Source organism: Klebsiella sp. BIGb0138 (assembly GCF_004342285.1).
In the GTDB taxonomy this organism is placed as follows: Bacteria; Pseudomonadota; Gammaproteobacteria; order Enterobacterales; family Enterobacteriaceae; genus Klebsiella.
In genome coordinates this window covers 1-56370 of sequence record NZ_SMCV01000011.1, presented here as the reverse complement: position 1 = coordinate 56370, position 56370 = coordinate 1, and the positions used below count along the sequence as shown (strand labels likewise).

Below are 56370 nucleotides of genomic sequence, written 5' to 3'. Positions count from 1 at the left end.
TTCTGGCTGATGTTTGCGATGATGGCGATGATGTCCACCTCCGGGTTGATGGTGACCTCGCAAATGGCGGTCTTTGCGGAAGATTTTGGCATCAGCAAGGCGGTGGTGTTCGGTATGGCGGCGTTGCCGCTAGCGCTGACCATCGATCGTTTTACCAATGGTCTGACGCGACCGCTGTTTGGTTTGATCTCCGATCGCTATGGCCGGGAACAGACGATGTTTATCGCCTTTGCCCTGGAAGGCGTGGCGATGATGTTATGGCTGGCGTGCCGCGACGATCCGCTGCTGTTTGTGCTGCTGTCCGGGGTGGTGTTTTTCGGCTGGGGCGAAATTTTCTCATTATTCCCTTCGACGCTGACTGACACTTTCGGTAGCGAATATGCGGCCGCAAACTATGGCTGGCTGTATATCTCGCAGGGGATTGGCTCGATATTCGGCGGCCCGCTGGCGGCCCTGCTGTATCAGCATACTCACGGCTGGCACGTGGTCTTCAGCTGCGCGATCGGGCTTGATTTTCTGACCGCCGCGCTGGCCATTGGCCTGTTAAAACCGTGGCGCGCGCGGTTTATCAATCAACATAGCGCTCAAACAGCGATCCGCTAACGGCTACCCCGACGGCGCTCGCCGTCGGGACAAACCGGGCGCATGATTATGCCAGCGCGCCGCGATGCGACTGAGAGCAGAGCAGGTAGAAACCGACAATTTGACCTGAATAAACACCCCTACCGTCGGCCAGAAATGAGACACGCTCCGGGGCAGAGCGTGCTTTTTATTGCGCAGTTCAGTCTTTTAGCCGCAAGGCAGCGCGTTTTTCGCTTAACAGGAATAGTGAATTGACGACGATTGCGGTCAGGGTGCCGGCCGCCATGCCGTTTCCCAGCACCATCTGTATCGCGGCGGGGAAATTCTGGTACAGGCCCGGCACGAGGATCGGCAGCATGCCCATTGCCAGACCAATGGCTAAGGCATAGGTTTTACCCGGGGCGTGGAGCGGTTCACGGGCAATCATATCGATGCCGATGACCCCGATAATGCTGAAGACAATCACCGCCGTACCGCAGACCACCGGGCCGGGAAGAGCGGCGGCAAGGCGCACCAGCGGGGAAAACAGGGCAATCAGGATCAGCAGCACCCCGGCGAGCGCGGTGACGTGGCGTGATTTGACGTTAGTGGTCCGCACCACGCCGATATTCTCGCCGGAGGTGATGATCAGCGAGGTACCGAAAATCCCCCCCAGCAGCGAGATGATGGCATCGCCGCGGATCGTGCGCGGAATCAGCTGATGGACGCGCTGCGGCGATTTGACTATTTCCGCGGTGGCGATCGTTTGCCCGGCTGCTTCAGCCATCGAAATCACCGCGTAAATCAGTAACGGCAGCGACGCGGAAAGATTGAAGACCGGCCAGCCGAACGGGAACAGCTGCGGCAGGCTGAGCAGCGGCCCGTGGCTGACGTTGCTAAAATCGGCGCTACCCAGCAGTATCCCGAGCAGGGTGCCGGCCAGCAGGCCGAACATCACCGCCAGCTGCCGCAGAATACCGCGGAAGACCAGCGCGAAGAGCAGCGTAATCAGAATGGTGGCCAGTGCCAGGATAATGTTTGTCGGCTGGGCAAAATGGCTACTGGTCGGTTGGCCGCTAATGAGCCCACCGTACAGGCGAATCAGGTTAATCGAGACCAACAGCAGCATTATCCCGATGATAAACGGCGGGAAATGATGCAGAAAGCGGCGAAAAACGGGCAGGGCAAGAAAGTAAAACAGCGATGTTAAGATCACCGCGCCAATTGCCGTCTGAATATTGGTCTGCAACGCGATAGCAATAAAGATCGCGACCGGCGCGCCGCCCGGAACCATAATAAACGGCAGACGCGCACCGAAGCCGCCGATGCCGAGGCTTTGCAGGATAGCCCCCAGCCCGCACATCAAAAAGGTGGCGCTCAGCAGCGAGGTGGTGACGCTATCGCTGAAGTGAAGCGCCTGGGCAATGAGAAAAACGGCGGTGATCGGCGTGGCGGCAACCACCAGAACATGCTGAAGCGCCAGCAGCAGCCTGGTTTGCCAGGGCAAGGCTTCATTATCCGGCACAACATCCGGCACAACGGAGTCAGAATGCGGCATAAATGCCTCCCAACGAGGTGAGAAAATCCCCGCCAGCCGCGGCCGGCGGAGCACGGTTATTTCAGCCACGGTACCGCATCGGCCGCGTAGCGGTGCGCGCGGAAGGCGCTGTTTTGCTTACCGGGAATAATCCCCTTGCTGAGATGCTCCGGGTATTCATTGAAGTAAGGAATAATGTATTCCCACACCGTTTCTCCCTGCGGAGTCACTTCAAACAGGCGGCCAAAGGCCGACTCGCAGATAAACGTGTTGCCGTTAGCCAACCGCTGGGCGCTTCCCATATAGGGGGAGAAAAAGGCCGGCGGGAAAATATCGCGATATTGCCAGCGAATGGCCTGGGTGTGGGGGTCGAACTCCAGCACCGTGGAGTGTGGTGAGGTCACGCCGGGGCGCAGGTTGCCGTTATCGAATACCAGAATCGCACCGTCTGCCATCTCGACCGGGGTGTGCTGCTGGGCGACGACATCCGGACCCGCGTGCCAGACCACGCTGCCGGTCGCTTTATCGACGGCAATCACCCCCGAGGTGGTGCGCAGGCTCATCAGCACCAGGCCGTCGCGGGTTAGCGACAGGCCGTTGATCATCGGCCAGTGTCGGCGGTCGAAGATCTCATGAACCGGGAAATCTTCCGGGGCCAGGTGTTCCCAGGCGCGCCATTCCCACACCACTTCCCCCTCGCGATTGACCTCTTTGACCACGTCGCTCTGAATGACGCCGTCCGGCGCATCGCGGCGCGGGTCGCCGCCTGTGACGCGGGCGGCAATTTCCGCCGGCAGCGGTGCCGCGGCGGTATACAGCAGATTACCGTTCGCCAGCCACTGCGCGTCGTGGTGATGGAAAATATCTTCGTAATGCCAGACCACTTCGTTATCCGGGGTGACTTCATAGAAATCGCCGCCGTGCCAGAGATCCCACGCCGGGTAGAGGTTGGCCGACGTGCGGTGGCTACCGTTATAGCCCAGGTTACCGTTAGGCAGCAGCACCGCATCGCGCCCGGCACGAACCGGGAGCTGCCACTGGTGCGCCACCTCTCCTTGCTCATCAACCAGATAGACCCGGCCTTCGGCAGTTTGCGGGGCGAAAAGGGTATAGCCGCCGAAGCTTTTCTCTTTGTTGGCGAGAGTCAGCCCGCTCGGACGGCGTCCGAGGGTAAAAGCAGGGTCCTGAGATAAGTGTGCCACGTAGCCTCCTGAAGGGTAATTTGCCGCTAAATATGTCATTAAAACGTTTTAATGAAACAGCATTAGATAGGAATGCTTGTCTGAGAGCTACGCTAAACGGCCACTTTTTTAATATGATTTTGTTATGTAATAGTGCCGAAATTCATACCCCGGAAATGTGCTACCCTGTGCGTAAACTCTCAGGGATCGCCAGCCAGATGACTGCTCAAGATAAAAAACGCGCCAGACTCATTGATGTTGCTCGCTATGCCGGCGTATCGCCGGGCACCGTATCCAATGCGTTACATCACACCCGTTTTGTCGAACCTGAGACCCGACAACGCATTGAAGAGGCCATTCAGGCGCTGAACTACACGCCGAATATTCGCGCCCGCCAGCTGCGCACCGGGAAAACCAACACCATTGCGCTCCTTTCCTCTTTGCCGCTGACCATCGCTTCCGGGGCATCAAAACTGGGATTTATGATGGAGGTCGCGCTCACGGCGGCGATTATGGCGCTGGAGAAGCAGCATGCGCTGATCCTGGTCCCGCCCGGAAAGAACCCGCTGGATATGGTGACCTTTGATGCCGCCATTCTGCTGGAACCCGCCGAAAACGATCCGCAGCTGCAGGCTCTGCAACAGGCGGGGATCCCCTGTATCACCATTGGCCGCACGCCGGGTTCGTTAACGCCGGTGCCGTGGGTGGATCTGCACTCGGCGGCGACGGCGAAACTATTGCTGACGCACCTGCAGACAGAAGGCGCTGAATGTTGCGCGCTCTTCGTCGGGCGTACGCCGCGGACTTCCACGCTGGAAACGGAGGCCGCCTATCGCCTCTGGTGCGAGGGGCGGCAGGCGCCGGTGATCTATTACCTCGATGAGCAGGAGGGGGAAACGGCCGGCTATCAGGCGGCGCGGCAGATGTTGCAGGCCCATCCCCAGGTGGACGGCGTGCTGGTGCTGGTCGATACCTTTGCCAGCGGGGCCGTGCGCGCCTTTCACGACGCGGAGATCGCCATCCCGCAGCGGATGCGCTTAGCCACCCGTTATGACGGTATCCGCGCCCGGGAATCCCTGCCGCCGCTGACGGCGGTGAATATGCACCTGGACGAGGTCGCCCGTCAGGCCGTGACGCTGCTGTTTGAAGTCCTGGCCGGGCATAACGTGCTCGGCAGCCGCGGGCAGATGCCGGAACTGGTGGTCAGAGCCTCGAGCAGATCGTCGTAAGGATCGTCAAGCGCGCCGTGCCGCTTGAAACTGACCGGGAGTCTGGCCAAAGCGTTGCCGGAAGGCGTCGATATAGGCGCTGACGTTGCCGTAACCGCTGCGCGCGGCCGCCTCGCTGACCGTTTCTCCGGCCAGCAACCACTGTAGCGAAACCACGATCTTTGCCTGCTGCCGCCACTGGCTAAAGCTCAGCCCGGTTTGTTGACGAAACAGGCGGCTCAGGGTGCGTACGCTGAGGCCCCAGCGCTGCGCCAGCTGCTGCTGAGGCTGAGCCGTTGCCGGATTGTTGAGCAGTTCATCCGCGACGTTTCGCGCCCGCCGGTCGCCAGGTAGCGGCAGGTGCAGGGGGATCTCGGCGCTGCGCGCCAGCTCATAGCCGATGAGCATCAGCAGGTGTTGCGAATAATCAGCCGCAAAATCGGCCTGGCTAAGCTGTTCGGCCCGCTGCAGAAGAGCCTGAACAAAACGCTCAGCGCCATAGATACCCGGCTGCGCGGGGAAGTGCGCCGCGGCCGACGGCGTGAAATAGAGGCTGCTCCCCTGTAGCGCGCCGGGAGCCCAGGCGCGATGTGGCAGGCCCGCAGGAAACCAGCCCAGCGACCCGGGGGTGACCGTCCACTGCGCGCACGCCGTCTCAATGACAATGACGCCGTGTTTCAGCCAGTATAACTGCCCCGACTCATGTTGGTGCCAGGGCGTCCGGTGGTGAGGTGGATACTCAAAGGCGTGGGTACGCATCATCATGGCCGATTAACCGTATATCATGTCCAGATACGGATAATATACCTTTCCGCACCCTCTGTAGACTGAAGGCTTTCACCGAGGGTAAAACAGATGAAACCGTCAAAGCAGATAGTTATCAACGCACTACAGGATATTATCAACCATCCCCAGCATGACGAACGGCGGATCGCCGACTATTTTTCCGCAGATTATCAGCAGCAGGTGGACGGCAAACGGCTGGATTACACCGGGTTTATTCAACATATGGCGCTGCTTAAAGCACATACCCGGCGCATGCGCATTATATTTCTGGCGGTTGTCGGCGAGGGAGAGACCGTTTTCACTCACCATCAGGTGCAGGTGACAAAAGACCAGGGCGCAGAGAGCGTATTTGAGGTTCTGGCCCGCTTTACGCTGGCTGACGGGCGAATTATCCGCTGTGAGGAGCTCACCCGTCAGATCGATGGCGAGCCCGAGGATCGCGATCTGGGAAGCAGGCAGTAATGTTCATCACCGATCTAAACCAGCAAGCGGCGGAGGTTTCGTTGAACCAAAAATCCAGTATGGTCCGGGCATGCAGCGTATTTTCAACCGGCATCGTCAGCTTCTGAGTCCGTGACAGGGTCACTTTAGTGAAGGGGGACGCCAGGCGCAGCGTCCCTGCATGGCCGGCGAAGGGGTCGGCTAAGCGCAAGCGTGCAGCGGCGGAAAGCGCGCCGGGATCGACGCTATTTCAGCCAGCGTTGCCCGTTGGCTTTCATCTCCGCTTCCAGCTTGCTACCGCGGGTGGCAAACACTCTGCCCAGCGGGAAACCGCTCTGTTCGAGTAAATAGGCCAGGGCGGCATATTCACGCGGGTACTTCATGGCGACCGTCTTATCGATCTCAACGGGGCCGAGTGGAAAGGTGAAGGTGCCCATATCGTAAACGCTCTGGCGGTGAAAAAACTTCCAGACGCCCGCTCTTTTTTCAGCCAAATCGTAAAACCGGTTGTGGCATTCACAACCGACGTTGAGTGTGACGTTCTCGGCGATAATCATCGCATTGGTCTCAAGAATCGCTTTGTTGCCGCTGGCGTTAAAGGTGATGACCGGCGTGCCGATAAGATGTTTGGTACGTAAATCCGATGCCCCCATACGCATTGAACCATCGACAAAGTCGCTGGCTAACCCCTCGAACCAGGTGATCTCAATCGTGCCATCGGGATGGAACAGATCGCGTAACCGATCCCATTCGCCGAGGTCGCGGTGTATCCAGCCGTTAACCAGATCATTAAGTTGTTGGCGGTCTTGCGGTTGATTGTGCATAGCGTGAACTCCCGTTAATTGACGGCATTCAGTTTGCGGACAAAGAGGATTAAACTCTAATAGATAGATTTGACTGAACAATCATTTGAAGTGATTGATGGAGCATGTTATGGAGTTACGCCACCTGCGATATTTCATGGCGGTCGCCGAAGAAGGGCATTTCGGGCGCGCTGCCGAGCGGCTGAATATCGTGCAGCCGGCACTCAGTATGCAGATTAAGGCCCTCGAAGCTGAGCTGGGCGGCGCCTTATTTATGCGTACCAGCCGCCGCGTCGAGCTCACCGAGGCCGGTTTGCTTCTGCAGGCCGAGGCGCGGCGGACTCTGGAACAGGTTGAACATACTCGCCTCGCCGTCGAGCGGGCTATCCGCGGTGAAACGGGCCGCGTACGGGTCGGTTTTGCTGGCAATGCCATCTTCAGCGGCAAGATGATCGCCGACCTGCGTCATTTCCGTAAAACCTATCCGGATGCCGAGGTGGTTATCGAGGAGATCGCCCCGCAGCGCCAGGTGGCGGCGATTCTCGCCGGCCAGTTAGATATTGGCTACACACCTGATAATAGCACCACCCGTTCACCCGCCATCAGGGTACATCAGGTCGGGCGTTGGGAGATGATGGTGGCGCTGCCTGACGATCACCCTTTTACCGCACACTCGCGGATCGCGGTGCCGATGCTCGCCGACGCGCCATTGATTCTCTACGAGGCCCACGATAGCCATGAGCCGCTTTATCTCATGCTGGCCCGGATGCTGGGAACCCGGTTCCACGTTGCCCATCGTTCCGCCAGCACCCTGAGCGTGCTGGCCATGGCGGCGGCAGGGCTGGGGGTGGCGTTGATACCGGCCCCGCTGCAGCAGGTCAGTATCCCTGGTCTGGTTTATCGTCGCCTCGACGCTCCGGAGGTGATGGCGAACCTGGTGATTATCGGCCGCGCTGAAGAGCCGGGAAATGCGGTAACGGCCTGGCTTGAACTGGCCACCTCGTCTAAAGCGCCGCCTTCTGCTGCCACAGCCAGAACAGCAAAGCCAGCGCGCTGAAGGCGGCGCCCGCAAGGCATACCGCATACCAGCCCCACAGGGCGTAGCATTGCGTTGCCACCACGGCGCCTAGCGCGCTGCCCGTGGAATAAAAGCACATGTAAGCGCCCACCAGACGGCTTTGGGCATCCGGTCTGGCGGCAAAGATCAGGCTCTGGTTGGTCACGTGTACCGCCTGGACGGCGAAATCCAGCATAATGATGCCGACAATTAACAGTAGCAGGGAGGTCTGCGCGTAGGCGATCGGCAGCCAGGCGAAGAGCAGCAGCGCCAGCGACAGGCCGGTAGTACGTTGCCCGGCCCCGCGGTCCGCCCACCGTCCGGCTTTTGAGGCGGCGAGGGCACCGGCGATGCCCGCGAGGCCAAATAGCCCAATCCGGGTATGGCTGAGTCCCTGTGCGCTCAGCGGTAATACCATCGAGGTCCACAATACGCTGAAGGCGGCAAAAATCAGCAGAGCGAATACCCCGCGGATCCTCAGCGTGTGTTCAGTGATAAAAAGCCGCAGCACCGAGCGCATCAGCGTCGGATAAGAGGCGTTCAGCGGCGGGCGGGAAAGGGAAGGGAGCGCCCGGCTCAGCACGCCGGCCATCAGCAGCATCAGGCCGGCTGAGCTCAGATAAACCGCTCGCCACCCGGTGAGATCGGCAATGACGCCAGAGGTCAAACGGGCCAGCAGGATCCCCAGCACCACGCCGCTGGTGACCATACCTACCGCTTTGCCTCTCTGCTGCACCGGCACCAGCGCCGCGGCGTAGGCCACCACAATTTGCACCACCACCGCCATCAGTCCGATAAAAAGCAGTGCGATGAGCAAGATTATCCAGCGGTTTGCGAAACCGACAAGGATCAAGGCTGCCGCCAACAGCAGCAGCTGAGCGATCGCCAGATGTTTGCGGTTAACCACATCGCCAAGCGGCACAAGGAACAGCAAACCGGCGGCATAGCCGACCGCCTTCAGTTCGTTAGCGCCGTTTGCGCTTTGCCGGCGAGGCGTTTTACGCGCAAAGGTTGAGTTGCCAGCGTCATACGCGATTAGGCAGGTAGAAAGCAGAAGTTTTGAAAACAGGTAAACAGTTTCTAACGCATTGGCTACGGCTGACTGTGAAATGGGATCCGCCATTAAGTACGGTTGTTCATTTTTTATATGATGCTGAGTCCAGAAATTCACGCCGTCTCACACGTCGTGGAAAATTGTGGCAGGGAGTATTCATGTGGTTGGACGTTCGTTGCCGGATGTTCGTACGGGGTTTGGTTATTGACGCTGGTGAGCGCCATAGCAGAGGCCGGAATGTGATTGTAACTACCAGAATCATCATGACCGTAAAATGCCAGTTCCTGCCTGCGGCTCCTTTGGTGCGCATAATGTATATTATGTTAAATTGCATAGCCAGGTAAGTCGCTTCATAAGCCCAACCCCTCCTTTATAAAGTCAGTATGCTTGACCTGTTTCATGCATTAGGTCCTCCACCTGAGATGAAAGTAAAAAGTCTGATACTTTTTCTTCGTGCCCTATACGAATCATGCCGGGTGCAGCTTCAGTACCCGGATAAAGTTTTAACACAGCCTGAACAGCATTACTAACAGCTTCATGTGATTGACTGGCTATCAAAACGTTGCGAACGAGGTTTTGCCCGGCCAGCGTACTTCGCCAGTTTTCCCGTATGCTGATTACGGCGAATCCGACTATTGCCTCTTGACGCTCATAGAAAAGCCGCCCCCTGTTTTGTTCGTCGTATTCTTTCCTGAAGGATTCCTACTGATTTAACCTTAGACGTACTATCAAATTATCGCTTATAGCGATTTGAACGTAACAGTCTTTGCGTTCTATTGAGGGAGCCTAAGGAACAATGTTCGCTGCTGAGTTTGTGATGATTTGAAACCATGATGAATGTAGAAATTTTTGGCTTCTTCGGTAAGTGCATGAACCATGATTGCACGTACACCAATATTCTCGGCAACCCGATAGCAACGAAGTACTGCATCATGAAGTAAATCAGCACCAAGCCCTTTTCCATGGAATGAGAGATCGACAGCAAGACGGGCAAGTATAATGACAGGGATGGGATCTGGCATGTTACGCCGAAGATTGCCTGTCGCTTCTGTATGGTTGACGCTGCCGGTGGCCAGAGAGTAAAAACCGGCTACTTGCTTCGTGTCTTTCTTGCACACCACAAATGTTCTGGCCGCTCCGAGAGCCTGATTTTTGAGGCCCTTTTGCTTCAACCAGTCATCGAGCACAGCCTCACCGCTGACGAACTCAGCCACCTGATGAAACGCGGACAAAGGTTCTGGTGCTGTTACACGTCCCACTGAGGTTTCCTTGCCAGCAGTTTTTCGATAACGGGATCATCTGCGACCGGTGCATCAAGCATATCGATGAACTCCGCATATTGCTCATCGTTAAAGTTAAATACACGGCGGTCAAGGATCACATTCTCGGCAGCCTGACAGGCCATTTCCAGAATGAAATCTGTACGTGACTTGTGGAGGATTTCTGCAGCTGCATCAATGAGCGCCCGCTGCGATTCCTTAGCTCTAAGGTTAAGTTGAACATCTGATTTCATGAGACACCTCTTGTATAGCATTTGCTTTACAAGCATAGCATAACCACCACGTATAGCAAACGCTATACATCAAGTTGTCGTTTTTCATTTTTTGACTACTGGTGTCCGCTTTGTGCCAGAAGCAGACGTAAGAAATAATCAACAAGCGCAGTTTCGTAAATCTAAGGTAATTTAAAAATCAGACGCGGGCCGTTATAGTTCATGCACTCTCTGACAGTGCTACATACATTACGGATTTAAGCCTTCACAAAAACAGGAAAGAACCCTTTTTTGCGGCTCCGATCGTTATTTAGGCAATGACCATAAAATCACGCCCTTCTTTACTGGAAGGAAAGGACTTAGGTGCGAGTTATCCGTCTTAACTGGCGCCCTCAGGCGTCCACGCGAATCGCTGAAATCAATGCTTTGAACGCCGCTGACATTTGCCGGTGCCCGGGGAAATAGAGGTAGAAACCGGGAACGGTCGGCGACCAGTCTGCAAGGACGCGCACCAGCCGGCCAGCAGCAACATGCTGCTGATTCTCTTCGTTGTCAGGGGCATACACTAACCCGATCCCCTGGAGTGCGACGTCGATCATCATCTCTACCGTATCCAGCACCAACGGCCCGCTTACCGGTATCGAGAGGTGTTTACCCTCTTTGTTAAACTCCCAGCGATACAGGTTACCGCTGGAAATTTGACGTCTGCCAATACACAAATGTTGTGGCAAATCCTGCGGCGTTTTCGGCGCCGGGAAACGGCGGAAATAATCGGGGGAACCATACACGGCCGCGGTGAAATCCTGTGTGACCCGCACCGCGTTCATATCCTGCGGAATATCAGAGCGCAGACGAATACCGGCATCAAAGCCCTCTTTGACGATATCCACAAAGCTATCATTGAGCGATATTTCCAGCGTTATATCGGGGAAATTGCGCGAAAACTGCTGAAAAACGGGCGCGAAGACCATCTGGTATGCAATGCGCGGCGCGTTGATCCGCAGGCTACCGTGCGGATGCTGGCGAAAGGCGTTCACGTCTTCCACCGCTTGCGCAATGGTTGAAAAGGCAGGCGCAATTTTCTCCAGCAATGCCATTCCTGCTGCAGTGGGCAAGACGGTGCGGGTGGTGCGATTAAGTAGCCTGACGCCGAGGCGATCTTCCAGTGAGCGCAAAGAATGACTGAGCGTCGAAGCGGTCAGGTTAAGTCGCGCGGCGGCCCGGCGAAAACTCCGCTCTTCGGCGACGGCAACAAAAGCGGTCAGTTCCCCCAGTTCATTGGTACGCATGACGGCTATCCTGTTGATGAATGTGAGCCACTAAAACATGCGATATAGCATGGCTTATCCGTAATAATAAATCATCCTATAGTTGCCGCACACGCTTCAGACCTTAACCTCAACATGGCTCAATCAGCAGGAATAGGTCTTCCCCCTTATCATCAAGGATTCAGCACTATGAAAACGTTCATCGATAAAGTGGTACTCGTTACTGGCGGCACCTCGGGTATTGGCCGGGCCACTGCGCTTGCCTTTGCTCAGGAAGGAGCCAGCGTTGTTGTGGTCGGCCGGCGGGAAACGGAGGGTAACGAAACCGTCACGCTCATCGAACAAGCCGGCGGCAAAGGACTCTTCGTCCGGGCCGATCTTTCGCGCGAAGAACACGTTGCCCTCTCGGTCGCGCGGGCCGTCGAGGCGTTTGGTGGCTTACATTATGCTTTCAACAATGCCGGTCTGTTCCTCCCTCCTGCCCCCATTACGGAAACCTCAGCGGATGCCATCGACCGCATCCTGACCGTCAATGTGCGTGGAACCGCCCTTTGTATGAAGCACCAAATCCCGGCGATCCTGAAAAGCGGTGGCGGTGGTATCGTCAATACCGCCTCGTTCCTCGGCCTCAGGGCCTTTCCGGGGTCGGCGATATACAACGCGAGCAAATTTGCCGTTATCGGGCTGACCAAGTCGGCAGCGGTGGAGTTCGCTTCCCAGGGCGTTCGGATCAATGCGGTGTGTCCGGGCGTTATCGACACGCCGATGAACGAGGAGATGCGCGCTGAAGAAAACGGCCGTGATTTTCTCAATGGCCTGCAGCCGATGAAACGCACCGGTCGTCCCGAAGAGATCGCCGGCGCGGTTCTGTACCTGTGTTCGCCCGGCGCGGGGTTTATCACCGGCACGACTCTCAGCATTGATGGCGGCATCACCATTTAGCGGCTCCCCTCTTTGACGACGTGCTGACTGTCATCAGGCTGCCGCGAACGGCAGCCTGACGGGAAACGCATCCGGAAGGCGGCATAAACGCGGAACAATCCCTACATCACTATGTCACCAGACTGATATTTCGAGCTTTTCCATACGCTGGCATACCCTCAATCCTCGTTGTCGGATACACTATTAACAAATAATTAACTTTTTGGCCGCCGGGAATGTAAGGATGGAGAAAAAAACCGAACACTTTATCGGACTTGAGTGGCTACGCTTTCTGCTGGGATGTTACATCATGGTGTACCACTCCCTGCACGTCTATCCGCAGGCCAGAAGCGTCCCTTTTCTGGCTGAAGTAGCCAGTATGGGCTTCTTTGCCACCAGCGCCTTTTTTGTGCTTTCCGGTTTTTTGCTGACCCACATCTACAGCCGCCACGGCAGGATGCGTGAGTCCGCCAGGCGCTTCTGGGCCAAACGTCTGTTTAACCTCTATCCGATCCATATTATTGCCCTGCTGGCGGCGATTGCCGTGGTTGCCCTGATGCAATGGCTGGCGATCCCGCCGGAGGGCCCAGTCGCCAGCCCGCGCTTTGTGGTTTATGACACCAATGAACGGCTGGATCCCGCCGCGCGCGAACTACTACGTCACTATATGACTGACCCGGAGCTGTTTTTTAATCTGCTGCTGCAGGTCTTTATGCTCCAGGCGTGGAATCCGTACTTTCTGACCTTCAACGCGCCGCTATGGTCAATTTCCACGCTGTTCTTTTTCTATCTGTGCTTCCCGCTCCTGGCGCCGCGTCTGGTATCAGTCCGCCGTCCGGGCGCGATCTTCCTGGTATTGTGGGCGCTCTATTTGCTACCGGCGGCATGGGCGGTCTGGCACCAGTTATACGGTATGCCATATACCGGTCTGCTGCAGCGCAACCCGCTGCTGCGGCTGCCGGAGTTCCTGGCCGGCGTCGTCAGCTATACGCTGTTCAGGCGCTACCGCGCTACCGCCTTGTGCCAGAGCCCCCGCTGGCGTGCCGCCGCCGCCCTGTTTGTGCTGCTGAGCTTCGCGATCGCGATGCTGCTCATTACCCGCACTGAAGGCCGTCACTGGTATTTTTTACTGCACAACGGGCTGCTCCTGCCCGCGCAGTGCCTGCTGATCGCCCTGTGCGCCCTGAGCCGGGCGCCGCAGAACAGCCGCTGGCTGGAACACTGGTCGCCGCGGCTGGGCGCGACCTCGCTCTCCATTTTCGCTCTGCACGTCCCGCTATTTAATCTGTTTCGCACCCTGGAACAGCTGCTGCGGGGCGACCCCGGGCTGTGCCTGCGCGACTGGCAGGGCTGTATCCTCGCCGCCGGCCAGGTCTCTTTGTCAATCCCCGGGTACCTGCTCTACCTGACGCTGACGGTATTTCTCTGCCTGTTATTTCAGGAACGGGTGGTGGCGACGGTACGTCTTTGGCTGACCCGGCGCTTCCTGTAGAAATAACAGCGGCATCTTTCCTGATGCCGAAGAGCGCCTCAATTTACCGATGAAAAATAGCGTTGGCCTGACGCCGCAGAAATACCTCAACCGTCTGCGGCTGATGCATGCTCGTCACCTTTTACAATGAGCTACATTGCTTCTCTGCAGTGCGGCACCGGGCACAGAATAGTTTAAAGCTGGCAAAGTGTATAATCATAACAACCGTGTGGAAGGTAAAAGAATATACCCTCATTTCAGTAGCAACAGGATATTTCAATCGCATGGTCAAAACAAAAAATACGACAGCTCAGACACAATGGCAAAAAAGCCAGCCCTGCGGCTGGCCTTTTGACATTGTTACGCCAGGGTCGTTATTTATAAACTTCGGCCGTCGCTTCAAAGTTTGGTCCATGTTCACGGGCCGCCGTAATAACATAGAACTTGCCGCCTTTTTCATCGGCTAATTTGGAAAGCTGGTCATGCAGATCTGAAGGTGAAGAAAATTGCCCACCCGATGGCCCAACAGAAATGCTGCCAACATGGGTGAGTTTAAAATGGGATACTTCTTCTTTGGTAATTAGCTGAGAGGCAGAGGCGCCGAATGCAAGTGCTGAAAGGGCTAAAGCGGCTAAGACCTTTTTCATACTGTAATCTCCTTGGGAAGAAACTCATTTGAAGCTCTATGAGTATAGTCAGGAAATGGGTCTTTGCCGTTAAACCAACAAAAAATCACGTATCGTTATTTACAACAGTCTTCCCCTCGTTTTATCAACATTAATAAAATGCTCACCCTGGAGAGCGAAAGCTTTTATCTGGCGATAAAAAAAATGCTGAGCCTGGCCGGCCAATTTCACGGCGGCGTTATCGCTGAAAGCGTGGAGGAAGAGGCGCAGCCCGTACGGTTGCAAGAGATGGGGTGAAAACCGGCCAGGGATATTTCTCTCTAAGGCTATTAACGTGCAGGAATTTATCACCACGGTCGACATTGAACCGCATTAACTCAAGAACGGGAAACGGAACAACAAAAATACCCTCACGCTTTGATGATGCCCTGCTCGCTCTCTTCCCGACGTAACGTTGCGCCGCACCGAAGTGCGGCTGGTGCGCATTTATCACCGGGCCAGTAGCCGCTGCGGGTGAGTGTAAACCGTGGCTTTTCCGCTCCGGCAGAAGCCAACCAGGGTTAAATGACAGCGCTCGGCCACTTCCACGGCGAGCGTCGTGGCTGCGGAGACCGCGAACAGGATTTCCACCCCACACATCGCTGATTTCTGCACCATCTCGTAACTGGCCCGGCTCGATACCAGAGCTGCCCCATTTGTCCACTCCGGGTTGCCGCTCCGGCTCCCGAGGAGCTTGTCCAGCGCGATGTGACGGCCAATATCTTCATATCCGCCAGGGAGCTCGCCCGCGGCGTTGATCCACGCCGCAGCATGGGTACAGCCGGTCAGCTGCCCCACCGGCTGATAGCGGGTGAGCTGGCTCAGGGCGCGATCCACCGCCGTCAGATTGATGGTCTGCGTAAAAGGTAATGGCCGTACGGGCTTTCCGATATCGGTCAGCTGTTCCACCCCGCATACTCCGCAGCCGGTTCGGCCAGCCAGCGCGCGCCGACGTTCCTTGAGCGCCATAAAACGCCGGCTCGACAGCTCAATCTGTACCTCAATCCCCCGGCAACCCGGGAGAATATCAATGCCGTAGATTTCAGTACGATTTTCGATAATCCCTTCAGACAGCGAAAAGCCGATGGCAAAATGTTCAAGATCCTTTGGCGTAGCCATCATTACCACATGCGAAATACCGTTATAGACGAGCGCAACCGGCACTTCCGCCGCCAGCACATCAGCCTGCGGCGTTTGCAGATTAGCGCCTCTCCATAGCGAGACTTCGCGATATTCGGCGGTATTATCGAGAACGTCGGGACGGGCAGTATTCATTTGCGGTTAACCAGGTAACTAAAATTAGTATAGGGTTGGCAAAGATATGGCCCTCTCCAGCTTAAGCCGAAGAAGGCCAGCGTATTATTTCACATTGCGATGCGGAGTCTTCAGGATCTCCTTAGAACGCAATGTGATCTTCACCGGGACGGACTTATACGAAGGTGTCCCGCTCTCTTGATCGATATAATCTAAAGGAACCAGCACGTTGGCTTCCGGATAGTAAGCGCCGACCGAACCCGGGGCAATTTTATAAGCCACCACCGTAATATCCTCCAGGCGGGCGGCAACCGTTTGACCCGCAAGGGCGGTTTCAATATCGACGCGGTCGCCATGTTCCAGACCGTGCTGCGCCATATCCTGTTCATTCATAAACATCACGTCACGACGGCCAAAGATTCCCCGATAGCGGTCGTCCATCGCATAGATCGTGGTGTTGTACTGATCGTGGCTGCGTAAGGTAATTAGCCTGAAAATATCCTCGCCGGGGACGGTTATGTTTTCATGCACGCCCTTATAGACGGAAAACATCGCTTTACCGGTCGACGTTGGCCAGATCCTCTCCGTCGGCGGGAGCGGCATTCTGAAACCGCCAGGGTGGCGGATCCGCTCGTTATACTCTTCAAACCCGGGTATCGTCTGCTCGATCAGGAAACGGATCCGGTCATAATCCGCCACCAAATGTGTCCAGTCTATTTTGCTATCAGGCAGGGTTGCCTCAGCAATTCCGGCAATTATCGCCGGCTCTGAGCGTAAAAACGCCGAAGCCGGCTTCAGCTTCCCGGATGAGGCATGCACCATCGACATGGAGTCTTCCACGGTGATCGCCTGGCGACCGCTCTCCTGAATGTCCAGCTCTGTTCGCCCCAGACACGGCAAGATGAAGGTTTCCCTGGCCGTCAGAAGATGGGTCCGGTTGAGCTTCGTCCCGATATGGACACTCAGATCCAGCCCCTTCATCGCCGGATAGCCTCGCAGGTGATCCGGTAACGCCACCGCGAAATTGCCACCCAGGCACAGCAGCGCCTTTGAGCGGCCGTCAATCATCGCCTGCATCGCCTGAACGGCATCGTGGCCATGCTGTTTTGGCGGAACAAACCCGAAGACCTTTTCTAACTTCGCCAGAAACTCAGCGGACGGTTTTTCGGTAATGCCGACGGTACGGTTGCCCTGAACATTAGAGTGCCCACGTAATGGACAAACGCCGGCGCCGGGCTTGCCAATATTGCCCTTCATCAGCAGCAGGTCGACGATCAGTCTGACGTTTGCGGTGCCTTTATTATGCTGGGTGATTCCCATTCCGTAGGTAATAATGGTGGCATTGGATTTTGCATAAGCGATGGCCACATGGGCCAGCTCTTCCTGCCTGAGACCCGATTCAGCCTCAATGGCCGCCCACGGCGTGGCGTTGAGATCGTCGGCAAATGCCTGGAACCCTTCGGTGTGCTGGGCAATAAATTCCATGTCCAGAACATCGCCCTGCGCTTCCTGCATCTCCAGCAGCGTTTTGGCGATCCCTTTTAATGCTGCCGCATCCCCACCCGCCTTCACCAGATAGTACGACGAGGCGATATCCGTGGAGCTGTAGGTCGCCATTTCAATCACGCTTTGCGGGTCGGCAAAGCGTTCCAGCGCCCTTTCGCGCAACGGGTTGAAGACAATAATGGGCACTCCTTTTCTGGCGAGCTCGTGCAACGTCCCCATCATCCGCGGATGGTTCGTCCCCGGGTTATGGCCAATCGAGATAATCATCTCGGCGCTGTCAAAGTCTTCTAATGAAACGGTGCCTTTCCCGATGCCAATGGACTGCGGCAGGCCCACGCTCGTTGGTTCGTGGCACATATTTGAACAGTCAGGGAAGTTATTGGTGCCGTACTCCCTGGCCAGCAGCTGAAACAGCCAGGCGGCTTCATTCGATGCGCGACCGGAGGTGTAAAACTCCACTTCGTCAGGTGGCAGGCTCCGCAGGATCTCGCCGATGCGGGTAAAGGCGGCCTCCCAGGAGACCGGGCGAAGCGTATCGCTGGCGGCGTCATAAGCCAGCGGATGGGTCAAACGCCCGTATCCCTCGAGCTCATAATCGCTTTTCGCCAACAGCGAAGAGACCGTATTCGCCGCCAGAAATTCGGCGGTCACTCGTTTACTGGTGGCTTCCCAGGTCACGGCCTTGGCGCCGTTTTCACAAAACTGGAACGTCGACTTATGCTCTTTATCCGGCCATGCGCAGCCCGGGCAGTCAAAACCATCAGGTTGGTTGGTACGCATCAGCGTTACCGGCGCCTCCAGCGTATCCATCTGCGTGCGCACCGCAATGGCGGTCGCCTTCAGCGCCCCCCAGCCGCCCGCCGGCCCATCGTATGGGTGAACCCCAGGCACTGCTCGTTTTTTTATCGCCATAGTAAATACTCCAGTATGCGATCAATGGCCGTGGCGCGTTAAATCACGCCGCAACCCGGGGTGAAATGTTCAGAGAACATTTAAGGGAAAGAGTTAAATATATTTCGCGACTTAGGCTTCATTCCGGGTGATGAATAATTAAATACCCACTTTGTTGTTATGGATTAACACATGCGTTATATATTTAAATACACAACGATCTATTTGAATTAACCCGCGCAAGCATCTACGCTAATGATTACAACCTTACAATAAAATAATAACTCACAATTCACTTTTGTGTAATCAATTCGCTTTATTGGCTGATAGATACAACTTATTGGACTTATATAATTAACAACTTACTATTATCCGGCACGAGTGTTAATTTTGCGTTACAATTCATACTGGTTGTTTTTAAACAAATTCAATTCTTGATGCTTTGCACCACGTTCTCTTATTTATTGATTTAGATAAGGGTTTTCCTGGTACCTGTTAGTTTGATTAGGGGTAAAGGTGAGCTATGTTCGGATTAGATGCCTTCCATTTAGCGAGGATACAGTTTGCATTCACTGTCTCCTTTCATATTCTTTTTCCAGCAATTACTATCGGGCTCGCCAGTTTTCTGGCCGTTCTCGAAGGACTATGGCTTAAAACACGCAATGACACCTATAAGGAGCTCTATCATTTCTGGTCGAAAATATTCGCCGTAAACTTTGGTATGGGGGTGGTATCAGGGCTGGTGATGGCTTACCAGTTTGGTACCAACTGGAGCGGATTCTCGCAATTTGCCGGCAGTATTACCGGTCCTTTACTGACCTATGAAGTGCTCACCGCCTTCTTCCTTGAGGCTGGCTTCCTCGGCGTGATGCTTTTTGGCTGGCATCGCGTGGGACGCGGCTTACATTTCTTCGCCACCTGTATGGTCGCGCTGGGCACGCTGTTTTCCACCTTCTGGATCCTCGCATCCAATAGCTGGATGCACACGCCGCAGGGCTACGCGATTGAAAACGGGGTTGTCGTCCCGGTCGACTGGCTGAAAATCATCTTCAATCCGTCCTTCCCGTTCCGCTTGCTTCACATGTCGACGGCCGCCTTCCTGGCCAGCGCCTTCTTTGTTGGCGCATCCGCGGCCTGGCATCTGCTGAAAGGCAACGATACGCCCGCGATCCGCAAAATGTTCTCTATGGCGCTGTGGATGGCGCTGCTCGTCTCGCCGATTCAGGCCATGCTCGGCGATGCGCACGGACTGAATACCCTTGAGCATCAGCCGGCCAAAATCGCCGCCATCGAGGGACACTGGGAGAACAAACCCGGAGAAGCCACCCCGCTGGTACTGTTCGGCCTGCCGGATATGGATGCCGAAGAGACCAAATATAAGGTCGAAATTCCTTATCTGGGGAGCATTATCCTGACGCACAGTCTGGATAAACAGGTTCCTGCGCTGAAGAGTTTCCCGAAAGAAGATCGCCCCAACTCCACCATTATCTTCTGGTCCTTCCGCGTGATGGCCGGACTGGGGATGTTAATGGTTCTGCTCGGGGTGGTCAGCGCCTGGCTGCGCTGGCGCGGGCGGCTCTACAGCTCGAAGCCGTTCCTCTATTTCGCGCTGTGTATGGGCCCTTCCGGTTTGATTGCCATTCTGGCGGGCTGGTTCACCACGGAAATCGGGCGTCAACCGTGGGTAGTCTATGGCGTGCAGCGAACGCGTGATGCGGTTTCCGCGCACGGCGATTTGCATATGTCGCTGAGCCTGATTGCCTTTATTGTGGTGTATAGCTCCGTCTTTGGCGTGGGATATATGTATCTGGTGCGCCTGATTAAAAAAGGTCCGGTGCATGCCGACGAACACCAGGTTACGCCGGTTGGCACGCCTGCACGACCGCTCTCGGCGGTCAGTGAGTCCATGGCTACGCGTGGGAGAAACAAATAATGGGTATCGATCTGTCAATTATCTGGTTCGTCATCATTGTCTTCGCCACGTTGATGTATATCGTGATGGACGGCTTCGACCTCGGGATTGGTATTCTCTTCCCGTTTAATAAAGATGAAACCGACCGCGATATGATGATGAATACCGTCGCCCCGGTGTGGGATGGTAACGAAACCTGGATGGTGCTGGGCGGCGCGGCGCTGTTTGGCGCCTTCCCGCTGGCTTATGCCGTGATTATCGACGCGCTGAGTATTCCGTTAACCGCGATGCTGCTGGGCCTGATCTTCCGCGGCGTGGCCTTTGAGTTTCGCTTTAAAGCGACGCCTGAACATCGGCATATCTGGGATAAAGCGTTTATCGCCGGCTCCATCATTGCCACCTTCAGCCAGGGCATTGCCGTCGGCACCTTGCTGAACGGGTTGAGCGTTACCGGGCGGGAATATAGCGGCTCTGCGCTGGTGTGGCTGGCGCCCTTCCCGCTGTTCTGCGGGGTCGGTCTGGTTGCGGCTTACGCCTTGCTTGGCTGTACCTGGCTCATTATGAAAACCGAAGGGGCGCTGCATCGCCGGATGTCCGAACTGGCGATCCCGTTGACGCTGGGGCTGCTGGCCATTATCGCCATTATCAGCATCTGGACGCCGTTAACCCATTCGGACATCGCCAGCCGCTGGTTCAGCCTGCCGAATATCATCCTGTTCCTGCCGGTACCGTTGCTGGTCCTCGTTTGCTGCTGGGGTATTGTCCGCAGCGCCTATAACCGCCGGGCAAGCTATGGTCCCTTTATGCTGACCCTCGGACTGATCTTCCTTGGCTTTACCGGCCTCGGGATTAGCATCTGGCCAAATATTATTCCGCCGTCGATCTCTATCTGGCAGGCCGCCTCTCCGCCGCAGAGCCAGGGCTTTATGCTGGTGGGGGGATTGCTGATTATCCCGGTCATTCTGATGTACACCTGCTGGAGCTATTATGTTTTCCGCGGCAAAATCAAACCTGATGAGGGCTATCATTGATGCATACGTCAACGGAGAACACGGCTATGAACAGCGAAAACGAAACGCCTCGCCCGTTCTGGAAAAAGCTGATGTGGATGGTCATTATCTGGGCGGCCAGCGTGCTGGCGCTGGGAGTGGTGGCGACGCTGTTTAAGCTGCTGATGGCCGCCGCCGGCATGAGAACACACTAAGAACAGACCGGGCTACCCAGGTAGCCCGGTTTTTTTACCCGCCGCGCTTAACCGCGTTTAAACAGGCTGGCGGCCTGGAACAAGCCGAAAGAACTCACCAGCATCTCAATCCCCACAATCGCGGTGACCAGCGTCACCGAAGCTTCCGGCCCTGAACCGATCAGCGTCCAGGCAATGACCAGATCGAGAATACCGATGACAAACTGCAGCCAGTTTCCCGGCAGCCCGCGATGTACATACCCCGCGACCAGGCGCGCGATACCGCCAAAAGCAAACAGCACCGCCAGATACACCGCTAGCGCCAGAATCCCCGCCAGCGGGCTGGTGATAAAAACATAGCCAAAGAGTAGATAGGCGATACCAAGCAGAATACCGCCGATCGTAGGCCAGGTGTTTTGCGCGCGGTTGGCAAACATGCCAACGATCAATCCCGCGCCGCTCAACATCAGCAGAACGCCGACGAAAATGCTCAATACGGTCCCGGTGGCAAACGGATTGACCAGGCACATAAGTCCGCCAACCAGTAACAGGAAGGCAACCACCAGCAAAACGCCGCGCTGTTTTTTGAGTATCTCTTCACTCAGAAGTTGAGGAGTACGACGGTCAAAATTTAGCATAATGTATCTCCATGATTGGCTCTCCCTACCCGCTGGCCGCCTCGGAATGAGGGGCCGGAGAGCGTGGTTATGTCAGATTAAAATAACGATCGGGTTGATGTATCGGTGGTAGAGGTTTCTGTCGGGTCATATCCACAAGGTTACGTTCGATGGTGTTGCAGATAGCGTTGAGCGGCAGGTCGTTGGGATCGGTGCCAAAAGGCCGTTCAAGCTGTTCCGCCAGGGCATCCCACGATAGAAAGGCGTAGGAAATAAATACGGAAACAAAGGGCGTCATATAATGGAGGTCGCTTACCAGCGCAAAGGGCAAGAGCGTGCAAAAAAGATAGACCGTACGCTGCAGAATCAGCGTGTAGGCGAAAGGGACCGGGGTGTTGGCAATTCGTTCACAGCCGCCCTGCACATGAGCCAGTTCGTTAATGCTGTCATTGAGCAGATTGAAATTGATATCGCTGATCGCCCCCTTCCGGCGCAGCTCGCCAATCTCATTTCCCAGCAGCCACAGGATTTTATTGGTCGGGAACGGGCTGTACATTACCTGCATAAACACGCTTTTGGGGAGAATGCGGTAAACCTCATAAGAGGCTTCATTATTGCGCAGCTGGTTCTTAAGACTCCAGCTGAAGGCTATCAGATAATCCGCAATGATGTTATGCAGCGCCTTTTCCTCCGGGAGTAAATTCATAAACTGCCGCATAATGTTGCGCTGAGAAATAACCAGCGAGCCCCATAATGCCCGAGCCTCAACAAAACGACTGTAGGTGGCGTTATTGCGGAAACCCAAAAAGATGGCAATGGCAATCCCTAACAGGCTGAACGGCGCGACCGTCAGGTGAATGCCGAGCTGTTCGTACCATTGAAACAAAATAATGGCGATGATGGACATGCCAACATTGAGGCACAGGCGGAAAATAATATTTGAGAGTACGGAGCCATGCCAGGTAAACAGGCGAATAAACCAGTGTTGCGGTGGGCGCACAATCATTTTATAACGTCCTTAAATAAGACATCTTCTCATATTACTGACCCGCTTACCGGTGCGCCGGGCCTGTTTTGCGCGCCAGCAATCAGGCGTTTCCCCCTCCTGACTTGCCGCGGGTGAAATCCGCTTTAAGCGTAGCAGAAGGTGTAATAACGGGATGCTATGTGCTCATGAAAGCTGATGGATCTTCAGATCAAACAACGAGATGACGCCCATCAGGTGAGAAAAGATCGCACTCTGTAGTTTCTCAAAGGCGATCCACTCGGTCTGGCTGGCAAAGGCATAAAACTCGACCGGCAAACCGTAGGTGGTGGACTGCAGCTGTCTGACCATCAGCGTCATGTCCGTTCTGATAGCGGGATGCTGCGCCAGCCAGGCTTTAGCGTATTCCTGAAACAGTTCGATATTGGTTTCCGCCGCTGAGTCAGCGGCCATCAGCGGCGCTAATGCGCCATGATTAACGATCGCCTGTTTCCCCTCAGGGCTCAGGATGCGTACCGTGGCGATATCGACATTAATCGTGCGCTGGATGCGTCTGGCGCCATGCTCCACCATATAGCGCCAGTTTTTAAACGAGCCGGAAACCAGGGTATAGGTCGGGATCGTGGTGATGGTATTGTCAAAATTTAGCACCTTGACCGTCGTCAGCCCGATATCCTGGACGGAGCCATTGGCACCAAGGGAATCCAGTTCAATCCAGTCTCCCGGCTGCAGCATATCATTTGCGGCAAGCTGTATCCCGGCGACCAGCCCCAGGAGCGGGTCTTTAAAGACTAATAAAAGCACCGCCGCAATGGCGCTTAAGCCACTGAACAGAATGAGCGGCGATTTATCCACCAGCAGCGAAATAAGTAAAATAATATAGATCACCGCCCCCACCAGCTTGAGGCTTTGCTGAAGGCCGTGATAAGGCAAGCCCTTAAACTGCAGGTTCGTTTTGAGTAAATCGCAGATAACATCAATAAAGGCATAAAACGCGAGCAGCGCAAATGTCAGGGTCCAGATCCGCGCGCCGGTCAGGATCCACGCCAGTATTTCATGGTGTGGGTTGACAATGAATGACAGCTGGGCGGCCAGCACTGCCCCTTGCAGGGTTAAGACCATGCGATGAAAGAAGTGATGATGGGTAATTATCGTCAGTTTTGATGTTTTTTTCCTGGCGACTTTGCGATCGAGATACGGCAAAACCAGGTAGTGGGCCACGCAGTGTAAAAGAATAAAGATTGCAATCACCCGCAGCACCGGTATATCGCTATTCCATACCATGTCGTGCAAATGCTGGTATAAATCATTATCCCTAAAATAGTGCATCATATTTTTCTGCTTATTTCCGGCTATATATTCTGCTAGTGGCGTGATTTTAGCGCAAGCCCTCGCCCGGCGAAACCGGCCCGTCTCCTCGGCCATTGCGGATGGCAAACGATACAGCGCTCCCCTCCGCCCACCTCTCCGGTAGTTATAAGGAAATAAATTTATACATATCAAATAGTTGATATATGTATAAAATATTCACGTAAACAAGGTGAACTTGTGGATAAGATGTTTGTCTTAGATCCGACACGCCCTACAATCCCAATACCCTATCGACTTAGACACCGCAGTTCGTCAGACGGACTGCGCTATCCCTGACTGTGAGGATCTGCATGACGAAAGAAATGTCTAACTTAGCGTTAGTTCCGGTTGGCAACCTCGATGCCTATATTCGGGCGGCCCACGCCTGCCCAATGTTATCGCTCGATGAAGAGCAAAATCTCGCGCGTAATCTGCGGGATAATAACGACCTCGATGCGGCGAAAAGCCTGATTTTGTCACACCTGCGCTTCGTGATTCACGTTGCGCGGCATTATTCCGGATACGGGTTACCGCAGGCCGATCTGATCCAGGAAGGCAACATCGGGCTGATGAAAGCCGTACGCCGTTTCGACCCTGACGTCGGAGTCAGGCTGGTGTCGTTCGCCGTACACTGGATCAAGTCCGAGATCCACGAGTACGTGCTGCGTAACTGGCGCATCGTTAAAGTGGCGACGACTAAAGCCCAGCGCAAGCTTTTCTTTAATCTGAGAAAGGCTAAGCAGCGTTCTGGCTGGTTCAATCATGATGAAATAGAGATGGTCGCCCGGGAGCTGGGTGTATCAGCGAAAGATGTCCAGGAGATGGAATCACGTCTGGCGGCACAGGATATGGCTTTCGATCGGGATCCCGATGATGATGCGCAGAGCCATGCCACGGCCCCTGCTCTCTATCTGCAGGATACGTCTTCCGATTTTGCCGAAGCGCTCGAAGAGCACAGCTGGGAAGATCGGGCGAGCCACCGTCTGGAAGATGCCCTGCAGAATCTGGATCCGCGCAGCCAGGAGATTATCCGCGCGCGCTGGCTGGATGAAGACAGTAAAGCCACGCTGCACGAACTGGCGGAACGCTACGGGATATCGGCGGAACGGGTGCGTCAGCTGGAGCAAAATGCGATGAAAAAGTTACGCATCGCCGTTGAAGCATAACGGGCGGGACAGGCGCGCCAGCCTTGCCCGTCGTTGAGGCACCGGCCGCCGCGGAAAATCGGCGGCAGGCGCCTGTTCAGCCAGCGGCGACTAAAACCCCGGCGCGGATTGCCCCTCAAGCCGGCGGATTATTTAAAGTGAAAACTCTCCGGATGGTTATCCAGACTGCCGCTCAGCGCGGCAAAAAGCACCGTTTTACCGTCTATCGAAAGCTCATCGGGAACATTCAGCCAGCTGAGTTTCTGCTCAGCGCCGTCCTCAGCGCTCACGGAAAAGACGCCGGTCATTTTTTGCGCCTCCTGAGAATAGAGCACCGCAATACTTTGTGACGCGCAGTCATGCGGCTTGCAGGACTGGAGAACGACATAGCGGACGCCGCCAATGGTCACGTTCTGCGCCTGCGATGAAGTGCCCCCCTGGACAACCCAATCTGGTAGCGTGTGGTGTTGCGTCATCTGCGCAAACAGGGCGTGAGTCTGTCTATTTTTCGCCAGACCGCTGACCGTTAATTCACTCCCGGCGCAGGCTGAAAAAGCCATGACGGACAGCAACGAGATAATCAGGGTTTTCTTCATTTAATGAACTCCTTTTCGGTTCAACATGATGCGGAAATCGCAGTCAGGGTAATTAAAGCATATCCCGCGCCGGGGACAAGTCCGCGCAACCTTCGTATCAACAGCGGCGCAAACGAACAGACGTCATATCCCCTCTTCCGCTGTTGTGATCCCGCAGACGCCATCTGCAGACCATTCGGTTAACTGACGCTGGTTTCAGGTTTTCCTCCCGCTGTTCAGATCGTTTTAAAAGGGTCTTTTAACGACGATTGTACAAATTTGTTAAAAAAATGGTTTAAAAAGCATGGGTGGTTAACACTGAAACGAACCAGGTGGTACAATGCCGTGCTGAATGATTATGCTGAGGTCGTTGTTCTTGTTTCTACAGAAGACACCGGCCGGCATGACCTTGTAACAACTATCACGCTTTTTTCGGAGAGTTCCTGCATGTCTGGATTACACGACCGGCCGAGCCCTGTGCTCAGGATATGGTGCTGTATATTAGGGGTGGCGCTAAGTCTTAGCGGCCTGTTCTTTGCCATTGAAGGGGGAAAACTGCTCTCTCTCGGCGGTAGCGGGTATTTTCTTATTGCCGGCATAGTGATGCTCTTCTCTGCCGTCCAGTATTTCCGCAGTAAATCCTCTGCTGTGGTGTGGTTCATTCTGGTTTTTCTGGGGACGCTGATTTGGGCGTTATTTGATGCCGGCTGGGATTTCTGGCCGCTGGTCTCCCGTCTGATGGTTCCCACCGGCTTTATGCTGTTTGGTTTTGCCACCTGGCCTGCGCTGCGTCAGCGCGAAGGCAAAAGCAGCTTCAGCAAGCTGTCTTATACCCTCGCGGTTGTCTTAGCCGCCGGCATGCTTGGCGCCTTCGTTCAAATGTTCCAACCGCACCCGACCGTCGCCTTCAAAGGGGAAGAGCTGCCGCTGATCCCGGTTGAGCAAAATAAAGCGCAAAAAAACTGGGAAAACTACGGTAATACCCCCGGCGGTGACCGCTTCGTCGCACTCGATCAGATTAACCGTAACAACGTCAAAGACCTGAAGGTCGCCTGGACTTTCCATACCGGCGATATTCCGATCAGCCCTGGCGGGAACGGCGCGGAAGATCAGCAAACGCCGCTGCAGGTGGGGGATAAAGTTTTCCTCTGTACTCCGCATAACAACGTGATTGCCGTTGACGCCAACAGCGGTAAGCAGATCTGGAAACGTGAAATCAACGCCCAATCCCAGGTATGGAACCGCTGCCGCGGTCTGGCTTATTTCGATGCCACCCAGCCCATCGTTCAGCCTACCGTGCCGGATTCTACCCCGGTACCGCTGCCGACGCTGGCCGCCGGTGACACCTGTCAGCGCCGTATCCTGATGAACACCATCGATGCCCGCCTGGTCGCCATCAATGCTGATAACGGTGAGTTTTGCTCCGCCTTTGGTCATAACGGCATCGTTGACCTGAAAGCCGGTCTGGGTGACGCCAGCGATCCGAAATATCAGCTGACCTCTGCCCCGACTCTCGCCGGAACCACCGTTGTGGTCGGCGGCCGTGTCGCCGATAACGTGCAAACCGATATGCCTGGCGGCGTCATTCGTGGCTTCGACGTCATTACCGGTCAGATGCGCTGGGCCTTCGACCCGGGTAACCAGGATCCTACGGCCAAACTGCAGGAGGGACAGACCTACGTCCGCAGTACGCCTAACTCATGGGCCCCGATGTCTTACGATCCGGCGATGAATACCGTGTTCATGCCGATGGGTAGCTCATCCGTTGACCTGTGGGGGGCCAACCGTACCGCGCTCAACCACAAATATGGCGCGTCCGTGCTGGCCGTCGATGCGACCACCGGTAAAGAGAAGTGGGTTTACCAGACGGTTCATAACGACCTGTGGGACTTCGACCTGCCGATGCAGCCCAGCCTGATCGACTTCCCGATGAAGGATGGCACCAGCAAACCGGCGGTGGTGATTGGCGCTAAAACCGGACAGATCTTTGTGCTCGACCGTCTGACCGGCAAGCCGCTGACCGAAGTCAAAGAACTGCCGGTCAAAACCCGAACGATTCCGCACGAGCAGTATTCTAAAACGCAGCCGTTCTCTGTCGGCATGCCATCGATTGGCAATGACAAGCTGACCGAATCGGATATGTGGGGCGCAACGCCGTTCGACCAGCTGATGTGCCGTATCAGCTTCAAATCGATGCGTTATGATGGTCTGTTCACCGCGCCGGATACCGATAAGTCCCTGAGCTTCCCGGGCTCATTGGGTGGCATGAACTGGGGCAGTATGTCCATTGACCCCAATAATCAGTACCTGTTCGTCAACGACATGCGTCTTGGCCTGTGGGTACAGATGATCAAGCAGGACAACAATCAGGCGGCAGCCAGCAACGGCGGCGAGTCGGTCAACACCGGAATGGGGGCCGTACCGCTGAAAGGCACGCCGTATGGCGTTAATAAAGATCGTTTCATGTCTCCGCTGGGTATCCCATGCCAGAAACCGCCTTTCGGTACGCTGTCGGCTATCGATCTGAAGACCCAGAAAATCGTCTGGCAGGTTCCGGCCGGTACGGTACAGGATACCGGACCGTTTGGTATCAAGATGCGTGTTCAGATGCCGGTTGGCATGCCCACGCTGGGCGGTACGCTGGCTACTCAGGGCGGACTGGTGTTCATCGCCGGGACACAGGACTATTATCTGCGCGCCTTCGATACCTCAAGCGGCAAAGAAGTGTGGAAAGCCCGTCTGCCGGTTGGCAGCGGCGGTACGCCGATGAGCTATGTCTCGCCGACAACCGGTAAACAGTACATTCTGATCTCGGCAGGCGGCGCCCGCCAGTCTCCGGACCGTGGGGATTACGTGATTGCCTACGCGCTGGACAATAAATAAGTTTCAGTCTGGCGTAAATTGATACCCGCTCCGGCGCTATCCGCCGGAGCTTTTTTTTACCCGTCTCACCGTATGCGTCCCGTTAGTTGTGGCATTTCGCCGGGTGGAAAATAAATCAGGCAGGTTTTTTAACCTGCCTGAATGCTTTGCCCGGAAGTCAGCAGACTTACGGTAACGCGTAGGCGATCACGTAGTCGCCGCGATTGGCGTTGGTACCGGTGCGCGTAGCGCCACCTGCCACCACCACGACATATTGTTTGCCATCCTTGCCGACATAGGTCATCGGTGCGCCCTGCCCACCAACCGGTAGACGACCGCGCCACAGCTCTTTACCCGTATTGTTATCAAAGGCGCGTACGTAGTAATCGAGCGAGCCATGGAAGAACGTCAGCCCCCCTTTCGTCACCAGCGGACCGCCCATGGTTGGCATTCCCAGTGGAATATAGACGCCCGGAGCGACGCCGCCGACCGGCGCATCCTGAATACTGCCGACCGGAACCTGCCAGCGGGTTTTCCCGGTGGTGAGGTCGATAGCGGTCATCGATCCAAACGGCGGTTTAAAACACGGTACCCCAAGCGGTGACATGAACATTGAGCGTTGTACGCCCCATGGCGTGCCCAGCTGCTTCGAGTATTCACCTTCGGTGCTGGCCTTGAGCCCTTCCCGTTCCGCATCTTCACGTTTAATGAATTGGCCCCATTGCGCCATGCGGATGTCATTGACGATAAGCGTCCCCGTAGACATATCCAGCGCGCCGCCGCCCCAGTTGAAACCGCCGTAGTAGCCCGGATAGATCAGCGTACGCTTTTTATCTGACAGCGGCGTAAACGGCCCTTCCCAGCGCATCTCTTTAAACTGAATACGGCAATACAGCTGATCGAAAATGGAGGCCCCCCACATATCGCTCTCTTTCAACGGCGTCGTGCCCACTGAAATGGCGGAGAACGGCTGGCGATCTGCAACCTTCATCCCGGGCATCGCGTCAGTTGGCACCTTGCGATACTCCACCGGATAAACCGGTTCCCCCGTGCGTCTGTCGAGGACGAACACTTCACCGCGTTTGGTCAACTGGATGACCACGGGGGTTACCTTGCCATCTTTACCCGGCAGGTCGAACAGAATCGGCTGAGAGGAAACATCATAGTCATACTGGTCGGTATTCGCGGTGCGGAAATGCCAGCGCTCTTTACCGGTTTTCAGCTCAATAGCCACAATCGCGTCATTGTATTCATCTGAATAACCATGACGATTCCCGGTCCAGAAGTCAGGCGTCTGGTTCCCGGTCGGGAAATAGGCCAACCCCAGCTTCGGATCGTAAGAGGCCGTTCCCCAAAAGTTAGGCGATTCGATGGCATAGGTTTGACCGTCTGGCAGCGGCGAACTGTCCTTCGCCCCACGGGATGGATCCCATGCCCACAGCAGTTTACCGCTCTGAACGTCGTAGCCACGCACCACGCCCGACGGTTCGCCGGTTTCGAGGTTATCATTCAGCTTGCCGCCCACCATCACAACGCCGTCGGCTACCAGCGGCGCAGAGGTCGGATAGTAATCGCCCGGCGCTCTTGGCCCCAGACCATCCAGCAGATTGACGAAACCATGGTCGCCAAAGTCTTCACACAGTTTACCGGTTTCGGCATCAACGGTGAAAAGGCGCGCATCGATAGTCGTACCGACAATACGTTTACGGCAGGCCGCTGGCGGCAGGCTTTGGCCCTGACCTTCGGCATTTGCCGCCGGCGCGGCGATCTCGGCGTAGCCAATCCCGCGGCAGCGTTTCCACTGCTTGTTGCCGTCAGTGATCTGCACATGCGGATCGTAGCGCCACTTTTCTTTACCGCTATCCGGATCCAGCGCGATAATTTTATTAAACGGCGTACACATGTACATCGTATCACCGACCTTAAGCGGCGTGGTTTGGTACTCTGCGCCGTCGATGGCTAAATCGCCTGTGCGGTAGGTCCAGGCCACCTTCAGATCTTTAACGTTTGCGGTGTTGATCTGCTTATATTGCGCAAAGCGCTGCCCGAGCGTATTTCGCCCCCAGGCGGTCCAGTCATCACCGCTATTCTCTTCCGCCTGCGGGTCAATCACCTTCGACGGCGTATTATCTGCTGCTATTTCAGGATGAACGCGGAACATATTCGCGAAAATAGCGACTATTGCGATCAGCAACCCTACAGACAATAGCGTGGAGACTTTGTTGCTCAGCGCTAATTTAGCGTCGCTCTGCAATACCGGTGAGAACAGCGTAGCGAATAGCGCCACCACCAGGAAAGTAATGGTTCGCGGCACCAGTTGCCAAAAATCGCTACCGACTTCGGCGAAAGCCCATATTAAGCTAATAAGCAATAGTCCCCAGGCGATATATAGCGCCCAGGTTCTGCGCTTAAATAAGCCTGCCCCGACCGCCGCCATCGCCAGACCCGCCGGCAGGTAGAACCACGAACCGCCGAGCGTGATCAGGTATACCCCGCCACCGGCAAGCAACAACCCCAGTATAATCAGTAAACTACCAATTAACCTGGATAACAGGAGAACGCTTTTTTTCATTTCAATAATTTCCTTGCTAAAACGATTGCCCTGAAGTTCAGGGACTGCTACAGATTTTTTTGTGGTTAAAAAAATAACCTATCGCAATAATTAACATGCGAAACTTTATTTTTTGGCAATAGTCTCCCGCTCCTGTTGCCAACGCAAAGGAGGGAAAATATTAACCAGATTAATGAAGGGGGAAATTCAGGTGCTGATATACGATGATTGGAAATAATGCTTATACATGTCTCTTATCCCTGCGATAAATAGTGGTAAACCAGGCCGGTAGTCGACGACAACATATACTCCAGCATTTATATTTTTATTAAATTAAGTAACTACTTAAATACATTATCATGTACATTTGAGTAACAAAAGATTCAGATGACCTCAAAAAAACCTCAAAATGAAGTTTACCATCAAACAAATTGCGGCTCAGGCGGGTGTAAGTAAAGCGACTGTGGATCGAGCATTGCATAAACGCGGGGCGGTTCATGCGCAAACGCAGCGACGCATACGCCAGGCAATTAACGATCTCGAGCTACAGGAGCGGACTAACCTGGCATCGGGCAGAACCGTTGCCGTTGATGTGATATTACATACCCCGCAACGCTTCAGCCGTCTTGTTTGCGATGCCTTGATCGACGAAATTCATCGTTTCGCGCCGTTTCGTTTAAACCTGCGCTTCCACTGTTTCGAAACCATCAGCGTGCGCGAGATGCGCAAGCTGATGCTGCGCTGCGCCAATGACAGCTATGGCATTGTGCTGAAAGCCGAGAACCACCCACTACTCGCCCGTACTATTGATGAGCTGCAAAAACATCGCGTCCCGGTGGTCACCCTGGTTACCGATATTCCACAAAGCAAACGGCTGCGCTACATTGGGATCGATAACCTCTCGGCAGGCAGGACCGCCGCCTATCTCATGTCGCAATGGCTGCGCAATGCTGCACTGGATGTTGCGGTGGTACTGAGCAGCCAAAACTTTTTGGGTGAGGAAGAGCGTGTCTCAGGTTTCAGTGCGGCGTTAAGGAGCATGGCGCCGACGCTGAGCCCTATCCGCATCAGTGAAGGCTATGGTATGGATGACCCCACGTTTGAGGTGATGTGTCGGGCGCTGCGCGCGAACCCCAGATTGCAAGCGGTCTATTGCGTTGGCGGGGGAAATGCGGCCATCCTGCGCGCTTTCGCCGCATGCAACCGGGAGATCGCCACTTACCTTGGGCATGATGTTGATGAGGAAAATCGGCGCCTGCTGCTGGAGGGTAAAATCAATGCGGTCATTCAACACGACCTCCATCAGGATGCCCGCGCCGTTTTCCAGACGCTGTTGGTATTTCATGGCTTTCTCGCACCACGCGATCTGACCAGCCCGTGGTCGGTCGTTAATGTCATCACCCCTTATAACGTGTAGTACCCGCGGCCGGCGCCTGGGATTTCCCGGCGGCGAAGCGCTGCTGATAGAGCGCGCTCAGCCAGTCGATAAACACCCGCACCCGGGGGGAGAGCTGCCGGTGCTGTGGATAAAGTGCGGAAAGCGGCATCCCGGGGCTTGCCCATTCGCTCAGAACTTCGACTAAACGCCCCTCTGCCAGCTCCTCCTCGACGTGGTAGCGAGGCAACTGGATAAGACCCGCGCCGCGAAGGGCGCAACTGACATAGTTTTCCGCATCGTTCACCGTGACCCATCCTTTGAGGTAGAAGGCCTGGACTTTGCCATTCACCATCAGTTCAAGCGGGTAGTTCGTCCCCCTGCTGGTAGAGAAAAAATTCACGCATTGATGGGACGGAAGATCGTTTGGCGAGCGCGGCCAACCGTGGCGGTGCAGGTATTCCGGGCTGGCGCAGATCGCCTGCGGCATGGTCGCTAAATAGCGCGCCACCAGCGAGGAATCCTCTAACTTGCCCGCGCGAACGGCGCAATCAATCCCCTCGCGCACCAGATCAACCAGCCGATCGCCGCTGCTGATGACCAGCTCAATGTCCGGATAACGGGAGTGAAACTCGTCAATCCGCGGCAGAACAATGCGCGTCGCGTGGGCGCCATGAAGATCCACCCGCAGGGTCCCCCGCGGGCGCACTAGCGCGTGGCGCAGCGAAGACTCGGCGTCATCCAGCTCTGAGAGGATATGCACACATCGTTCGTAAAAGGCCTTGCCATCCAACGACGGGCGCACATGTCGCGTCGTGCGCTCCAGGAGTCGACACTCTAAGCTTTTTTCCAGCGCTTTTATTGCATTGCTGGCCGTCGCTCTGGGTATCCCCAGCCGATCCGCTGCCAGGCTGAAACTTTCCAGCTCCACAATGCGGGTAAAGAGAACGAGGGTATCAAACTTATCCATCGGCCACCTTTCAGCTCAATCAATTGTTAATCTATATGGAATTATCATATCAAATTATCCCCATTTATCTCTCCGGGAAAAACACTAATATCTCTGGCAACCCGTAAATAAACGGATAATGCTTAGCCCCCCGGAGAGAACTATGAATGTTACACACAAAACGGCGCTGGTGACCGGAGCATCCCGCGGTATTGGGCGCGCCATTGCCGAACGTCTGGCGCAGGAAGGGTTCACCGTCATCGTTAACTACGCGGGCAACGCGCAGGCCGCGCAGCAGACCGTGGATGAGATCACGGTCAAAGGCGGTCACGCCGTGGCTATCCAGGCGGATGTTGCCAGCGAGAGCGATGTCAGCCGCCTGTTCAGCGAGGCCAAAGCGGTGACCGGCAGTCTGGATGTCGTGGTGCATAGCGCCGGGATCATGCCGATGGCAAAGATCACACCTGCTGGCCTCGCCGATTTCGACAAGGTGATTCATACCAATCTGCGCGGCGCCTTCCTTGTACTGGCGAACGCCGCGGAAGCGGTCAGTGAAGGCGGGCGTATTATCGCCCTCTCCACCAGTGTGATTGCCAAATCATTCCCGGCCTATGGCCCCTATATCGCCTCGAAAGCCGGCGTCGAAGGCCTGGTGCACGTGCTGGCAAATGAACTGCGCGGGCGCAATATCACCGTCAATGCCGTTGCCCCGGGGCCAACCGGCACCGATCTGTTCTTCAACGGCAAAAGTTCCGAACAGATTGACGCCATCGCCAGACTGGCGCCGTTGGAGCGGATCGGCGCGCCGGAAGAGATCGCCAGCGTGGTCGCGACCCTCGCCGGCCCGGACGGTAGCTGGGTCAACTCGCAGGTCATTCGGGTTAACGGCGGTTTTGCCTAAGTTCAGCGTTTTCACTCTGTGCGGATAGTTTCGCTATCCGCTATTCAGGAGCACATCATGCAACACGTTATTCTGATTACCGGCGCCTCCAGCGGGTTCGGGGCGCTGGCGGCCCGGGCTTTTGCTGACGCCGGCCATATTGTCTATGCCAGTATGCGTGACACCGCCGGACGGAATGCGCCGCAGGTGCAGCACGCCCTGGATTATGCCGCCCGGCGCGGTGTCGATTTGCGCACCGTTGAACTGGATGTTCAGTCCGGGGATTCCGCCGAGGCGGCGATAGCGCACATTATTGCCCGCGAAGGACGCCTGGATGTGGTAGTGCACAACGCGGGCCATATGGTCTACGGACCGACGGAAGCTTTCCTGCCGGAACAGTTCACTCAGCTTTACGATATTAATGTGCTGGGCACCCAGCGGGTGAACCGCGCCGCCCTGCCGCAGCTGCGTAAACAGGGGCATGGGCTCTTATTGTGGGTGGGCAGCAGCAGCACCCGCGGCGGGACGCCTCCGTATCTGGCGCCCTACTTTGCGGCAAAGGCAGCAATGGATGCGGTGGCCGTCAGCTATGCCGCGGAACTGGCGCGCTGGGGCATTGAGAGCTCGATTATCGTTCCCGGCGCCTTTACCAAAGGTACCAACCATTTTCTGCACTCTGGCAAACCGGCGGACAGCGCACGCGAACGGGAATATACTCTAAGCGGGCCTACCGCCGGCCTGGGCGAAGAAGCGCTGCGCGGCCTGGCCGCCTGCGAACCCGAAGAGGCGGATGTGGCGGAGGTTGCCGCGGCGATGGTCAATATTGTCAATGCCCCCTACGGCACGCGCCCGTTCCGCGTGCATGTCGACCCGTCGGATGATGGCGCCGCCGTAGTTAACGCCGTCGCCGATCGCATTCGCAAAGAGTTTTTACAACGTATCGGATTAGGGGATTTGCTCACTCCTCACCGTACGGCCTGAGAGAAACCGCTGGCCGGAGAGTCCGTTCCGCCGGCCTGAGATGAAGGGAAGTCTGAGTATGCGCACGCTGCTATTTCTGCTCTGCGGTTTTCTGCTGGCGGGGGCATGCCGTCTGCTGAGCAAACTGTTCAGCGCGGTGTATCCGCCTGCCGCGGTCACCTTCGCGCTGTTTTTTTCACTGCTGTGGCTCGGCGTGGCCGTCGCGAATATGATCTTTGGCATCACGAGGGTCGGCTATAGCCTTGCTGAGGAGCTCCCCATTTTTCTGCTTATACTCTTCCCTCCGCTGTTGCTTATATGGTGGCTCACCGGGAAATAGTATTACGCCAGATACTGGTCAAACTCGAGACGTTCGCCATCCGGGCCACGAATCAGCAGGAACCGGAGCTTCTCTTCCTGTACCGGCCCTTCATCCAGCGGATAGCCCAACGTTGTGAGCACCGCCATGACCGCAGCAAGGTCGCTGACTTCCAGCGCAATATGGTCTATCCCGCAGCGAGCGCGATCGAAGGCGAGGCCATTGGGGAGCTGGTACAGCTCCAGTACCACGCCCCCCATTTCGATAAATGCCACCTCAATATTCCCGCTTCCGGAGGGTTTGCTAAAACGCCGCCGCAGCGTAAAGCCGAGGGGCTGATAAAAGGCCAACGAGCGCGCGATATCCTGCACCTGGTAGCCGATATGAGCGATGTTACGTATCAGGTCACGCATTTTATACTCCTTTACGCACACACCAGAAGCCATAGAAAGCGACATACACAAAGCACAGCAACGGCACCATAAAGGCGATTTGCATATTGCCGCCGTTAAGATCGGAGATAATCCCCATCACTAATGGGATGACTGCCCCACCGATGATCGACATCACCACAATGGAACCGGCGGTTTGCGTATCTTTGCCCATTCCTTTAATCACCAGACCAAAGTTGGTTGGCCAGCACGGCGCCATGCAGAAGCTCACCAGTATCAGAGCATAGACCGCTAACATCGAGTGGCTGAAGACCGCAACCAGCAGCAGCACCGTCGCCACCAATGCAAACGCTCCCAACAGCGCCGCGGGATTCAGGCGATTCATCAGCCAGGTGGCGATGCCTTTACCTATGGCGTAGATCACCAGCGAGGCCAGCAGCCAGTAGGTAGCGGAGTGCTCGCTGGTCCCATGCTGAACAAGCTGTACGAAACGAATAGTGAAACTCCATACGCCAACCTGCGCCCCGACGTAGAGAAACTGTGACAGCACACCCAGCCGAAAACGCGGCAGCGCAAAAAGGCGTTTCAGCGTCGGTCCCATACTCTCGCCAGGCGTCTGTTGCTGCTGAGATTGTTCCCCCTTGCAGGACGGGAACTTAATGAAGACAAAGACCAGAGCCAGCACAACCAGCACCGAGCCAATAATCAGATAAGGTCCGACAACCTGGCTTACCATCTGATGCCGCGCCGCTTCTGCCATCTCAGCGGGCATGGCCAGCAGTTGATCGTGGCTCGGGTCGTGTTCGCCGAAGACCATCATCTGGCCGATAAGAACCCCGGAAATCACCCCCAGAGAGTTAAAAATCTGCGAAAAGTTAATGCGCTGTGTTGACGACTGGATCGGTCCCAGCAGACTGGAATAGGTATTGGCGGATGTTTCCAGAAAAGAGAGGCCACAGGCAATCACACCAAGGCAGGCAAGGAAAGCGCCATACGTCATAATTTGCGCCGCAGGCACAAACAGAAAGCAGCCCAGCGCGTACAGGCATAAGCCAATCACGATCGCCACTTTATAGGAGTAGCGTTTGATCAGCGCGGCGGCGGGCAGCGCCACAAAAAAGTAGCCAAGGAAAAAAATCGACTGTACCAGCGCCGTCTGGGTATCGGTCAGATCAAATCCCTTTTTAAACTGGGCAATCAGAATGTCATTCAGGTTGCCTGCCATGCCCCAGAGGGCAAACAGGCAGCACACCAGCAAAAACTGTAGCCAGGGGGTATGCGACAGGTAGGCGCTGGTATCCAGCTTTTCGTTGTGAATCGCATCTTTATCCACTTTGTCAGTGATCAGCGTACTCATGGTCTATCCTCGTTATCGTTTTTTACAGTAGGGTTTCAGGCCACTTCAACATCAGAGGTGGTACGGGCAAGACGTTCCAGCGCTTCTTCATAATCTGGCAAAGATGAGGCGCCGCGCCTTTCGACGCTGACCGCGGCATAGGCCGCCGCAAACCGGGTGGCCACATGGAGCGCATCGCCACAGGCAAGGCGGGCGGCGAGCGCCCCATTGAACGCATCGCCTGCTCCCGTGGTGTCACAGGGGTGAGATGGGAAACACGGGATATGAGTTTTCACGCCCTGCTCACTCAGTAAAGCGCCGTTCGCCCCGAGGGTGATGATGACGTTTTTCGCCCCACGCGAGTGCAACACCTCAGCTGCCTGCCCGGCTCCGGGCAGATCGTCTGCCCGACATCCGGTCATCAGCCAGGCTTCCGTGGCGTTGGGGGTCAATAAATCCACTTTGCCGAGAAAGGCATCGTCGACCGGTTGCCAGGGGGCGGGATTAAGCACGACAAAGGCGCCGGAGGCCCTGCCTGCGGCAATCACCTGTTCAATAGCAGACAGGTTATTCTCCAGTTGAACCAGCACCACGTCGGCGCAGCCGATCGCCGCAATACAACCGGCAATTTCATCATCGGACACCGTCATGTTGGCGCCAGGATCGACGGCAATCATGTTTTCAGCATCATCGCCGGCGACATAAATAAGCGCGTTACCGGTGGGGGCCTGATCGGTCACCAGTAAGGTGACGGCATTAAATCCCACCGCCTTGAGGTGCCGGCGCGCGAAATGGCCAAAAGTATCTTCACCAATCTTGCCGATATAGTGGACATTAGCGCCGGCCTTCAGCGCCGCCGTCGCCTGATTCGCCCCTTTGCCACCGGCGCTGGTCATACTCCCGGAAGCCACCAGGGATTCGCCGGGTACCGGGAAGCGTGCAACCCGGGCAACCATATCGAAGTTAAATGAACCAAATACACAGACTTTGCCTGGCATTGTTCTCTCCTTTTTTATGCGTGGACCGGGGAATGGCTCGCCTCGTCAAGATCCCGGATCAGCGTTTCCCAGGCCTGAGCAAGCGGTACATTCGGGCGGAATAAGCCGCTGCTTCCCAAAATCAGCACCTGAGCGCCGGCCTCAAGCAATTTCCGATAGGTCTGGCGGTTACATGAGCCATCAACCTCGATAAGGAAGCTGAGCCCATGCTGTTGCTTGATCTGCTGGAGCTGGGCGATTTTTTCGACCATTTCAGGAATAAAAGGCTGACCGGCATAGCCGGGATCCACGGTCATGATGGTGACTTTATCGAGCAGGTGCAGATAGTGGCGGAGCGTCTCCAGCGGCGTGGCGGGATTTAGTACCATACCGACCTGTTTGCCGGCCTGGTGCAGGGTATTGATCACGCGGAAGGCTTCACGACTGATGGTTTCAGGGTGAACGGAGATGGCGTCCGCTCCGGCATCCAACAAGGCCGGGATAAACGCCATCGGTTCTTCGACCATCAGATGAACATCGACAGGCAAGGTGGTCCAGGGACGAATTTGTGCCACAAAGCTGGTCGAGAGTGCCAGGTTTTTGACATAGTGGCCATCCATCACATCGACATGCAATCTGTCCGCTTTGCTGTTCAAAAAGTTCAGCTGGTCGCTCAACTGCATCATGTCCATACACATGAGTGAGGGGGAAATGTAATAACGCATAATGCCTCTCTGTTTCGGTATTTATTCCGGTCATTCGCTGATTTCAGGTAAAGTCTGGCCTCACCGCGCGGCGCGGAGTTTCGCCAATGCATAGATTCACCGTCACGACGTGACGGTACACTCAGGCAATTTGTATGCTGACGTTATGCCAGGTCATCTCTTTTTCGAGCAGCGGATCATCAAATGCTTCGGTTATCAAACAGTCCAGTTCTCCCAGACCGCCGATCCTTGCCACTCCCAGTCGTCCCAGCTTGCTGCCGTCGACCAGCGCCACGACCCGACGGGCCGCCATCATCATTTGCTTTATCTGGGCGGCGTGAGCGTCCGTTCCGGCATACAGACCGCTGTCACGCTCCAGCCCCTGACACGAGAAGAAAAACGTATCGATGGCATATTCGCGCAGCATGCGTCCGGTCATTTCGCCGAAGAAAGCCTCCTCAGTCGGTGAAAAATCGCCGCCAGGACCAATCAGGTGCAAGGATCGGCGGCTCATTAATGCCTGCAGAATAGCGACAGACGGCGTGATAACCGTTAACGTCATCTCGGGGATCTGACGTGCCATAAACCAGCTGGTACTGCTGCTGTCCAGGAGAATGGTGTCTCCTGGCTGGAGGAGTTGCAGCGCTTTGCGTCCAAGACGCGTTTTGGCTTCGCTATGCAGCAATGTACGTTGCTGAAAGCTCCCTTGCCCATCCTGGATCGGTAGACCAGGCTGGCGCCCTCTGGCGGTGGACGGTGGGTTTTCGGCCAACAGCGCCCCGCCGTGACTGCGGTTTAAAACTCCTTTTCGCTCCAGTTCACTTAGATCCCGACGTATCGTTTCACGAGAAACCCGGGTTGCTTGCGCAATCTCATTAACCCGCATGACACCGTGTTGGCTTAACAACCCGACAATTAAGCGATGACGTTCCAGCGGTAACATAACTCTCTCCTGCAGTGCCTGATAAGATTACCTTGCCCATCGATGGGGTGCTGCGACCGTGAAAACGTCCAGCACAGGTGGTGATACCCTCGTCGCTCCGTGTGACAAGAGCCACATTTCCGCCCCTCTCCAGGCGCTTCCTTTCCCTCATTCGGCCGTTATCCGGTCACAAACAAAAGCAAACAAAAACCAATGCCACTCTGCTTTTGTGCCTGTATATGACCGTTTGTGACTGTCTGGTCATAATGTCTTCCTGTCCCGCCCTGTTAATTAAAATCAAATGAAAATAAAAAAATGCTTATTTGCTCACATTATTTTCATTTGATGCGTTTTCTAATGTAAAAACGTTAATACAAAGCGTTAAATGAAAACAACTGAAAACAGACGACAGGATTAGACCATGAATGAGACCACTCGCCGTTTTGCCCGTTTAATTGACCTCAGCGCCGTACAGGCGACCAGTACGGAAGCTGATATTCGTGCCTGTGCGGAACTGGCTACCCGCTACAACATCATTTCTGTGCATGTGTTGCCCTGCTGGACACGCTTTCTCAGCACGCTGCTGCCGGAACAGGGACGGGGCGATATCATGATTGGCGGCCCGGTTGGTTTCCCTGGCGGTGGGCACGCAACCGATATTAAGGTCCAGGAAGTCCGTCAGCTTATTGCTGACGGTGCCCGGGAAGTGGATATGGTGGTGAATATCGGCAAAGTGCTGTCCGGGGATTATGACTATGTCCGCGCAGATTTACGGCGGGTTGTTGAAGCTGCAGCGCCGGTACCGGCCAAAGTGATCCTCGAAACCCACTATCTCAATGAGGAACAGATCTGTCGGGTTTGCGATATTGCCGTCGAGGTGGGGATGAAGTGGGTGAAAACGTCCACCGGATGGGCCCCTACCGGCGCGACTCCAGAAAAGGTCAGCATCATCGCCGGGCAGTTGAAAGGTCGCATCGACATCAAAGGCGCGGGAGGAATTCGCGATCTGGATAGCGTGCGCGCGCTCTACCGGCTTGGCGTCCGCCGCTTTGGCATGAGCCTGGGAGCTGTTAGCACCGTGCTGGCCCAGCTGGAACAAAATCCGGACCTCTTCCCTGAACTGAACGCCAGTTAAAATATGCCCGCGTGCGGGCCTGTGGCCCGCCTTATGACGTCACCGGAGTCAGTGATGAAAAATAAAATATTAACCATTGATGTCGGCACCGGAAGTACCCGAGCCGCCATCCTGAGGGCCGATGGTTCCCTGGTGGGGTTTGCTCAGCGGGAGTATGAGCAAACTACTCCCCGTGCCGGCTGGTCTGAACAGGCACCGTCTTTGTGGTGGCAATCTGCCTGCGAGTGCATTCGCGAAGTTTTGTACCGTTTTCCTGAGACCCGCGCACAGATCGCCGTGATAGGTGCCTGCGGACAAATGCATGGCACCGTACTGCTGGATAGCGCGGGTCACCTCGTCGAAGATAAGGCGCTGTTGTGGAATGACAAACGGAGCCAGCCGCAGGTCGACGCTTTTATTGCCCGTGAAGGCGCTGAACGCTGGCTGCACCATCTGAATAATCCTCCGGCAGCCGCCTGGCCGGCCTTTAAGCTGGCGTGGTGGCGGGAGCATTATCCTCAAAGTGCGGCACGGATTGCAAAAATACTGATGCCGAAAGATTTCATTAACTTCATGCTGACCGGCACCATCGCCACCGATTACAGCGAGGCTTCCTGCTACTTTCTGATGGACAGCGAAAGCCGCAGCTGGTCGCCACAGGCGCTGGAATTATTTGGCTTGAGACGGGATCAGTTACCGGACCTGAAACTGTCCAGCGAGGTTATCGGCGAGGTTACCCACGAGGCTTCGACGCTGACCGGCCTGCCCGTTGGGATCCCGGTGGTCGCCGGTACGTCAGATATGGCGGCCACCCTGCTGGGTTCCGGCGTGTATCAGCCCGGAACGGCATCCGATTCTACGGGAACCTCCACGCTGATCACGGTGGTAGCGCCGCAACCGTTGTTGCATTCACGGGTTAATAACCTGCATCTGGCAAACCAGGCCTGGGGCGGGTTTACCCTCCTCGATGCTGGCGGCGATGCGGTACGCTGGGCGCGCCAGGCGCTGGCAGAAAACCACATTACGCACCCGGAGCTGCTGCTGCAGGCGGCCGCCGTACCCGCCGGTGCGGAAGGATTATTATTTCTGCCCTACCTGACCGGCGAGCGCATGGCGGAGCACATCAATTCGCGCGCGCAGTTCTTCGGCCTGCAGCGAAAGCATGGTCGCGGGCATTTATTTCGGGCGGTACTGGAAGGGGTGGCGTTTGCCTCGGCGCGTAATCTCCGCCAGTTACGCCAGTGCGGGCAGCATCCCGAGCAGATGATCGCCTCAGGGGGCGGCGCACGCAGTCGGTTGTGGCTGGAAATCAAAGCGGCGGCGTACAATCTTCCCATTCTATCGACGCGCAATCCGGAGAATGGCGTCACCGGATGCGCTATTATCGCCGGCGTTGGCATCGGGATGTATGCGGATGTTGCCGAGGGCGTTCGGCAAACGGTGCAGTTCGACGAACCTGTGATGCCTGACCGGCGTCTGCAGGAATATTATCAGTCCTGTAGCGAACTTTTTGATACGCTTTATCAACAATCCGCGCCATTATACGATCGTCTGGATACGTTAAGTACCGGTCCAACCTGAAGGTGAGCTTCGCGGCCGCGGCCGGCATTTCTCTCGCTGAAGGTGACATCGTCCGTAAGAGAGGCACAATGTTTGCAGAAGAACGACAGGAAAAGTTACTCAGTATTCTCCGGGAAAAACGCAAAGTTACGGTTTCCGGGATGTGTGAAGTGTTCAACGTGTCTGGCGCAACCATTCGTGCCGATCTCCGTCAGCTGGAAGAAGCCGGGATGCTGACCCGCACCCACGGCGGCGCCATGCTGCGCACCCGGGCCAGTTTTGAGCAGGCCTCCGATATGCGGCAAGTCGTCAATCTGAACGCGAAAGAGCGTATTGGCCAGCGCGCCGCGGCGCTGGTAGAAGATGGCGATATCATAGTGCTGGATACCGGCACCACCACGCTGCATATCGCCCGTCATATCCGCGATCGGCAGAATGTGACCGTGGTGACTAACGATTATCAGATTGCCCGTGAGCTGGAGGCCAGCCCCACTATTCAGACCATCCTGCTGGGGGGGATCGTCAAAAAAGGCTACCACTGCGTGGTGGCCATCAACGGACGTTCTATTCTCGATACGCTAAATGTGGATAAGGCCTTTATGGGGGCCAACTCGCTTTCTGTGAAGCACGGCGCCTGCGTGGCCGATATTATGCTGGCGGAAACCAAACGCGGCATGGTGGAACATGCCAGTCAGGTCATTATGGTTTGCGACTACAGCAAGCTCAATAACACCTCGCTGGCGCAGTTCGCCCCGGCGGAACGCATCGATACTCTGGTGATTGACCGCCTCCCTGACGACGCGCAAGAGTATCAGACGGCCGGGATCCAGATTATTTCTCTGGATGAAGAGGCCCTTTCCTGAACGTCGTTCCTCCGGGCCTATGTTAAGAGCGCGACAGGTTTCACGCCACATTTACGTAGATCTTCCGCACTTACGCCTAGCGCCCGCTTGTCGGCTGGCCCGCAAGCCAGGCGTACACCGCCGCCAGATCCTGATTGGCATAGCCCTCTGCGGCCGCTTCGTCCCAGCAATCGGCGATTTTGCTGAGGATCGGCAGCTCCGTGCCTTCGGCCGCATCGAGTGCCAGGTTGGCATCTTTTAGCGCATGGCTGAGCTGCATTTGCGCAGGAAAACGGTTTTCCGCAATCATTTCCAGTTTGCCTTTGACGTACGGTGCCGCCAACGGACCGCCGTCCAGCGCTTGCCAGAACTGTGCGGGGGTAAACCCTAATTTCGCCGCCAGCAAGGCGCTTTCGGCCACGCCTTCCATCATTGTAATCAGCCAGGCGTTCAGCACGAGCTTCATTTTCTGGCTGCTGCCGGCTTCACCAAACCATTGCGTGCCGCGCGCAATGGCGGCAAATACGCGCTCAGCCGCCGCGCCTCGCTGACGGTCGCCGCTGGCGAGCACCAGAATTTGCGCATTCTCGGCCGGTTTTTTGGTCCCTGAGACCGGAGCATCGAGATAGATCAGTGAAGGATCCAGTGATTCCAGCAGGCCGATGGCTTCCCGGGTCTCCTCGACGCCAATGGTACCCATCTGGCAAAAAATCGTCCCTTCCCGGCACACCGGGGCAATCTGCTGGATCACGTGCAACGTGGCTTCCGCGTCGGTCAGGACTGACAGAATCACCCCGGCAGACGCCACCGCCTGCTGCGGCGTCGCATGCCGGATGAGCCCGCTGGCCAGCAGATCGTCCCCCCGTTCCGGCGAACGGTTCCAGCCGTGGACGGTAAAACCCTTTTTTAGCAGATTGCTGGCAAAAGCGTGCCCCATGGCGCCCAGCCCAAGGACGGCGACAACCGGTAAGTTCATTCCATATTCTCCCACATCACGATTAATAACCCCACGCAGTTTCCCCTGACCATGACCTGAGCATCTCTGCGTAGTCGATTTCTCTGAATACCACGATAACTAACTATAACACCATGAGGTATGGTGATTTCTGCAAAACAGATTTCCGTACATTGATATATCGAACTTGTTAACAATATGTATAATTATTTGCGTGTTTATAATGTCAATACACACTAATTAGCCTGGTTATTTCGCATGCTGTCATTTACCTCTGTTCGTGACGTTATTGACAGCAGAAACCTCAGCGCGCCTTTATTCTCCCTGACGAGGAATTGATAATATGAGTGAAAACTCTTATGGCCGGCGTAATACGCTTGCGACGATAATTTATAATCTTCTCAACCCCATACCTTATGGCTTTTTTATTGCCGGATGGATCTTTGATATTATTTATCTCTACAGCACCAACGTGATGTGGGGAAAAAGCGCCAGCTGGCTTATTGCGCTGGGGTTGATTTTCGCGATCGTTCCGCGGCTGATTAACCTCGCGCAGGTTTGGTTCTTCGCCCCTTCCCCTCGGATCCCGGCGGCGAAAGTTGATTTCTGGTTGAACGTCATCGCGATTATTTCAGCCATTGTGAATTGTTTTGTCCACAGCCGCGATGCTTACGCCATTGCGCCACAAAATGTGGTCTATTCGACCCTCACCGTTATCTGCCTGCTCCTTGCCAACATTATCAGCTCCTCCTGCCATGCAAAAAATAAAGGTTATCGCCATGAATAAAATATTACTGCCCCTACCAGTAATGTTAACGCTGACTCTGGTCCTTGCGGGATGTGATGAAAAAGCGAAACTGTCGCCGGATCAACAAACCGGACCGGATCCGCTGATGCCAAAAGCACAGGATTACCTGATGCCGCCGATGCAGGTTCCGTCCGGCGTGGGCTGGAAAACAGGCGCCCAGCCTGACGTCGCCCAGGGGCTGAGCATTGAGAAGATGGCTGACGGCTTCCTGCATCCGCGCATGGTCTACGTCCTGCCAAACGATGATGTGCTGGTGGTTGAAAGCAACAGTCCCGGCGAAGAACCGCTGACCACGCCGAAACAGCTGATTGCCGGGATCGTAAAAAATCAGTCCGGCAAAGGCGGTAAAGGCGGTAACCGCATTACCCTGCTACGCAAAAGCGGCAGCGGCTGGGAAAAGCATGTTTTCCTCGAACATCTGCACTCCCCGTTCGGCGTCCAGCTGATTGGCGATAATCTGTACGTGGCCAATACCGACAGCATCATGCGTTATCACTATCAGCAAGGTGAAACGCACATCAGCGATGCCGGAACCGAGCTCGCCGACCTGCCCAATACCATCAACCACCACTGGACCAAAGCGCTGCTGGCGAGTCCCGATGGCAAGAAGTTGTATGTCGGAGTCGGTTCCAATAGCAACATTACCGAGAACGGTCTGGACGTTGAGTACCGTCGCGCCAACGTGCTTGAAGTCGATACCGCAACAGGAGCCAGCCGGATCTTTGCCAGCGGTATCAGGAACCCGACAGGCCTCGGCTGGGAGCCACAGAGCGGGAAACTGTGGGCGATAGCCAATGAACGCGATGAGATAGGTGCCGACCTGGTGCCCGACTATCTGACCTCCGTCCAGGACGGCGGTTTTTATGGCTGGCCCTGGAGCTATTTCGGTCAGCATGTCGATCGCCGCGTCCAGCCGCCTCGCCCTGACAAGGTCGCCAACGCCATCAAGCCGGACTACGCCCTGAGCTCCCACGTTGCGCCGCTGGGGATGCTGTTTTATACCGGGCAGATGCTGCCGCAAAAATACCAGGGCGGCGTCTTTATCAGCGAGCACGGCAGCTGGGATCGCTCACCGCTTAATGGCTATAAAGTCAGTTTCGTCGCCTTTAAAGAGGGCAAACCGGTCGGTAAACCAGAGAGCGTAGTTAGCGGTTTTGTCTCCCGGGATGAGAAAGAGTTGTATGGCGCTCCGGTAGGGCTTGCCCAGGATAACCAGGGGGCGTTGATCATCGCCGATGATGTCGGAAATACCGTCTGGCGCGTTACGGCAAAATAATATTATGCCATTAATCCTTCGGCTTCCTGCAGTTGGGGAAGCCATTTTTATGCATCGACCATCAGTATCCATGAACACTGCAGGGAATAATTGGGGAAGTAAAGTGATAAGCTGTGAAGTCAGGACCGTTATTGCTAAGTGGCTACACCAGAATGGGTTGCTGAAAAGACATTCATCATAAATGAGACGTAAAATTCGATGAACCATTTATCCGCAATCAGGACCTTTGTCAGCGCCGCCGATCATAAAAGCTTTAGTGCCGCAGCCAAAGCATTAAATATAGAAGTATCAACCGCCTCTCGTCATATCTCTGAACTGGAAGAGTATTTGCAGGTGACGCTGTTTAACCGCTCCACCCGCGGATTAACGCTGACGGAATCCGGGGATTTTTTCTACTCGCATGCCAGACAGCTGCTCCTGCAATGGGAGGAAGCGCGGCATTTAACTTCCGCGCTGGATAAGCACCCTTCCGGCCTGCTGCGCATTAGCGTGCCCAGTACCTTTGGTCGATTACACGTCATGCCGTTTGTCGATGAGTTTCTCCGTCTGCATCCCAACATCTCTCTGGATATCAGTTTTAATGATGAGATACAGGATCTGATTGAAGCGCGAATCGATCTGAGTATTCGCATTGGGGTGTTGCCGGACTCCTCCATTCACGCGCGCAAACTGGCCTCTCAGACGCGTGCAGCGTGGGCCAGCCCGCAGTGGATCGCGAAAAACAGCCCTCCCGCCGCCCCCGGTACCGGCGGCAACAGTCAGAACGAGATGAATATTGTGATGTTTTCTCGCCTGCACGGCGCCGGGTGGTATACGCGCCAGGCCGGGTCACAGGATGAATGGCAGCGGATACCGATTAACTATCGGCTTAGCGTCAGCGACAGCGCGGCGATGCTTTATGCCTGCTGCAACCACGCCGGGATTGCGATTCTGCCCAACTGGTTATCCCGCGAGGAAGAGGAAAAAGGCCATATCCAGCGGGTCTTTCCAGACTGGGAGTTTAGTATGTTCCCCAGCGAAACCGCCGTCTGGCTGATCTATCCGCAAAAGCGGATTTTACCGCACAAGGTCAGAACCTTTATTGACTTTATGGTTGATAAAGTGGGAACCCCGCCGTACTGGGAAGATCGGCCCGCGGTTTATCGCGAGCAGTAGCAGACGCGATCGTGCGCCGACAGGATTAACGCAACGGTCGTCAGCAACCCTTGCGTTAATCACCCTATTTTTACTCCTGCCGTGGATAAGGGAATTTCACCACCAGTTTTTTGACGCTATTGGCGCGACCGGCGGTATGACACATCGGTTTATGAATTTCTCCAGGATAAAAAACAATAAACTCGCCCTGGTTCAGCACTACGGAACCATTCGTCGGGCTATGTTCTAAAAAATAAAGATCGGTTGCGGCGGGTGGCGTTCTGTACTCCTCTGCATCCGGCGGCGTCGTTCTGAAATAAATTGTTTCCGTGCCGCTAATTACCAGCTGAATATCACCATAGCGTTGATGAAACTCGGGATAATGACCTGTGCCGGGCTTGGTTTCACCTTCGCTGACGATATAGAACCACTCCTGTCCTTGTACAGAATATTTCCCGGGCGGCGTATTTATCAGCGCCGATAGTGCAAGGTCGGGATGGTTCAGTATTTCCGTTAACGGTTTAATATCCTCACTGACATTATCTAAGCTTGCTATAAGCATAATACCCTCAATAATATATGGTTGTTGACAGAAAATAACGTTATTTATACTGGCTTTGCGGAAGGTTGACGCACGCTTTTTCTTTTAACCAGCTCCCCGCTAAGCAACACGCTGGTATGGTTGTTATTCCGCCCCGCGTCTATTTTACTGACCAGCAAATCAACGGCGGCGGCTCCCAGCTTTTTATTACCCACTTTCACGGTGGTCAATGCCGGTTCCATCACCCCGGAGACCGGCAGGTCGTCAAAACCGATAACTGAAACATCATCGGGCACGCGGAATCCGCATTCCTGGAGCGCTCTTATACAGCCGTAGGCGACGATGTCATTAATACAAAAATAGCCTTGCGCAATTTTCCCTGTCGCCCTGATATGGCTCAGCATAGCTTCATATGCCGAGCGGGCGTTGGGACTGACGCAAACCAGATTTTCCGGGGCGGATCTTAGCCCGATCAGCGGTACCAGCTCATGAAAGGCCTGCTCACGCTGCCTGAAATTTGGCGTATGTGCATCGCTGTATACCAGCCCGACATCCTCTATTGCGGCACGTTTGAAATGGTGAAGAATATTGTAAATCGCCGCACGATTATTCATGTTAATAAAATCAAAGGGTAAAAAATCGTTCACATTATCGATAATCACAAAGGGTACCGATAGCCGACGGAGGGGCGTAAAGTCACCCTGCTCAAACTCGGTGCCAAGGATCACCAACCCATCGGCGAGAGCTCCGCTACTCTGCGACCTGACGATTTCTTCAACGCTTTTTTTGTCATAGCCCACGACCTCGAGCGCATAGCTATATTTTCCGGCCTGTTCGATGAGTCCATCAATATATCCACTAATAAACAGGTTATGCGCCTCATTGATTGTTTCGCCATGTAAAGCAATTTTCAGAAAGCGCAATACGCCGCGAATTTCTCTGGCCGATGATTGTTGATAATTTAACTCATGGGCAATTTTCAGGATTTTCTCCCGGGTCTCTACGGATAAGCCTTTTTTGCCGTTAATCGCTATCGATACTGCGCTCAAAGAAACGTTGGCTTTTTTGGCAATATCTTTAATTTTAACCATAATGACAATTCAACCTTATGTATTACAAGCTTTATTTGGTTGTCTTTTATTATATAAACCCTAGCCTGTTAGCAAATTTAAACATGTGATAATCATCACAATTCCTTTTCCTTAAAATCATTTTAGTAAAATTTTAGTTTACGCCGCCGCTGACCAATTTCATTATCAAAACAGATATCCGACAGACCCCAGGCCATTAATTAAATATCAGTCCTTTAAGGATTTAGCAAATGAAGAAGTTCATTAATACCCCTACTGAATACGTGGCAGAAATGCTCGAGGGAATTTATGCGGCACACCCCCGGTATCTTAAATATGCCGATAATGATCGCCATTGTCTGGTGACCGCCCAGCACACTCGTCCCGGGAAAGTTGGCATTGTCACCGGCGGCGGTTCGGGCCATCTGCCGCTGTTTCTGGGATATGTCGGGAATAATTTGCTCGATGGCTGCGCCGTCGGCGATGTTTTTCAATCTCCGTCCGCCGATCAGATTTTACAGGTGACAAAAGCGGTGGATAAAGGGGCTGGCGTGCTCTACCTCTACGGTAATTACAGCGGAGATATCCTCAATTTCGACATGGCTTCCGAGATGGCGGAGATAGAGGGTATCAGAACGCTATCCGTACGCGGGGCCGATGACGTCGGATCGGCCCCGCCTGAACGAGCGGCAACGCGGCGCGGCGTAGCCGGCATTTTTTTCATGTATAAAATCGCCGGCGCCGCCGCTGCGGCCGGTTTATCCCTCGATGAAGTCGCCAGAGTGGCTAAACAGGCCGGCGATTGCACGAGAACGATTGGCATCGGGCTCTCGCCCTGCATCATTCCTGAGGTGGGCCAGGCCGCCTTCTCGGTGGCCGAGAATGAAATGGCCATTGGCATGGGTATCCATGGCGAGCCCGGCATTTCGACCGCCGCGCTCGGCACTGCCGATGAAATTATTGACCGCATCCTGCCCCTGCTTCTTGACGAGCTGCATTTTGCCCCCGGTGACCGTACTGCCGTTCTGCTTAATGGCCTGGGCGGGACGCCTCTGGATGAGCTGTATATTCTTTTCCGCCGGGTCAAACAGACGCTGGATGAACGCGGTATCGCCGTATTCCACGCCTATCAGGGAGAGTACGCCACGGCAATGGAAATGACCGGGTTTTCGCTGTCCCTGTGTAAGCTCAACGCTGAGCTGGCGGGCTATCTCGCCACCTCCGCCTGTACCCCCTTCTTCTGCCAGCCGGATCTGGCTAGCTAAAGGTACGATATGAAAACTGAACTGACATTTGACGATACGACGGGTCTTATCGCCGCGTGGTCTGCCGAACTGAGCCTGCAGCGGGAGACATTGATCAAATTAGACCAGGCCGTCGGTGACGGTGACCTTGGCATCACGATGCAAAAAGCCTTCCATGCCGCGCAGCAGATACAACCCGAGCAGGAGAAAGGTGTTGCTCATTACCTTATTCAGTGCGGCTTTGCGATGGCCAAAGCCGCGCCATCCACAATGGGAACGTTGATGGCGACCGGGTTTATGCGCGGTGGGAAAGCGCTTGTGCCGGAGCTGATGACGCTCAGCACTGCGGATCTGGCCACCTTCTTCAGCGCCTTTACCCAGGGGATCGCAGAGCGAGGAAAGGCCCGCCCCGGGGAGAAAACCGTTCTGGATGTCTTATTACCCGCCAGCGACGCGTTAGCGCAGGAAACCGCCGCGGGAGCACCGCTCGGCCGCGCGGCAGAAGCCGCTCAGGCGGCGGCAATGGCCGGTCTCGCAGCAACCCGAACCATGTTTCCACGTCATGGTAAGGCGGCAGTGTTTGCCGACAGCAGCGCGGGTAAAGAAGATCCCGGCGCTACCGTCGCGCTGATTCTTTTTAACGTACTCAGCCGCTACGTTAATAAATAACAAGACTGTTCACCGTTATTCAGGCAGTAAAAATCCGGAACGCCCGGCGTCTTGCGCCCAGGTCCGGCATATTTTCTTCAACATCTGACGAGGTCTCTGTGAAAAAATTATATGGCATTACCACTGCAATGATTACACCGTTTAATGATGACGACACCATCAATTATGCCAGCATCGAAGCGCTGACCGATTTTCTTGTCGAGAAAGGCGTGCACTGTCTTTATCCGCTGGGCACCACCGGCGAAATGTTTCGCCTCAGCGAACAAGAACGGAAAAAAGTTGCAGAAACCGTCATTAAAAGAAATAACCAGCGCGCGACGGTTTATATTCACGTCGGTGCGATGACCACCGCAGAAACGCTGTCGCTGGCCCGCCACGCGGTAGAGGCCGGGGCCGACGGAATTGGTGTTGTAACACCGGCGTTTTTCGGCGCGAACGACCGTGAGCTGGAAGCCTATTTTGTCGCCGTCGCCAATGCCGTGCCCCGCGATTTTCCCGTTTATCTCTACAATATTCCGCAGTGCGCCGCTAACAATCTTTCTGCTGACGTCGCTCAGCGCGTTGCGGATAAGTGTAAGAATGTCGTGGGGATTAAATACAGCTACCCGGACTACCTCACCGTGAATCAGTACCTCGCCATCAATGACCATGATTTTTCCGTTATGGTCGGTGCCGACCGCCTGTTTCTCCCGGCGCTGGCGATGGGTTGCGATGGCGTGGTTTCAGGGGTTTCCTGTGTTTACCCTGAGCCTTTTGTCAAAATTTATGATGCCTTTAATCGTGGGGATATTCCCGGGGCGCGTGCCGCTCAGCGCCAGGCGAATAAATATTGCGAACTGCTGAGAAACGGCAGCAATATGTCTTACTTTAAAGAAGGACTTAAATATCGCGGAATTCATGCCGGCGTGATGCGGGCGCCGCAATTAAATATTACGCCCGAAGAAGTTCAGACTTTGATCGCCGGGCTCGCTGAACTGGAAACATCAACCGGCATTTAACTTCGTCGAATAATATAAATTTTAGACTAATAACGTCGACGTCAAGATGAAGTTTAGAGGATTCTTTCATGAGAAGAACAGACTCTGTACCTGTACCTGATAATGCCCTGAGCCACAATAAGGTTAACGCCATTCCCGGAGCAAAGCTGAGATGGTATCTGGTGGTGATTATTCTGCTGGCCGCGGTGGTCAACTATCTCGACCGCGCCAATCTCAGCGTGGCGAATTCAACCATTGCCGCTGAATTTGGTCTGTCGTCATTTCAAATGGGATTGCTGCTATCGGCCTTTCTGTGGCCTTATGCGCTGGCCAATCTCCCTGCCGGGTATCTTGTCGACCGCTTCGGTCCCAAAAAGATGTTTTCCTTTGCCGCCGGGGGCTGGTCGCTGGTGACGATATTCTGCGCGTTTGCTAATGGCTTCGGGGTAATGTACGCGCTGCGCATGCTGCTGGGCGTAACGGAATCGCCGTTTTTTACCTCCGGCGTCAAAGTCACCAACAGCTGGTTCAGTAAAGAAGAGCGCGGCTTTCCCACCGCCCTGTTCAATACCGGGTCGCAGATTGCCAATGCCATTGCGCCGCCCATATTGACGATACTGATGCTGACCATGGGTTGGCGAGGCATGTTTATCGTTATTGGGGTTCTGGGGCTGGTGATTCTGCTCGCATGGCTGCGCTTTTATCGTGAACCCACCGCAGAAGAGACTCCGCAAGACAAAATTGTCGACCACAATGAGTCGCCTTGCGCCCCTTCGCGCAGCTGGGGTTCCCTGTTCCGCGAGCGCTCGACATGGGGGATGGTCGTCGGATGCTTCGGAATTTACTTTACGGTCTGGGTCTACCTGACCTGGCTGCCGCGTTATCTTGAGCACGATCGTCATATGAGTCTGATGAATACCGGCTGGCTGGCCGCCATCCCTTTCTTTGTGGGTATTTTTGGCGTGCTGCTGGGGGGCGTTATTTCAGACTTACTGATTAGAAAAGGCATGAAAGCCATTACCGCGCGTAAGATCCCGATCGTCGGCGGAGCGCTGATTGCGGCATGTGCCGTGGCGCCGGTACCTTACATTGAAAGTACGCCGCTGTGCATGTTGCTACTGACAATCGGTTATTTTGCCGCCCAGCTGCCTTCAGGCGTGATCTGGGCGCTGGTGACGGACGTTGCGCCCGCGGGATCGGTAGGTTCTCTCGGTTCAATTCAGAATTTTGGCGGCTTCCTGGGTGCGGCGCTGGCTCCTATCGTTGCCGGCTTGATTCTCGATACCACCAATAACTTTACCTGGGTCTTCCTTGCCGGTGCGGCGCTGTTATTACTCGGGGCCCTCAGCTATGGATTGGTTCTGAAAGAACCTATCAGTAATGAGGCACATTCGTAGTCAGAACGACACTCTGAGCCCGGTACTGACCTACCGGGCTCGGCTATCCTGCGCAGAGATAACCCGACGCACGTCGGCAAAGGATCTCCGGCGCAAGGAACCTCCGCTTTTCGGCGAAGACGCGCCCCACGACGCCCCCATTACGCAATCCGCAGGCCTATCCTCTTAACCCCTCGTGACGCCTTGTCTTCGTCGGGTTTCCGTTTCCTGATAAATGTTAACGTTAACCTTTGTGATTAACATCACGTTCGCCAGGTTGTATTGCGGCCAACTTAATAGTAATAATGAACCCGCCGTCATTAATCCGTACCGCTCAGTCAGCGTCGATCTGATATCTATGCTGAGGGTTTTTATCATCAAGAAAAGAAATGTATCTGGAATCGTAAATTAAATAAGAGAACACAAACCGCTGTCTCTACCTGGCCGATTATTTTATTGAATCTGGCCGCCCTGCCATATCGCTAGCCGGTGTCGAAGACGACGATAGCGATACAGGGTTCCGTTTGCTAAAATAAAAATATCGTCACAAGGAAATAAATATGAAGGCTTTTTCATTTTTTAAAAATGAATATTACCGCTATGCCTCCGGTTATTCGTTTCTGTTTTTTATCGCCTGGTCGCTGTGGTGGTCGCTGTATGCCATCTGGCTTAAAGGGACCATCGGCCTCACCGGTACGCAGTTGGGAACCCTGTACTCCGTCAATCAGTTTACCAGTATGATCTTTATGATTGGCTATGGAATAATCCAGGATAAACTCGGCCTCAAAAAGCACCTGATCTGGCTCCTGAGTGTGATTTTAGTGCTCACCGGTCCGTTCCTGATTTATATATATGAACCGCTGCTGCGGCACAACTTCGCGTTAGGTTTGGCGATTGGCTCGCTGTTCTTTGGTATTGGCTACCTCGCCGGTTGCGGATTACTCGATAGTTTCACCGAGAAAATGGCGCGGGCATTTAGCTTTGAATACGGTACCGCCCGGGCGTGGGGATCGTTTGGCTATGCTATTGGCGCTTTACTTGCCGGGATCTTTTTCGCCATCAATCCGCATATTAACTTCTGGCTGGTATCGCTGTTTGGCGTGTGCTTTATTATTATCAATATTTTATTTAAAAGTGAAAAAACGGCCAGCGGTACCCACCGCCATGAAAAAGTGCACAAAGATGATTTCATCGCCGTATTTAAAGATATTAAATTCTGGATTTTCGTGCTGTTCATCACCGGGACCTGGTCATTCTATAATATTTACGATCAGCAGATGTTTCCTGTGTTCTACGCCGGGCTGTTCTCATCCGTCGAGACCGGCACCCGGGTCTACGGCTATCTGAACTCCTTCCAGGTGGTGCTGGAAGCCATCGGTATGGCCGTCATTCCCTTCTTTGTAAACAAGGTCGGCGCGAAAAAGGCGCTGCTTGTCGGAGGCATGATCATGATCTGTCGCATTCTGGTGTCAGCGACTTCAGAAAGCCCGTATATCATCTCGTTGATCAAGCTATTTCATGCGATTGAAGTGCCGCTGTTTGTGATCTCGGTATTCAAATACAGCGTGTCCAACTTTGATTCGCGCCTGTCTTCCACCATCTTCCTCGTGGGGTTCCAGATCGCCAGCTCGCTAGGTATTGTGCTGCTATCGATCCCGGTGGGGATGCTGTTTGATGCGTTTGGCTACCATATTGTATTTTATCTGTTCTCCGCTATCGTCTCGGTGATCCTGCTGTTTGGCGTGGTCTTCCTCAGTAATGGGCGCAATCCCGGCCCGCGCAGCGCAGCGGTGCAAAACGAAACCTTATAATATTCGCGAGGCAATGTCCGCCGCTAACATTGCCTTATTCTTTGTCATTTATCGTTGGATAGCGCATCAGAAAGCCCCCCGTATCGCATTAACGATGCAGATTCTTCCTGGCAAGGCTGTCAATGATGAGGCTTTTGCAGCGGTATATTCCACTTATTTTTGTGGTATTCAGTTTATGCAAAATAATACTGACAAAAGACTGCACCGTTCTTTTGGAGATCAGCAGGCTGCGGGAAATTTCCTCCAGCGAGTAGCCATTCAAAATCAAATGGATGATATGCGCTTCTCTTTTGGTAAATGACAACTTGTCCCTCTTCAGATTGATTCCCATTTTTTTAAACGCCTGCCGCATCATGAGATATTCATTACCGGTTAACTCAGTGTCAATGAATACCGCTTCGCGCCCTATCCCGCCCATTCCTGACGCCGGTTTTAATAAAAAGATGAGATTGACCGGTGAAATGTGCAGGTGTTTGAGACGTTCGGCATCGCCGGTGCTCAGCTCTGACTCCACAATCACCACATCGCTGTTGCTGAAGGCAATATCGCTGACCCGTGAAAACATAACCCTGTTGACGGAGAGGCTGTTATCGCTGAACATACATTTCAGACCTTCAAGCATGAAATTATTATTGGTAATAACATAAATATTCATATAGTCCCCGCAGCAATAACCTTTTGCGAATCGTCCCATTCCTTATGTGCTGACAAAGTGGTGCCTGTATTGGTGTCGCCGGGTAACTATGACGTACTCCGGCTCAGCGGAGTACGTCAGCTGCTCTACTGATGCGCCGCTAGCACGCTATTCACGATCTCCACCGCTTCTTTCTCGATCTGCTTACGATGTTCTTCCCCGAGGAAGCTCTCGCAGTAGATCTTGTAAGCGTCTTCCGTACCCGACGG

54 protein-coding genes (1 of these 54 only partly in view) are annotated in these 56370 nt (G+C 54.8%); 27 read left to right on the top strand and 27 right to left on the bottom strand.

Annotated elements, in window-relative coordinates; all coding sequences use genetic code 11:
- Positions 1–603, top strand: partial view of an oxalate/formate MFS antiporter gene (gene oxlT / locus EDF73_RS21390; RefSeq protein WP_132731063.1) — the 3' end only. Its footprint begins 672 nt before the window's first position; the window shows 603 of its 1275 coding nt (coding positions 673–1275); the start codon falls outside the window, past its left edge; its stop codon occupies positions 601–603.
- 178 nt (positions 604–781) lie between these two features.
- Here oxlT and EDF73_RS21385 read toward each other — a convergent pair whose 3' ends face one another.
- Both EDF73_RS21385 and EDF73_RS21380 read right to left on the bottom strand, forming a co-directional pair.
- Positions 782–2119 carry a uracil-xanthine permease family protein gene (locus EDF73_RS21385; protein WP_132731062.1) on the bottom strand — a complete coding sequence of 446 codons (1338 nt, stop codon included), beginning with the start codon at positions 2117–2119 and terminating at the stop codon, positions 782–784.
- Positions 2120–2175: 56 nt separating this feature from the next.
- Positions 2176–3300 carry an aryl-sulfate sulfotransferase gene (locus EDF73_RS21380; protein WP_132731061.1) on the bottom strand — a complete coding sequence of 375 codons (1125 nt, stop codon included), beginning with the start codon at positions 3298–3300 and terminating at the stop codon, positions 2176–2178.
- A 197-nt stretch (positions 3301–3497) separates the two neighbouring features.
- Here EDF73_RS21380 and EDF73_RS21375 point away from each other — a divergent pair, with 197 nt between their 5' ends.
- Positions 3498–4508, top strand: coding sequence for a substrate-binding domain-containing protein (locus tag EDF73_RS21375; RefSeq protein WP_132731183.1), 1011 nt, complete (start codon positions 3498–3500; stop codon positions 4506–4508).
- A 6-nt stretch (positions 4509–4514) separates the two neighbouring features.
- On the opposite strand, the gene EDF73_RS21370 is transcribed toward EDF73_RS21375, so the two are convergent.
- Positions 4515–5252 (bottom strand): helix-turn-helix transcriptional regulator, encoded by a 738-nt coding sequence (locus EDF73_RS21370; RefSeq protein WP_243655244.1) that lies wholly within the window; start codon positions 5250–5252, stop codon positions 4515–4517.
- Between the two features lie 90 nt (positions 5253–5342).
- On the opposite strand from EDF73_RS21370, the gene EDF73_RS21365 reads away from it, so the two are divergent.
- A complete protein-coding gene (locus tag EDF73_RS21365) occupies positions 5343–5735 on the top strand; it encodes a nuclear transport factor 2 family protein (protein WP_132731060.1) in 393 nt (130 codons plus the stop codon).
- A 224-nt stretch (positions 5736–5959) separates the two neighbouring features.
- Here EDF73_RS21365 and EDF73_RS21360 read toward each other — a convergent pair whose 3' ends face one another.
- Positions 5960–6538 (bottom strand): nuclear transport factor 2 family protein, encoded by a 579-nt coding sequence (locus EDF73_RS21360; RefSeq protein ID WP_132731059.1) that lies wholly within the window; start codon positions 6536–6538, stop codon positions 5960–5962.
- A gap of 109 nt (positions 6539–6647) precedes the next feature.
- Between EDF73_RS21360 and EDF73_RS21355 the strand changes: the two genes are divergently transcribed.
- Positions 6648–7574 (top strand): LysR substrate-binding domain-containing protein, encoded by a 927-nt coding sequence (locus EDF73_RS21355; protein WP_132731058.1) that lies wholly within the window; start codon positions 6648–6650, stop codon positions 7572–7574.
- On the opposite strand, the gene EDF73_RS21350 is transcribed toward EDF73_RS21355, so the two are convergent.
- The 4 genes from EDF73_RS21350 to EDF73_RS21335 all read right to left on the bottom strand — a co-directional run bounded on the left by EDF73_RS21350 (position 7522) and on the right by EDF73_RS21335 (position 11409).
- Complete coding sequence (locus EDF73_RS21350; protein WP_132731057.1) at positions 7522–8697, bottom strand: MFS transporter; 1176 nt, start codon at positions 8695–8697, stop codon at positions 7522–7524. The genes EDF73_RS21355 and EDF73_RS21350 overlap by 53 nt on opposite strands.
- 704 nt (positions 8698–9401) lie before the next feature.
- On the bottom strand, positions 9402–9887 hold the full coding sequence (locus EDF73_RS21345; protein ID WP_000533909.1) for a GNAT family N-acetyltransferase: 486 nt from the start codon (positions 9885–9887) through the stop codon (positions 9402–9404).
- A complete protein-coding gene (locus EDF73_RS21340) occupies positions 9875–10162 on the bottom strand; it encodes a DUF1778 domain-containing protein (RefSeq protein ID WP_132731181.1) in 288 nt (95 codons plus the stop codon). Before EDF73_RS21340 ends, EDF73_RS21345 begins: the two co-directional genes overlap by 13 nt.
- 350 nt (positions 10163–10512) lie before the next feature.
- A complete protein-coding gene (locus EDF73_RS21335) occupies positions 10513–11409 on the bottom strand; it encodes a LysR family transcriptional regulator (protein ID WP_132731056.1) in 897 nt (298 codons plus the stop codon).
- Positions 11410–11577: 168 nt separating this feature from the next.
- Here EDF73_RS21335 and EDF73_RS21330 point away from each other — a divergent pair, with 168 nt between their 5' ends.
- Together EDF73_RS21330 and EDF73_RS21325 are read left to right on the top strand one after the other, a co-directional pair.
- Positions 11578–12330, top strand: a complete 753-nt coding sequence (locus EDF73_RS21330) for a glucose 1-dehydrogenase (RefSeq protein ID WP_132731055.1) — start codon at positions 11578–11580, stop codon at positions 12328–12330.
- A gap of 223 nt (positions 12331–12553) precedes the next feature.
- Positions 12554–13801: an acyltransferase gene (locus EDF73_RS21325; protein WP_132731054.1), complete on the top strand. Its 1248-nt coding sequence runs from the start codon at positions 12554–12556 to the stop codon at positions 13799–13801.
- Positions 13802–14154: 353 nt separating this feature from the next.
- Here EDF73_RS21325 and EDF73_RS21320 read toward each other — a convergent pair whose 3' ends face one another.
- On the bottom strand, positions 14155–14427 hold the full coding sequence (locus tag EDF73_RS21320; protein ID WP_132731053.1) for a DUF1471 domain-containing protein: 273 nt from the start codon (positions 14425–14427) through the stop codon (positions 14155–14157).
- 63 nt (positions 14428–14490) lie between these two features.
- Between EDF73_RS21320 and EDF73_RS21315 the strand changes: the two genes are divergently transcribed.
- Positions 14491–14703: a hypothetical protein gene (locus EDF73_RS21315; RefSeq protein WP_132731052.1), complete on the top strand. Its 213-nt coding sequence runs from the start codon at positions 14491–14493 to the stop codon at positions 14701–14703.
- Between the two features lie 192 nt (positions 14704–14895).
- Here the strand turns inward: EDF73_RS21315 and fdhD are convergent, their stop codons facing one another.
- Positions 14896–15720: a formate dehydrogenase accessory sulfurtransferase FdhD gene (fdhD, locus tag EDF73_RS21310; protein ID WP_132731051.1), complete on the bottom strand. Its 825-nt coding sequence runs from the start codon at positions 15718–15720 to the stop codon at positions 14896–14898.
- An 84-nt stretch (positions 15721–15804) separates the two neighbouring features.
- Positions 15805–18117: an FdhF/YdeP family oxidoreductase gene (locus EDF73_RS21305; RefSeq protein ID WP_132731050.1), complete on the bottom strand. Its 2313-nt coding sequence runs from the start codon at positions 18115–18117 to the stop codon at positions 15805–15807.
- A 502-nt stretch (positions 18118–18619) separates the two neighbouring features.
- Between EDF73_RS21305 and EDF73_RS21300 the strand changes: the two genes are divergently transcribed.
- The 3 genes from EDF73_RS21300 to EDF73_RS21290 are packed head-to-tail and all read left to right on the top strand — an operon-like array spanning position 18620 to position 21212.
- Positions 18620–20029 carry a cytochrome ubiquinol oxidase subunit I gene (locus EDF73_RS21300; RefSeq protein WP_132731049.1) on the top strand — a complete coding sequence of 470 codons (1410 nt, stop codon included), beginning with the start codon at positions 18620–18622 and terminating at the stop codon, positions 20027–20029.
- The gene (gene cydB / locus EDF73_RS21295) at positions 20029–21039 is read left to right on the top strand and encodes a cytochrome d ubiquinol oxidase subunit II (RefSeq protein ID WP_132731048.1); all 1011 of its coding nucleotides are present in this window, start codon (positions 20029–20031) and stop codon (positions 21037–21039) included. The genes EDF73_RS21300 and cydB overlap by 1 nt, the downstream gene beginning before the upstream one ends.
- A 26-nt stretch (positions 21040–21065) precedes the next feature.
- On the top strand, positions 21066–21212 hold the full coding sequence (locus EDF73_RS21290) for a DUF2474 domain-containing protein (RefSeq protein ID WP_132731047.1): 147 nt from the start codon (positions 21066–21068) through the stop codon (positions 21210–21212).
- Positions 21213–21259: 47 nt separating this feature from the next.
- On the opposite strand, the gene EDF73_RS21285 is transcribed toward EDF73_RS21290, so the two are convergent.
- From EDF73_RS21285 to EDF73_RS21275, 3 genes are all read right to left on the bottom strand, one after another.
- Positions 21260–21829, bottom strand: coding sequence for an HdeD family acid-resistance protein (locus EDF73_RS21285; protein ID WP_132731046.1), 570 nt, complete (start codon positions 21827–21829; stop codon positions 21260–21262).
- 67 nt (positions 21830–21896) lie between these two features.
- Complete coding sequence (locus EDF73_RS21280) at positions 21897–22814, bottom strand: bestrophin family ion channel (RefSeq protein ID WP_132731045.1); 918 nt, start codon at positions 22812–22814, stop codon at positions 21897–21899.
- 165 nt (positions 22815–22979) lie between these two features.
- On the bottom strand, positions 22980–24125 hold the full coding sequence (locus tag EDF73_RS21275; protein ID WP_165905764.1) for a mechanosensitive ion channel domain-containing protein: 1146 nt from the start codon (positions 24123–24125) through the stop codon (positions 22980–22982).
- 329 nt (positions 24126–24454) lie between these two features.
- Here EDF73_RS21275 and rpoH point away from each other — a divergent pair, with 329 nt between their 5' ends.
- A complete protein-coding gene (gene rpoH, locus EDF73_RS21270) occupies positions 24455–25309 on the top strand; it encodes an RNA polymerase sigma factor RpoH (RefSeq protein WP_132731043.1) in 855 nt (284 codons plus the stop codon).
- A 128-nt stretch (positions 25310–25437) separates the two neighbouring features.
- On the opposite strand, the gene ivy is transcribed toward rpoH, so the two are convergent.
- The gene (ivy, locus tag EDF73_RS21265; protein ID WP_132731042.1) at positions 25438–25884 is read right to left on the bottom strand and encodes an Ivy family C-type lysozyme inhibitor; all 447 of its coding nucleotides are present in this window, start codon (positions 25882–25884) and stop codon (positions 25438–25440) included.
- Positions 25885–26310: 426 nt separating this feature from the next.
- Here ivy and EDF73_RS21260 point away from each other — a divergent pair, with 426 nt between their 5' ends.
- Positions 26311–28746, top strand: a complete 2436-nt coding sequence (locus EDF73_RS21260; protein WP_132731041.1) for a glucose/quinate/shikimate family membrane-bound PQQ-dependent dehydrogenase — start codon at positions 26311–26313, stop codon at positions 28744–28746.
- 166 nt (positions 28747–28912) lie between these two features.
- On the opposite strand, the gene EDF73_RS21255 is transcribed toward EDF73_RS21260, so the two are convergent.
- Positions 28913–31297 carry a membrane-bound PQQ-dependent dehydrogenase, glucose/quinate/shikimate family gene (locus EDF73_RS21255; RefSeq protein WP_132731040.1) on the bottom strand — a complete coding sequence of 795 codons (2385 nt, stop codon included), beginning with the start codon at positions 31295–31297 and terminating at the stop codon, positions 28913–28915.
- A 442-nt stretch (positions 31298–31739) separates the two neighbouring features.
- On the opposite strand from EDF73_RS21255, the gene EDF73_RS21250 reads away from it, so the two are divergent.
- Positions 31740–32693: a substrate-binding domain-containing protein gene (locus EDF73_RS21250; protein ID WP_243655243.1), complete on the top strand. Its 954-nt coding sequence runs from the start codon at positions 31740–31742 to the stop codon at positions 32691–32693.
- Here the strand turns inward: EDF73_RS21250 and EDF73_RS21245 are convergent.
- Positions 32674–33621 (bottom strand): LysR family transcriptional regulator, encoded by a 948-nt coding sequence (locus tag EDF73_RS21245; RefSeq protein ID WP_132731038.1) that lies wholly within the window; start codon positions 33619–33621, stop codon positions 32674–32676. The genes EDF73_RS21250 and EDF73_RS21245 overlap by 20 nt on opposite strands.
- Positions 33622–33763: 142 nt before the next feature.
- Between EDF73_RS21245 and EDF73_RS21240 the strand changes: the two genes are divergently transcribed.
- Genes EDF73_RS21240 through EDF73_RS21230 form a run of 3 tightly spaced genes read left to right on the top strand, consistent with a single transcriptional unit; the run spans position 33764 to position 35780 of the window.
- Positions 33764–34501 carry an SDR family oxidoreductase gene (locus tag EDF73_RS21240; RefSeq protein ID WP_132731037.1) on the top strand — a complete coding sequence of 246 codons (738 nt, stop codon included), beginning with the start codon at positions 33764–33766 and terminating at the stop codon, positions 34499–34501.
- A gap of 57 nt (positions 34502–34558) precedes the next feature.
- Positions 34559–35461: an SDR family NAD(P)-dependent oxidoreductase gene (locus EDF73_RS21235; RefSeq protein WP_132731036.1), complete on the top strand. Its 903-nt coding sequence runs from the start codon at positions 34559–34561 to the stop codon at positions 35459–35461.
- 58 nt (positions 35462–35519) lie between these two features.
- Positions 35520–35780, top strand: coding sequence for a hypothetical protein (locus EDF73_RS21230; protein WP_132731035.1), 261 nt, complete (start codon positions 35520–35522; stop codon positions 35778–35780).
- Between the two features lie 2 nt (positions 35781–35782).
- Here the strand turns inward: EDF73_RS21230 and EDF73_RS21225 are convergent, their stop codons facing one another.
- From EDF73_RS21225 to EDF73_RS21205, 5 genes are all read right to left on the bottom strand, one after another.
- Positions 35783–36172 (bottom strand): VOC family protein, encoded by a 390-nt coding sequence (locus EDF73_RS21225; RefSeq protein ID WP_132731034.1) that lies wholly within the window; start codon positions 36170–36172, stop codon positions 35783–35785.
- 1 nt (position 36173) lies between these two features.
- On the bottom strand, positions 36174–37508 hold the full coding sequence (gene fucP, locus EDF73_RS21220; RefSeq protein WP_132731033.1) for an L-fucose:H+ symporter permease: 1335 nt from the start codon (positions 37506–37508) through the stop codon (positions 36174–36176).
- A gap of 35 nt (positions 37509–37543) precedes the next feature.
- Positions 37544–38485, bottom strand: coding sequence for a ribokinase (locus EDF73_RS21215; RefSeq protein ID WP_132731032.1), 942 nt, complete (start codon positions 38483–38485; stop codon positions 37544–37546).
- A gap of 14 nt (positions 38486–38499) precedes the next feature.
- Positions 38500–39189 carry a D-allulose 6-phosphate 3-epimerase gene (gene alsE, locus EDF73_RS21210; RefSeq protein ID WP_132731031.1) on the bottom strand — a complete coding sequence of 230 codons (690 nt, stop codon included), beginning with the start codon at positions 39187–39189 and terminating at the stop codon, positions 38500–38502.
- Between the two features lie 121 nt (positions 39190–39310).
- A complete protein-coding gene (locus EDF73_RS21205) occupies positions 39311–40111 on the bottom strand; it encodes a DeoR/GlpR family DNA-binding transcription regulator (RefSeq protein WP_132731030.1) in 801 nt (266 codons plus the stop codon).
- Positions 40112–40511: 400 nt separating this feature from the next.
- Between EDF73_RS21205 and deoC the strand changes: the two genes are divergently transcribed.
- The 3 genes from deoC to EDF73_RS21190 all read left to right on the top strand — a co-directional run bounded on the left by deoC (position 40512) and on the right by EDF73_RS21190 (position 43627).
- Positions 40512–41225 carry a deoxyribose-phosphate aldolase gene (deoC, locus tag EDF73_RS21200; RefSeq protein WP_132731029.1) on the top strand — a complete coding sequence of 238 codons (714 nt, stop codon included), beginning with the start codon at positions 40512–40514 and terminating at the stop codon, positions 41223–41225.
- A 54-nt stretch (positions 41226–41279) separates the two neighbouring features.
- On the top strand, positions 41280–42785 hold the full coding sequence (locus tag EDF73_RS21195) for an FGGY family carbohydrate kinase (RefSeq protein ID WP_132731028.1): 1506 nt from the start codon (positions 41280–41282) through the stop codon (positions 42783–42785).
- A gap of 68 nt (positions 42786–42853) precedes the next feature.
- The gene (locus tag EDF73_RS21190) at positions 42854–43627 is read left to right on the top strand and encodes a DeoR/GlpR family DNA-binding transcription regulator (RefSeq protein ID WP_132731027.1); all 774 of its coding nucleotides are present in this window, start codon (positions 42854–42856) and stop codon (positions 43625–43627) included.
- 76 nt (positions 43628–43703) lie between these two features.
- On the opposite strand, the gene EDF73_RS21185 is transcribed toward EDF73_RS21190, so the two are convergent.
- Entirely contained in the window at positions 43704–44582 is an 879-nt protein-coding gene (locus tag EDF73_RS21185; protein WP_132731026.1) for an NAD(P)-dependent oxidoreductase, read from the bottom strand.
- A 322-nt stretch (positions 44583–44904) separates the two neighbouring features.
- Here EDF73_RS21185 and EDF73_RS21180 point away from each other — a divergent pair, with 322 nt between their 5' ends.
- From EDF73_RS21180 to EDF73_RS21170, 3 genes are all read left to right on the top strand, one after another.
- Entirely contained in the window at positions 44905–45348 is a 444-nt protein-coding gene (locus tag EDF73_RS21180; protein ID WP_132731025.1) for a DUF2231 domain-containing protein, read from the top strand.
- Positions 45341–46645 carry a sorbosone dehydrogenase family protein gene (locus tag EDF73_RS21175; protein WP_132731024.1) on the top strand — a complete coding sequence of 435 codons (1305 nt, stop codon included), beginning with the start codon at positions 45341–45343 and terminating at the stop codon, positions 46643–46645. Before EDF73_RS21180 ends, EDF73_RS21175 begins: the two co-directional genes overlap by 8 nt.
- Before the next feature lie 198 nt (positions 46646–46843).
- The gene (locus EDF73_RS21170; RefSeq protein ID WP_132731023.1) at positions 46844–47800 is read left to right on the top strand and encodes a LysR family transcriptional regulator; all 957 of its coding nucleotides are present in this window, start codon (positions 46844–46846) and stop codon (positions 47798–47800) included.
- 70 nt (positions 47801–47870) lie between these two features.
- Here the strand turns inward: EDF73_RS21170 and EDF73_RS21165 are convergent, their stop codons facing one another.
- The gene (locus EDF73_RS21165; RefSeq protein WP_132731022.1) at positions 47871–48341 is read right to left on the bottom strand and encodes a YhcH/YjgK/YiaL family protein; all 471 of its coding nucleotides are present in this window, start codon (positions 48339–48341) and stop codon (positions 47871–47873) included.
- A 44-nt stretch (positions 48342–48385) separates the two neighbouring features.
- A complete protein-coding gene (locus tag EDF73_RS21160) occupies positions 48386–49411 on the bottom strand; it encodes a LacI family DNA-binding transcriptional regulator (protein WP_132731021.1) in 1026 nt (341 codons plus the stop codon).
- 230 nt (positions 49412–49641) lie between these two features.
- Between EDF73_RS21160 and EDF73_RS21155 the strand changes: the two genes are divergently transcribed.
- From EDF73_RS21155 to EDF73_RS21135, 5 genes are all read left to right on the top strand, one after another.
- Positions 49642–50655 carry a dihydroxyacetone kinase subunit DhaK gene (locus tag EDF73_RS21155; RefSeq protein ID WP_132731020.1) on the top strand — a complete coding sequence of 338 codons (1014 nt, stop codon included), beginning with the start codon at positions 49642–49644 and terminating at the stop codon, positions 50653–50655.
- Between the two features lie 9 nt (positions 50656–50664).
- Complete coding sequence (locus EDF73_RS21150; protein ID WP_132731019.1) at positions 50665–51303, top strand: DAK2 domain-containing protein; 639 nt, start codon at positions 50665–50667, stop codon at positions 51301–51303.
- Positions 51304–51401: 98 nt separating this feature from the next.
- On the top strand, positions 51402–52301 hold the full coding sequence (locus tag EDF73_RS21145; RefSeq protein ID WP_132731018.1) for a dihydrodipicolinate synthase family protein: 900 nt from the start codon (positions 51402–51404) through the stop codon (positions 52299–52301).
- A 68-nt stretch (positions 52302–52369) separates the two neighbouring features.
- Entirely contained in the window at positions 52370–53677 is a 1308-nt protein-coding gene (locus tag EDF73_RS21140; protein ID WP_132731017.1) for an MFS transporter, read from the top strand.
- Between the two features lie 539 nt (positions 53678–54216).
- Positions 54217–55467 carry an oligosaccharide MFS transporter gene (locus tag EDF73_RS21135; protein ID WP_132731016.1) on the top strand — a complete coding sequence of 417 codons (1251 nt, stop codon included), beginning with the start codon at positions 54217–54219 and terminating at the stop codon, positions 55465–55467.
- Between the two features lie 88 nt (positions 55468–55555).
- Here the strand turns inward: EDF73_RS21135 and EDF73_RS21130 are convergent, their stop codons facing one another.
- A complete protein-coding gene (locus EDF73_RS21130) occupies positions 55556–56122 on the bottom strand; it encodes a helix-turn-helix transcriptional regulator (RefSeq protein ID WP_132731015.1) in 567 nt (188 codons plus the stop codon).
- Between the two features lie 125 nt (positions 56123–56247).
- Positions 56248–56370, bottom strand: a 123-nt coding sequence (locus tag EDF73_RS27785; protein ID WP_243655250.1) for a hypothetical protein, incomplete at its 5' end; no start/stop codon positions are given.

What these genes read in the sequence shown, in the direction of transcription:
- EDF73_RS21180 (WP_132731025.1), top strand. Translation starts at nt 44,905, where the DNA reads ATGAGTGAAAACTCTTATGGCCGGCGTAATACGCTTGCGACGATAATT.
- EDF73_RS21190 (WP_132731027.1), top strand. Translation starts at nt 42,854, where the DNA reads ATGTTTGCAGAAGAACGACAGGAAAAGTTACTCAGTATTCTCCGGGAA.
- EDF73_RS21355 (WP_132731058.1), top strand. Translation starts at nt 6,648, where the DNA reads ATGGAGTTACGCCACCTGCGATATTTCATGGCGGTCGCCGAAGAAGGG.
- EDF73_RS21245 (WP_132731038.1), bottom strand. Translation starts at nt 33,621, where the DNA reads ATGGATAAGTTTGATACCCTCGTTCTCTTTACCCGCATTGTGGAGCTG.
- EDF73_RS21225 (WP_132731034.1), bottom strand. Translation starts at nt 36,172, where the DNA reads ATGCGTGACCTGATACGTAACATCGCTCATATCGGCTACCAGGTGCAG.
- EDF73_RS21130 (WP_132731015.1), bottom strand. Translation starts at nt 56,122, where the DNA reads ATGAATATTTATGTTATTACCAATAATAATTTCATGCTTGAAGGTCTG.
- EDF73_RS21135 (WP_132731016.1), top strand. Translation starts at nt 54,217, where the DNA reads ATGAAGGCTTTTTCATTTTTTAAAAATGAATATTACCGCTATGCCTCC.
- EDF73_RS21260 (WP_132731041.1), top strand. Translation starts at nt 26,311, where the DNA reads ATGTCTGGATTACACGACCGGCCGAGCCCTGTGCTCAGGATATGGTGC.
- EDF73_RS21375 (WP_132731183.1), top strand. Translation starts at nt 3,498, where the DNA reads ATGACTGCTCAAGATAAAAAACGCGCCAGACTCATTGATGTTGCTCGC.
- cydB (WP_132731048.1), top strand. Translation starts at nt 20,029, where the DNA reads ATGGGTATCGATCTGTCAATTATCTGGTTCGTCATCATTGTCTTCGCC.
- fucP (WP_132731033.1), bottom strand. Translation starts at nt 37,508, where the DNA reads ATGAGTACGCTGATCACTGACAAAGTGGATAAAGATGCGATTCACAAC.
- EDF73_RS21370 (WP_243655244.1), bottom strand. Translation starts at nt 5,252, where the DNA reads ATGATGATGCGTACCCACGCCTTTGAGTATCCACCTCACCACCGGACG.
- EDF73_RS21140 (WP_132731017.1), top strand. Translation starts at nt 52,370, where the DNA reads ATGAGAAGAACAGACTCTGTACCTGTACCTGATAATGCCCTGAGCCAC.
- EDF73_RS21385 (WP_132731062.1), bottom strand. Translation starts at nt 2,119, where the DNA reads ATGCCGCATTCTGACTCCGTTGTGCCGGATGTTGTGCCGGATAATGAA.
- EDF73_RS21160 (WP_132731021.1), bottom strand. Translation starts at nt 49,411, where the DNA reads ATGGTTAAAATTAAAGATATTGCCAAAAAAGCCAACGTTTCTTTGAGC.
- EDF73_RS21330 (WP_132731055.1), top strand. Translation starts at nt 11,578, where the DNA reads ATGAAAACGTTCATCGATAAAGTGGTACTCGTTACTGGCGGCACCTCG.
- EDF73_RS21360 (WP_132731059.1), bottom strand. Translation starts at nt 6,538, where the DNA reads ATGCACAATCAACCGCAAGACCGCCAACAACTTAATGATCTGGTTAAC.
- EDF73_RS21165 (WP_132731022.1), bottom strand. Translation starts at nt 48,341, where the DNA reads ATGCTTATAGCAAGCTTAGATAATGTCAGTGAGGATATTAAACCGTTA.
- EDF73_RS21280 (WP_132731045.1), bottom strand. Translation starts at nt 22,814, where the DNA reads ATGATTGTGCGCCCACCGCAACACTGGTTTATTCGCCTGTTTACCTGG.
- EDF73_RS21275 (WP_165905764.1), bottom strand. Translation starts at nt 24,125, where the DNA reads ATGATGCACTATTTTAGGGATAATGATTTATACCAGCATTTGCACGAC.
- EDF73_RS21150 (WP_132731019.1), top strand. Translation starts at nt 50,665, where the DNA reads ATGAAAACTGAACTGACATTTGACGATACGACGGGTCTTATCGCCGCG.
- rpoH (WP_132731043.1), top strand. Translation starts at nt 24,455, where the DNA reads ATGACGAAAGAAATGTCTAACTTAGCGTTAGTTCCGGTTGGCAACCTC.
- alsE (WP_132731031.1), bottom strand. Translation starts at nt 39,189, where the DNA reads ATGCGTTATTACATTTCCCCCTCACTCATGTGTATGGACATGATGCAG.
- EDF73_RS21230 (WP_132731035.1), top strand. Translation starts at nt 35,520, where the DNA reads ATGCGCACGCTGCTATTTCTGCTCTGCGGTTTTCTGCTGGCGGGGGCA.
- EDF73_RS21215 (WP_132731032.1), bottom strand. Translation starts at nt 38,485, where the DNA reads ATGCCAGGCAAAGTCTGTGTATTTGGTTCATTTAACTTCGATATGGTT.
- EDF73_RS21195 (WP_132731028.1), top strand. Translation starts at nt 41,280, where the DNA reads ATGAAAAATAAAATATTAACCATTGATGTCGGCACCGGAAGTACCCGA.
- ivy (WP_132731042.1), bottom strand. Translation starts at nt 25,884, where the DNA reads ATGAAGAAAACCCTGATTATCTCGTTGCTGTCCGTCATGGCTTTTTCA.
- EDF73_RS21325 (WP_132731054.1), top strand. Translation starts at nt 12,554, where the DNA reads ATGGAGAAAAAAACCGAACACTTTATCGGACTTGAGTGGCTACGCTTT.
- EDF73_RS21285 (WP_132731046.1), bottom strand. Translation starts at nt 21,829, where the DNA reads ATGCTAAATTTTGACCGTCGTACTCCTCAACTTCTGAGTGAAGAGATA.
- EDF73_RS21320 (WP_132731053.1), bottom strand. Translation starts at nt 14,427, where the DNA reads ATGAAAAAGGTCTTAGCCGCTTTAGCCCTTTCAGCACTTGCATTCGGC.
- EDF73_RS21350 (WP_132731057.1), bottom strand. Translation starts at nt 8,697, where the DNA reads ATGGCGGATCCCATTTCACAGTCAGCCGTAGCCAATGCGTTAGAAACT.
- EDF73_RS21205 (WP_132731030.1), bottom strand. Translation starts at nt 40,111, where the DNA reads ATGTTACCGCTGGAACGTCATCGCTTAATTGTCGGGTTGTTAAGCCAA.
- EDF73_RS21255 (WP_132731040.1), bottom strand. Translation starts at nt 31,297, where the DNA reads ATGAAAAAAAGCGTTCTCCTGTTATCCAGGTTAATTGGTAGTTTACTG.
- EDF73_RS21300 (WP_132731049.1), top strand. Translation starts at nt 18,620, where the DNA reads ATGTTCGGATTAGATGCCTTCCATTTAGCGAGGATACAGTTTGCATTC.
- EDF73_RS21305 (WP_132731050.1), bottom strand. Translation starts at nt 18,117, where the DNA reads ATGGCGATAAAAAAACGAGCAGTGCCTGGGGTTCACCCATACGATGGG.
- deoC (WP_132731029.1), top strand. Translation starts at nt 40,512, where the DNA reads ATGAATGAGACCACTCGCCGTTTTGCCCGTTTAATTGACCTCAGCGCC.
- EDF73_RS21235 (WP_132731036.1), top strand. Translation starts at nt 34,559, where the DNA reads ATGCAACACGTTATTCTGATTACCGGCGCCTCCAGCGGGTTCGGGGCG.
- EDF73_RS21155 (WP_132731020.1), top strand. Translation starts at nt 49,642, where the DNA reads ATGAAGAAGTTCATTAATACCCCTACTGAATACGTGGCAGAAATGCTC.
- EDF73_RS21240 (WP_132731037.1), top strand. Translation starts at nt 33,764, where the DNA reads ATGAATGTTACACACAAAACGGCGCTGGTGACCGGAGCATCCCGCGGT.
- fdhD (WP_132731051.1), bottom strand. Translation starts at nt 15,720, where the DNA reads ATGAATACTGCCCGTCCCGACGTTCTCGATAATACCGCCGAATATCGC.
- EDF73_RS21340 (WP_132731181.1), bottom strand. Translation starts at nt 10,162, where the DNA reads ATGCTATACAAGAGGTGTCTCATGAAATCAGATGTTCAACTTAACCTT.
- EDF73_RS21365 (WP_132731060.1), top strand. Translation starts at nt 5,343, where the DNA reads ATGAAACCGTCAAAGCAGATAGTTATCAACGCACTACAGGATATTATC.
- EDF73_RS21170 (WP_132731023.1), top strand. Translation starts at nt 46,844, where the DNA reads ATGAACCATTTATCCGCAATCAGGACCTTTGTCAGCGCCGCCGATCAT.
- EDF73_RS21290 (WP_132731047.1), top strand. Translation starts at nt 21,066, where the DNA reads ATGAACAGCGAAAACGAAACGCCTCGCCCGTTCTGGAAAAAGCTGATG.
- EDF73_RS21185 (WP_132731026.1), bottom strand. Translation starts at nt 44,582, where the DNA reads ATGAACTTACCGGTTGTCGCCGTCCTTGGGCTGGGCGCCATGGGGCAC.
- EDF73_RS21335 (WP_132731056.1), bottom strand. Translation starts at nt 11,409, where the DNA reads ATGCGTACCAATGAACTGGGGGAACTGACCGCTTTTGTTGCCGTCGCC.
- EDF73_RS21175 (WP_132731024.1), top strand. Translation starts at nt 45,341, where the DNA reads ATGAATAAAATATTACTGCCCCTACCAGTAATGTTAACGCTGACTCTG.